Raw genomic sequence first — 57,671 nt, forward strand, 5'->3', positions numbered from 1 at the left:
AACTAGCTATTTAAAACATTGTTTGGATTCGACGTGATCCATTTGTTCAGTTTTCAAAGAACTTGTCGTCACGTTTTGTCGTGACAAGTTGTTATGTTACCAGCTTCTTCGAAGCTTGTCAACCGTTTGTTTCACATTCTTTTTTAATGTCCTGTGTTTCTTTCAGTTGATGGCATGTCTCAGAAGCGACAAGAAATAATATACCATGGCCGTCTACAAATTACAACATGTATTTTTTAACATTTTTCTGCAGCATTCGAGTAATGAAGGAACAGCATATAATTGACTCACGAGAACCCCTAACATTCTTTGAAACAACATGGCTGCAAATAGAGTATCTGCAATCCTCTTCTTCTATATATCAGTACTACTACGCAGCTGCCGCCAGCATCCCCCGCACTGCATCGCTGCTACCAATACTATGTCACCTCTTAACACTGATTAAAAAGAGACTGGTTATTAGAGACGAAAATGTATTAAGGTACAACAGAAGAGCCAATCCCCTCAAAAGGAATTGGCTCTTCTGCTCCATACATACGGTATTGTTTATCCTTCGCCTAGCAAACGAAGCAGCTCCGCTTCATCGTCAATGACGGTAATGCCAAGGTCACGCGCTTTCGTCAGCTTACTGCCGGCGCTTTCCCCGGCAATGACAAAGTCGGTTTTTTTCGATACGCTTCCCGACACCTTCGCGCCGCAAGCCTCCAGCTTCTTTGCCGCCTCATCACGGGACAAAGTTGGCAGAGTGCCAGTAAGCACAACTGTCTTACCGGTGAAAATACTATCCACACGAACCGCTGGTGCTTGCTCCGCTTCTGCTTTAACACCGAGCGCCCGCATCCGCGAAATGCTTCCGGCCATAATAGGATCGGCAAAGAAGTTAACGATACTATCCGCTACAATGCCGCCGATATCGGGCAGGCCGACAAGCTCCTCAGCCGAAGCCGACATAATAGCATCCAGGCTGCCATAATGGTCGGCCAGCATTTTGGTCGTTGCTTTGCCTGTATTCGGAATGCCTAGCGCGAATAAAAATGCGGCAAGATCACGATCTTTGGATTTTTCGATCGCTTCGAGCAGCTTATTCGCCTTCTTCTCGCCGAAACGGTCCAGCTTAATCAAATCATCATATGTCAGCGCGTAAAGGTCGGCAGGATCGCGTACGTCAGTGTCCGCATAGAGCTGTTCCGCCGTCATAATGCTGAACGCCTCGATATCCATCGCATCCCGCGAAGCGAAATGCGTGATACGCCCAATCATCTGCGGGCGGCAGCCAAGCTTATTGTTGCAGAACAAATGGGCGCCCCGCTGCTCCAGAACAGTTCCGCATGCCGGGCATTGCTCCGGAAAAATAATCTCTTGGCCCGGCTCGTCATCCGCCTTGCCCAAAATTTCCGGGATAACATCATTCGAGCGGCGGATCGCAACAAGCGTGCCCAGAGCATGCTTCAAGTTTTTTCGCTCAATATCTCCGATATTGTTGAGCGTACAGTTTTGAACCGTCACGCCTGCCAGCTCTACAGCTTCAACCCGTGCGACAGGCGTGATTTTACCCGTACGGCCCACTTCCCATGAAACGGACTCTAGAACCGTCGTCGTCTCTTCCGCTTCAAATTTGAAGGCAACTGCCCAGCGCGGGAATTTATCGGTATAGCCGAGAGCTTCCCGGGTACGCATATCTGTAAGCTTAACGACAGCACCGTCGATAAGATAATCCAGATCCAGACGGCGCTCCGCAATTTGTGCAAGCTCCAGCTGCACCTCTTCAATCGTATCGAAGTATGCCGTATACGGATTTACTTTAAACAAGTTGTCGCGCAAAAACTGCTGCATTTCCTGATGATCTGCAAACGATATGCCCTCCGCATAGCCTACATTATAGAAGTAAGCGCTAAGCTTCCGCTCTGCCGTCACCTTAGGATTCAAGTTCCTAAGCGCTCCTGCCGCAGCGTTCCGTGCATTTTTGAGCGGATCCGCGGCTGTCTCATTGTAGCGGCTAAGAACGGATAAGTTCATAATGCCTTCGCCCTGAACTTCAATCACACCGCCCGTATATGGAATATGCAGCGGAACTGAGCGGATTGTGCGTACCTGAGCGAGAATCCCTTCGCCAACCGTACCGTTCCCGCGGGTTGAAGCCTGAACAAGCGCACCGTTCTCATAGGTTAGGTTAAGCGTGAGACCATCGAACTTCAGTTCAATGGCATAGCTCGGCGCAGGCAGCGGCTCTTCTTCCGGATGCTTGGCGTTGTAATCGGCAATTCCTTTCAGCACACGCTGATTCCATGCGAGCAGGTCCTCTGCATCCTGCGCCTTATCGAGACTCCACAGCCGCGCGCGGTGTCGGTGCTGCTCAAACCCTTTGAGCAGCTCGCCGCCAACACGAAGCGTCGGCGACTCCGGCAGCACCGTTCCGCTCTCCGTCTCCAGCCGAACAAGCTCGTCATACAGCTTGTCATAATCGACGTCGCTGATCGACGGCTGATCAAGCGTATAGTATTGATAGTTATGCGCGGCAATCTCCGCAGCAAGCTGCCTCATTCGGGCAAGCTGCGTATCCGTAGCAAGCGGAACCGTTCCTTCTACATGAGCATCCACCGATAGCTCCCATCCCTTCGCCAAGTCCATTAATTGTTAAACTTTCGTAATAGGCGCAAAGCTTGCGAGCAGCCGCTTGACGCCAACCGGAGCTGGGAAAGCAATTTGCAGCTCCATATCATTGCCTGTACCTTTAACTGAGACAATCGTGCCTTCGCCCCATTTGCCATGGGCGACCTTATCGCCAGCCGCGAATGATTTCGCGCCCCCTGCATCAGCGCCTGCACTTCCGCCTGAGGTTGCCGCTTTAGCCGCTGCATCAAGCGGAGAGCTAATACGCACACCTGCTCCGCTGCCTGATACCCCAAGCGAACGTCCTCCCGCGCCTGGCGAACCAAATGCAGGCTGCCGCCCAGCCGCTGAAGATCCGCTTCCGCTGCCAAAGCTGCTCCGACTTGAGCCAGAACCGAAACCGCCGCCGCCAAAACTGCCAGAACGGCCAATCGTACCGGCAGGCGATACGCCGGTCTTCACATGATCCGGCAGCTCCTGCAAAAATCTCGAAGGCAAATTCTGATTCGTCCGTCCAAACAACGTCCGCATTCTAGCGCAGGTCAAGTAAAGCTGCTTCTCTGCCCTCGTAATCCCAACGTAAGCAAGACGCCGTTCTTCCTCCAGCTCTTCATTATCATTCAATGCACGGCTATGAGGGAAGACGCTCTCCTCCATACCTATGATAAAGACAACCGGAAATTCCAAACCTTTGGCACTATGCATCGTCATCAGAACAACAGAATCCTTCGCTTGCGCTTTTCCTTCCTCGTCGGCTTTGTCCATTGAATCAATATCTGCGATCAACGCAAGATCCGTTAGAAAAGCTACGAGCGTCTTATCATCGTTCCGCTTCTCGAAATCCAGTGTTACCGACAGAAACTCGTCAATGTTCTCCAGTCTGGCAGTCGACTCCAGCGTCTTCTCCCGCTGCAGCTCGATTCGGTACTGCGACATTTCCAATATTTTCTCCGTCAGCTCGGTAACCGACAAATAGTCGACCATCTGCGTAAGATTATCAATCATATCGCGGAACTCCATAAGGAGTGCTTGCGTCCTTGCATTAATGTCCAGTCCTTGCAGATTGCCAAGAACGCCAAACATCGACGTACCGCTTCGAACGGCTTCCTCTGCAATTTTGCCCATTGTCGTATCGCCGATACCCCGCTTCGGAACGTTAATGATACGCAGCAGGCTAATATCATCATCCGGGTTAGAGATCAGACGCAAATAAGCGAGCAGATCCTTAATCTCTTTACGATCGTAGAACTTGATGCCGCCCACGATTTGATACGGGATATCCGACTTGATCAAAATTTCCTCGATTACCCGGGACTGCGCATTTGTGCGATACAAAATCGCATGGTCTTCATACTTCCGGCTGCCATTGTTCACATTCTTACGAATCTCGCCGGTGACGAAATAACCTTCATCATGCTCCGAATCCGCTTGGTAGAGGCTAATCATGTCGCCAGCACCTTGATCCGTCCACAGCTTCTTCTCTTTCCGGCCGGTATTCAACTTAATTACCGCGTTAGCCGCATCCAAAATGTTGGCCGTTGAACGATAGTTTTGCTCCAGCATGATCGTCCGCGCTTCAGGATAATCGCCTTCGAAATTCAAAATATTCGTAATGTCGGCTCCCCGCCAACGATAAATCGATTGGTCACTGTCGCCTACGACGCAAATATTGTGGTGCTTATCGGCCAGCATCCGGCAGAGCATGTACTGCGCCCGGTTGGTATCCTGATACTCGTCGACGTGAATATAACGGAATTTGTTCTGATAAAACTCCAGCACTTCCGGCATTTCCTTAAACAGCTCGATCGTCGTCATGATCAAATCGTCGAAATCGAGCGAGTTGTTTGCTTTCAGCCGTTTTTGGTACATTTTATATACTTTGGACACAATGTCGGTAAAATAATCGCCGGTCTTCTGTTCATACCGTTCAGGTGTCAACAGCTCGTTTTTCGCTCCGCCCATCGCAGCCTGTACCGACTTTGGTTCAAACTTCTTCGTATCAATGTTCAAATCCTTCATACAATTGCGGATAACCGAAAGCTGATCTGCCGAATCCAGGATTGAAAAATTGGATGTAAAGCCGATTCGGCTAATGTCTTTGCGCAAAATACGGACGCACATGGAGTGAAACGTGGACACCCAGATGTCTTGCCCGGATGGACCGACGAGTGTCGCAACGCGTGACTGCATCTCCCGTGCCGCTTTATTGGTAAATGTAATTGCAAGGATGCTCCAAGGAGCGACCCGCTTCTTCTCGATTAAATATGCGATGCGGTGCGTCAGCACACGCGTCTTGCCGCTTCCCGCTCCAGCCATAATCAATAGGGGACCGTCGGTCGCCTGCACGGCATCCCTTTGCGGGGGATTAAGCTTCTGCACCGCCTGCTCGATACTGATCGGATTATACATGAAATAACTCCTTTGTTCGCATTTGTTCGCCTAACTTCCAGTGTAGACAACGCCCTGCAAAGTGTCAATTTGAAAGCTGTAAAAAATAATGGGAACGATGGATGGAGGGAATAGAGACCATTCCTATTGTCTCCAGCTCAAGGGCAAAAAAGAAAGCTATTCCATCGACGGTCGGCCCGTCTCTCAGAATAGCTTTTTCCCGTCTGCCGCTGCTGTACAAAATACTATGCCCGGCTATGAACAGCCACTACGGTAGACAATGCCGACGCCAAGTTCTCATAAACGACATTACCCACGACTACTGTATGTGCAAATTCTGCCGCTTGCCGGGCCTTGTCGGCATTGTCAATACCGCCCCCGTAAAAAACGCGAGCACCGCCTTGCGCAGTCTCCCGGACTGTGCGGAGCAGCGACATATCACCGAATGTGCCGCTGTATTCGATATAGACGACCGGCAGCCGCATCAGCCTGTCGGCCATCATTACATGAGCAGCTACTTCATCCTCGTCCAGCCCTGTGCGAGCTCCGGTAATGCGAGCTGCTGCCGCATCTTCGTTCAGAATAATATAGCCTTGGGCCGCGGTCTCCTCCCAGGGAACAAAAGAACCGTATTCTTGCAGCCCTTTCGTCTGAGCGCCATTGATCCACTCCGCCCGGTCCGTATTCAGTACAATCGGTACAAAATAACCGTCGAAGCCGGGCACCGCGCCGTCCATCGTCGATACTTCAAGCGCACAGTCGACTTCAAACCGGCGAATACGCGCCATCAGATCAACCGTATTCTCAAACGTTACGCCGGTAGAGCCGCCTACAATAATAGCATCCGTGCCTGACATACAGACGGCTTCCAGCGCCTCATCGGATATATCTTTCTCGGGATCAAGCTTGAACACATGCCGCCAGCTCCCGTACCATGCTTCCGTTCCGTTCATTGCCGCTTACCTCGCTTATCCCGTCATTACTTCTATGCTATGACAGGCTTGTGCCGGCTGTCAAACGATTACGGCTGGGCAAGTCTTTTATCCAGTATTTCCTCCGCGCTCCTAATCTTGTCCTGATCATAGCGGCTAGGCTTGGCAATCCGCTTCAAGTAAGTTAGACCTTTGGCGACATCTCCGTTATCTTCCATCGTTACACCATTCATAGCCATGGACGCAAGCGCACGCAGCGCGTAATCTGAGTCTTTTTCTGCCTCATAAGAACGAATCGCGCTCTCATAATCCCCTTTCATAACGAAGCGGTCCCCTGCCAGTATCCCTCTCGAATCCAAGCTGAAGAAAGGCTGAATGCCGTCTAGAAGCGTATTATATCCGCTTGAGCTGCTGAGCAGCTTTCCACCCGCATCGTATGCCTGCACCGACCATATAAAGTCTCCGCCGGGATAAACCGCGCCTAATATGCCGCTATTGCCAATAGCTGTTTTCTGGTCCTTTCCCCCTCCGGATTTGCCGTACCCGTGCGGCTGCTGCCGAAGAGCTTCTACCGAGTAGACAGCATTTGTCTCTTTCCATCGGCCATCTAAAGTCGTACCTGTGGAGCCGATTATTTTCCCCTTCTCATCCCGCATGAAGTCTGTAATCGACAGCTCGTAATAGCTCGCTCCCGGATATGCCTCCCAAGTAAAGTCCAGCCGGTCGCCCTTAATTACTTCTTTATTAGTAGGAGAAACAACTTGTACCTGCGGAGCGAAGGTAAGATCATAGACTTCAGTTGCCCCTTCCTTCAACGAGACATAACGTATTTGTGGATCGCCCAAATAACTGCCGTTCACCTGCTCAGGCGTAACGCCTACGCCTACCTCATAATCCCCCTGAATTCCACTCGTGTCGTAAAAGCGGTACCCCCCCTCGTTGTCCGTTAATGCGATCGGATAATAACCGAAAGGAGGCGAATGCCATCCGTTATTGTCTTTCGGATGCAGAACGACGTAGACATCTTTGGCCGGCTTGTCTCCAACTGTCACTTTACCCGTCAGCAAAGGCTGTCGGACAGGATCGGCATGCCGGCTTGCCAGAACCTTGAGAAAATCATCCGTTTCTTTGGCAAGATGTTGAAAAGTCTCCCTGCCGTTCATTTCTTTGAGTTCTCTGAACATGCCCTCCGCTTTGTCCCATTCCATGTTCCACATATATATTTTCGCCAATGAGGATTTTATCCGGTAAATATAAGGCGATGCTCCATAATCACGATTGAGTCTCTCCAGCTGCCGGGTTGCATAGGCCATTTGATCAGCAGTCGAATTGCTCCTTCCCCCAGAATAGCTGCTGCCCCCGGGATAAATAAAAATCCGATAATCACCTTGCTGAATATCGAATGCATCGCCCGCTGAAAAATAGAGTGCCATCTCCGCCCGCGAATCGTTGGGGAACAGCTTCAGCAGCGCATCGTATTTCTTGTTGTCGTACAGAATCGACGGCAGCGACCAATAGCCTATAATGCCACCCGCAATGAGTAATACCGTCAGCCCAAGCAACGTCTTCACCTTCACTTTAATCATCCGAGTCACTCCACCCTTCCAGCAGCTCGGATTCCAAATAAAGGCCGCCTCCCATGGCAATAAGCGAATCTTGTTTCGTTTCCTGCTGCGCGAGTATAGATGGTTCTCCCTCGACCTGGTCCAAGTGCAGCCAGACGGCTATGGGAATGGCTGCTATCAACAATAATGCCGCAGCGGCAGCTGACCACGGAATACGCAGCTCAATCTCCCACCAAGGCATATGCTTTGCATGTTTCAGTACCCTCTCCATCTGTGCCTCGCTGAGCCGAACATCATCCATCTCGTCATTCAGCGCTTTACGAATTTGATTGTCCTTCAAATAACGCCTCATCCCGCCATCCCCCTTCCACCAAGCTAGTCTTTAGCAGCTTACGGCCGCGCTGAAGCTTGCTCTTTATCGTCCCTTCCGGTTCATCAAGCGTTTCGGCGATATCTGCTATCGCCATATCCTGATAATAGTGCAGTACGATAACTTCCCTATACCGTAAAGGCAGCGCCATTATTATACTTTGTATAGTGGCCGACACCGCCCAGCCTTCCGAGCCTGGGCCAATCGCGGCACCTGCTTCTTCCTCCAGCCGTTCCCGGAACAACAAACGTTTCCAAGAGGCACGCCTCATTCGTTCCCGGCAGCGATTGACCGTCATCGCGATCAGCCAGGCCCGAAGGCTTCGATCAGCCTTCAATTGATTTATTTTCCGGTAAACGTCTATAAAGACGTCCTGACTTACATCCTCCGCTAGATGACGATCTCTCAGCAGCAGCACAGCGGTTCGAAGCACCTCATTGCCATACCTCTCCATCAGTTGACGCAGCGCGGATTCGTCTCCGCTTCTCAACCGGTCGATCATCTCTTGCTCCGCGCCCATCCCCTCACCTCTCTATAACCTATGGATGCGTTGACCTCCTAATAAGGTTGCATTTTCCAGAAAATAAAAAAGAACCGAAACCGCCAATCGGCGTTTCCGGCTCTGCTGTTGCTATTATTATTTAACCAACTGCCCGCGTGTAACGCCAAGCTGATTGGTCGCCTTCAATGTTTTCCATACTTTCGTTCCGGTAATCCGGCCGTCAAGCGCATCGCGGTAAAGTGCAAGTACCTCGCGGACTTTATCCGGTGTCTCCTCCAGAAACTCGACGCGATAGGAAGGTACGCCAAGCTCCATGAAGTTACGGATATATTCCGCGCCTGATTGTTCAATCGCATTATAGACCGTATTGCGGCAGCCTTCGTCAACCCGTACCGGGTGAGACATGCCGATCCGGTCCTGCAGCGATGCCCGGTGATCCTCGCACGGACGTCCGCAGTTCGTGAAGTCGGTGCCCTCGCTCATGAACGTACAGTAAACGCAATGCTCCGTATGGAACATCGGCATATGCTGCTGAATAACGATCTCCAGCGAGGATGTATCCGAATGCGTCAGCATATCGACCATTTGCTGAATATTCAAGTCGTAAGACGGTGTAATCATATCGAGGCCCGCTTCTTTAAACAGGCGAACCGCCATATGATTGGCTACGTTGAGCGAGAAATCGCCAATCAGCCGCGGAAACGGCTTATCAGGATTTTCAGCCCGCGCGCGCAGATAATAGTATAAAGCACCTGTGTTACGCACGAGCACTGCATCCGGCTGAAGCTTCAAGATGTTGGCGTGATAGCCATTCTCCCCAGGCATATGAATACGCGGCGTAGCCAGCGCGATCGGTTTGCCGGCTTTTCTTGCCGCCTCAATTGCTGCAGGGAATTGCTTGATGAATTCGAAATCAGCATAGATCATCTCGACGTCAGTCTGTAGTGCTGCCTCTACTTGCTCCAAGTTGCGGCATAAAGCTGTCAATACGGGTGCAGTAACCGTTTTGTTCGCTGGTCCTTCGTCAGTGGCCGGGGCATCGTCGAGCGGATCAATCATCGTCTTCACGTAGATCGGCGGCTTTGGACGCTCGCCTGTCAATTGCTCTACCGCTTCGCGGCGCATCCGGTTCAATTCACGCACCGGTACGATCAGATCACCTTCCAGCGCAATTTCAAGCTGATCCAATTGATATAGCGTTCCGCCTAAACGGCCTAGCTGATCCTCCAGTAATGCTGCATCCATCGGACGCTTGTTCGCTTGCTCCAACAACAGCTCGGAAGCAATTTCAACTGTGTTACCCTTCTGCACGTCGGTCCACCAAGTACGAAGCGGCTGGCCCAGTACGCCTTCTACTTTTACATGAAGCGGGAATACGCGATAAGGCTTCTCCGTCTCATAGCTTGCACGCAGACGTTTATCAAGCGCAGGGTCATTCGTCTTCCATACACGATCGCCGACATGAACCTTCCGCAGATCGACGTCATTACGGCCAGGAACCAATTCCAGCAATGTTCCTTCCTGCGCTTCGCCTTCGATCTTCACGCCTTGGCGGCGCAAATCGTATACGCGCCCGCCTTCTTCCTTCTTCGTCGGATCGCCGGCATCGAATACGATACCATCGCCGCGCTTCAACGGTGCGTCCAGACGAACCGTCACCGCGTCGCGAAGAATACGTTCAACACGGCCAATGTAGACGCCGCGGCTTTTCGGGAACGTGCCTTCCACGAGCATTTTATTGTTGGTGCCGTCCAGGAAGCCATGCGTAAAGCCGCGGGAGAAGCTTTGCTGCAGCTCGCGTACTTCTTCTTTCGAAGGAGCAGTACGGTCGCCATCGAAGTAACGGTCGATCGCCTTGCGGTATTTGCTAACCACGTTCGCAACGTACTCCGGACTTTTGAGCCGGCCTTCGATTTTGAACGAAACGACTCCCGCTTCAATGAGTTCCGGCACAAGATCAATCGCTGCCAGATCCTTCGGCGACAGCAGATACGCCACATCGCCCATTGGCTTATGCTCGCCGTCCACCATCAGATCGTATGGCAAGCGGCAGGCTTGCGCACATTCGCCGCGGTTGGCCGAACGTCCGCCCCACATTTCTGACGTGAGACATTGACCCGAATAGGATACGCATAACGCGCCGTGAACAAAGACTTCCATCGGCAATTTCGCCTGCTCGCCGATTTTCTTAATTTGCTTCAGGTTATTCTCACGGCCCAGCACAACCCGCTCCAGTCCGAAAGGCTTCGTAAATTCGACCGCCTCCGGCGAAGTTATTGTCATCTGGGTAGAGCCATGAATCGGGAAATCTGGCGACAGCTCACGAATAAGCTTCACCAAGCCCAAATCCTGTACGATTACCGCGTCAACACCTGCATTAATGCACATTTCGATCAACAGCTTGGCATCCCGCAGCTCATCCTCAAAGACGAGAATGTTGAACGTCAGAAAACCCTGTACCCCATAGCTATGAAGAAACGCCATAATTTCCGGCAGCTCCTCGCTGCGGAAATTGTTGGCCCGAGCGCGCGCATTGAACTTCTCCACACCAAAAAAAACTGCATCCGCTCCGTTGGCAACAGCGGCGCGCATACAATCCCAGTCGCCAGCAGGAGCCAGCAGCTCGATATCTCCTCGTTGTATATTCATATTCATTCGAATTTCATTCCTCCAATAGTAAAACTACTATTGCTAGTGTAACAAACCGCCGCCGCATATGCCACCACCCAATACTGGCAGAGCCTGAATACTCGGCAGAAAAAAGCCGGCTCCATCAAGGAACCGGCTGGGAAAGACTTCAAAATGTGCTATGAAAATTTGATAGACTGAATGACAGCATCCAAACGGCCAAGCGCCGTTGTTGTCGCATTCGCATCTGTAATGGAATATACGAGCAGCAGCACGTTGCCGTTATGCTCGACGAAATACACGTAGTCGGTGGACGGAACATTGCTGTTGTCTAAGTATTTAAAAACTATTTTTTCTGCCGATTTGCCACCAATAGTCGTTGAGGAAGAACTGGTAATCGTATTCCGCTTGTCTCCTCTGATATCCTTGATGATACTGCTCGATACATTAAGCACAGTGTCATCTTCATAGATATAACCTCCAAAGCTGCCGAATCTATCGTAGTAGAGAAACTCGTCAGATTCAAAATCGGTTGCGCTACCGTTCCAAAACGCTGGAAGCTCAATGGAATATTTATACGTATTGCTTTTTTTCGTTAGCTTCTTCGTACGAATAGCTGTATCATTCTCATCTTCAATCAGGCCAAACTCTCTTTCTACGAATGCTGTATCCAATTCAACGCTAGCCATCGTCTTCTGGAACAACGCCTCGCCTTCCGAGCCCAGCTTCACATCATAATTGAAATCTAGCGCATAGCGGTAGTTGCCTACAATAAGGAACACTTCATTTGACCGGTGCCACGTCTTCTGATCGTAAGTAAACTCATTAGACAGAACAAGCGCCTTTCCATTTTTAAGCGTTATTTCCGAAACCTTCTCATTGCGCAAATAGCTTGGCAGAAAATCCTCTTTTAGAATAGCCTGTCTGCGCTGCAGCCATTTTTCCGCCGTATCCCCTTCAGTGAGAGATGTGATCTCTAATTGGAACAAGCTATCCTTACTGAAGAAGAAAGGATTCGTAGAATCTGTGTCGCGATACCAGCCCGACGGCAGCTTCACTTTCAAGCCGTAATCTTTATCATGGAACTCAATAAGGCCATTTACAACTTTCGTAATATCCTTCAATTGCTTGTCGGACTTGTCAAAGCTAGGCTTAAAACTGTTCAGTAGCGTTTGATACGAATCCAGCACTGCACGTTCCTTGCCTGCAGTACCGACAATGACCAGGTACAAATCTTCACCCTTCAGAATACCCCGGTATTCGAATAGCTGTTCCCGCTCCTTTGTACGCGTCACGATTTTTTCAACGTTGTAGCCCCCGACCGTTAACGTACGTTTATCCAATGTTACTTCGTCGGTATCAAACCATGCTTGTATTTCTTTGCGAACCTCTTCACTTGTCAGCTCTCCGACATTTTTAATCGTAGCCACGACAACATGGCTGCTGCTTTTCGCATCTGCCCAAAAGACGATCGCTCCATCATCACTTTGATTTGCCAGCACCAGACCCGACGGGTAGTTCATCGACCAGCCCAGATAGCTGTCGCCAACTTTCGTCTTGCCATAGTCGGTGTCGATGCTGTTTCCTCCGCCTGTGCTATTCGCGCGATTACCCTTAATAACGATTTCCTTCGTTGCGGTATCTTTGCCAATCGTCGCGCCAAACGCTTCTACAATTACACGTACCGGCACCATCGTCGTATTTTTAACGATGACGGGTGCAACCGTTACCGTCTTGGAGACGTTGTTTACTTTCACGGTTTTACTGCCGATCGTCACAACGACCTTCTTGTCGTTATAGGTCAGTGTAATAATCTTGTTGTCCTGCAATTGCAAAGAGGCGCCAAATGCTTTCGTAATGACGCTGAGCGGAACCATGGTCGTTCCGTTCGCTTCGTAAGGGGCTTGTACTTTCAGGCTTTCACCGTTGATGTTAACAGCAGCGCTCCCGATTTTAAATCGAACCTCCACCGCCGCTGATTCATTTGCTGCAAATACGGCTCCAGGCAGCAGGCCGGCTACAACTAGAACAGCCAGCAGCATAAGGAAAGAACGTTTCATTTTAACCGCCATATCGTTTTCAATTCTCCTCTTCTATTTCATATTCATAATGCTATTTCGCATCCGAAGCGGCTAGCGTAATCTGACGCGTAACAAGATCGCCGTCGATCATCAGCATGATGCTCACCTGCTGCCCCGGCAAATAGGACTTCAGCAGCTCATTTAGCTCCACGATCGATGAAATTTGCTTGCCAGCTACGGAGTAAAGCACATCCCCAGTCTGAATACCGAGTTTACGTGCCGATTCGGATTTTACCGAAGTAACGGTGAGCGGCTCCGAGGTTGGCAGGCCTACAATCGCCTCCCAGCTTTCCTCCAGCTCGAATCCAAGCGACGCCCGCTTTACATAACCGTACTTGAAAAAGTGATCGGTGACGTATTTTACCGTATCGGCCGGCACGGAGAAGCCGAGGCTGTCAACGCCTTCGTCTACGAACTTCAGCGTATTGATGCCGATAATCTCGCCCTTCATATTAACGAGCGGTCCTCCGCTGTTGCCCGGATTAATAGCCGCATCCGTCTGCAGCAGCCGGTAAGCCGAGGAGATGGAACGGTTCATGCCGCTGAGAACACCCGTTGTCGCTGAATTTCTTAGCGTGAACGATACCGGTGTACCGATTGCAATAACGCTCTCACCCACCCGCAGCTTTAATGGCAGAGGAGCGAATTTGGCGACCGGCAGCTTCGTTGCATTGATTTTCACCAGCGCCAGATCGCTGGTTTCATCGATATTCGACCGTTTCCCGCTATATTTCTTGCCGTCAGCGGTTACGACCGTAATGGTCTTCAAATCCTTCACGACATGGGCATTCGTCAAAATCCAGCCATCGGCTTTCAGTATGACGCCCGTGCCGTGCTGCAAAGCGTACCGCTTGTCCCCTCCGCCGTCATAGTTGCCAATAATGGCGACTACCGATGGAGATGCCTTCTCGATAACGGATGGAATATCCGCCGGCGTATAAGCATACGTTTTGGTTGAATCATTGTAGCTCCCGGCTCCGCCAAGCTGGCTAGTCAATGATGATGCTTTGATGTAAACTTCACCGTTAACTTTTGTAGCGCTTAGCTGAAAAGCCCCTCCTGAGCTGGCCGATCCCGCCGCAAATGCTGTTCCTGCCAACAACAGTGCTCCAGCCGTACCTAAGACAACCGCACGAAGCATATTTCTTCGCACTCTCTCACTCTCCCAATTGCAAAATTCATAGATTCCAAAATATAACAACTAATAATATATAGTAGCACGCGCATCCATATATTACAATCTGGAATTGAAAGTTTTGCTCCCTCTTCACTCGCTTTCTCCGATTTGTTTACTTCTTATGCGATATTGGCTTTTCTGCTTAAAAATTAGGTGTATCGGTTAGCAGGATGCTATACTGATAGTGGCTAATATATTAACTGACCCACTATATTGAGGAGGTTCGAATAAAGATGAAATTGGGAGTATTCGCAGTATTGTTTGCTCAAAAGCCTTTCGAGGAGGCGCTCGACTATATCGCGGCCAAAGGACTGGAAGCCGTTGAACTTGGAACAGGCGGTTACCCAGGCAACGCACACTGTGATCCGGACGTTTTGCTCGCGGATGCAGGAAAGTTGAAAGCGTTTAAACAAGCAGTAGATTCACGCGGTCTCATTATCAGCGCACTCAGCTGCCACGCGAACCCTTTGCACCCGCAAAAAGCGCTGGCTTCTGCAGATGACGCAGTCATCCGCAAAACAATCGAGCTTGCCAATCGTCTTGAAGTACCGGTTGTCAACACGTTCTCCGGTTGTCCTGGCGACCATGAGGATGCTAAATATCCCAACTGGCCGGTAGCGCCATGGCCTAATGATTACCAAGAAATTCTCACTTGGCAATGGGAACAAAAAGTTATTCCATATTGGTCTGAAATCGGCGGCATCGCTGAAGGCAGCGGCGTGAAGATCGGCCTTGAGCTGCACGGCGGCTTCTCAGTCCACAGCCCGGGCACACTGCTCCGCCTTCGCGAAGCAGCAGGCAAAGCAATCGGCGCGAACCTTGACCCTAGCCACATGTGGTGGCAAGGTATTGATCCGGTACAAGCGGTTCAAATTCTTGGCCGTGAAGGTGCGATCCATCACTTCCACGCGAAGGATACGACAATCGACCCGATCAACGTCAACCGTCACGGCGTAACGGACATGCAGTCTTACGCGCTTATGCTTGACCGCGCTTGGCAGTTCCGTACTGTCGGCTTCGGCCATGACCTCAAGACTTGGGCAGACATCATCAGTGCGCTCCGTCTTGTGGGCTACGACTATGTTGTCAGCATCGAGCATGAAGACGGCCTGATGTCGGTAGACGAAGGCTTCTCGAAAGCCGTTGCAAACCTGCAGCAAGTATTGATCAAAGAGCCGCTGGGTGAAATGTGGTGGGTATAAGCTAGACGAAAAGCCCGGAAAGCGATGCAATATCGCTTTCCGGGCTTTTTTTGCACATCTATTCGAATAGGGAATTAGCTTAGCGAACGACTTCTTCACCGTTCAGGATGAGACGGTAACTGATATCCGCCTTTAACGATTCGGATACGGCGCAATATTTCTCCTTGCCCATCTCGATCGCTTTCCAAATCCGGTAATCCGGCAAATCGCCGTTTACTTTAAATACAAGCTCGATATGAGTAAAGCTCTTCGGCATTTCTTCCTTGCGCGTGCCGTTAGCTTCGATCTCGATGGACTGAATCGATCCAAGGAACGCGTCCAGAATCATCGTGACATCGATCCCGATACAACCTGCCAAGCCAGCAAGCAGCAGCTCCATCGGCGTAGCGCCCTTGCCGTCTCCGCCATAGGCTGCCGTAGCATCCATCCCTACCGGATAACCGGAAGGCCCCGTCGATTCAAAGGCTCGTTTGCCATGCCATATAGTCGTTACATTCATCTGTATCCCGCTTTCTCTCGTGAGGTTAGTGTTGTACAGCGATTGTACAATCTGTATTAATGCTGATTAATTTTATTGAGAAAACGCTGTGCCCGCTCTGTCTTCGGCTGACGGAAAAAGGATTCGGGCTCGCCCTCTTCCACAATAACGCCCTCGTCCATGAACAAAACGCGGTTCGCGACGTTGCGGGCGAAGCTCATCTCATGGGTGACGACCAGCATCGTCATTCCTTCATCTCTGGCGAGCATCCGCATCACATCCAGCACCTCGCCTACCAGCTCAGGATCAAGCGCAGAGGTCGGCTCATCAAACAGCAGAATGTCCGGCTCCATCGCCAGCGCTCTGGCGATAGCAACACGCTGCTGCTGGCCGCCGGACAGCTTGGACGGGTAAGCATCCCGCTTGTCCGCCAGTCCGACGCGCTCCAGCATTTTCATGCCGAGCTGCTCAGCTTGCGTGCGCGGCATTTTTTTGACGATAAGCAAGGATTCGATAACGTTGCCTAACGCCGTTTTATGCGGATAAAGGTTAAATTGCTGGAACACCATGCCCGTCTGCTTACGGATTTGAAGCAGATTGGTCTTGAAGGCACGATTCTTCATGCCGGCTTCCAGCCTTACGCCGTTTATTTCAACAGCACCCTTAGTCAATGTCTCCAAGCCATTCAGGCAGCGAAGCAGCGTACTTTTGCCGGAACCGCTTGGCCCTAGCAATACGACAATTTCACCCTGACGGACTTCGAGATCAATGCTTTTGAGAACCTCATTGTCATGATAAGCCTTTGACAGCTTTTTCGTTTGGATCATCGTCATCGTTTGTTGTCACCTCAGTATGCTTTGGACAGACGTTTTTCCACAGCCTCAAGAATAGCCGAGAACACCGTACTCATAATCCAGTACATGATCGCAATGCCGATGTAAAAAGGCATGTTGACATAGTATCTGGCAATGAGAAGCTGAGCGGAACGAAGGAGCTCCGGAACGGCTATAAAAGAAACTAGCGACGTCTCCTTCAGCATGCCGATAAACGTATTGCCCATCGGCGGTATCGCAACGCGGGCCGCTTGCGGAAGCACAATTCTGTACATGGCCTGCCATGATGTCATTCCCGTAGCAAGCGCTGCTTCGGTTTGCCCTTTTGGAATCGAGAGAATCGCACCGCGTATCGCTTCCGACAAATAAGCTCCAATGTTGATGCTTAGGGCAATACAAGCCGCCGTTAGCGGGCCTAACGTAATACCATAATCGACGAGTCCGTAATAGACGATCACGATCTGCACAAGCGCTGGCGTGCCGCGAATGACAGAGACGTATACACGCGCCGCCCAGCGCACAGGACGATTGCCCTTCAACCGGGCCAAGGCTACCGTAACCCCGATAAAAAGACCGAAGAACATCGATATGACGGCGATATACAGCGTATAGTAGGCCCCTTTGAACAATAACTCCCAATTCTCAAAGACAAGCTCCATAACAGGCCGAATCCCTTCTCGCTTAACGCTTAAGCTCTATTATTGCGCGGCTGGCTTTTCGCCGAACCATTTTTCAAAAATCGTATCGTAGGTGCCGTCAGCCTTCAGATCCTTCAACGCTTTGTCCAGCGCATCGCGGAATTCCGGGTTGTCTTTGCGTACTGCAATACCGGCGCTGTCCGCTTTGATCGCTTCGCCTACCGCTTTAATTTTAAAGCCGTTTTTATCAACGATCGGTTTCAGGGCATGAATATTGTTGATCGTTGCGTCGATCCGACCAGCATTCAAATCTTGAAGCGAAGTAATGACATCATCATACGTTTTAATCGTGAACTTGCCGACTTGCGGGATCGCAACGTCACGCAGGTAAGTCTCATCATTGGTGCCAAGACCAACGCCGATGTTTTTACCTTTAAAATCTTCCAGCTTCGTAATCGTCGTGTTTTTCTCCGGCACAATAATTTTCACTTCGTTCGTAATGTATGGCTCGGTAAAGTCGATTACCTTCTTGCGTTCATCTGTGATCGTGACTTGGCTGATGATCGCATCAAACTTCTTCGCTTGCAGACTGCTGATCAGTCCGGAGAAATCTTGAGCCGTAAATTCCACTTTTACACCAAGACGTTTTGCTACTTCTTTCGCAATATCTGCATCGAAGCCGTCAATCTCATTCTTTTCATTCGTGAAGTTGTAAGGCGCGTAAGTGCCCATCAGACCAACCTTGAGTACACCCGACTCCTTCACTTGATCCAGCAAATTTGAAGTCCCTGCGGAAGGTGTAGGGCTATTGGAGCCTTTATTCGTATTGTTCGCACCGCATGCACCAAGAACCAGTGCCAATACCAGAATCGCCGCTGCGATTGGAAAAAATCGTTTTTTGTTAGATGTCATGTTGTCTCTCTCCTTATAATTGTCTCTCTAATAATGTGTCCGTGTTTCGTTGCATCTATTTTCTTAAATGCCCAGCAATCCGAAAAATTCAAATCGCGCTGTTTCGGCCGCTAATTTTTCCAGCGGATAATCGGCAAGCGGATTGTTGTCCGTTCCTTGCCTTTGGAACAGCCATCTAGCGATGATACCTTCAATCAAGCTCATAAGCAAAGCTGCTCTCAGCCTGGCATCGATCGTCTCCGGCAGCATGCCAAGTTCAATGGCCCGCTCGATATTGCGGAGAAATGCCTGCTCCATCGCTGCGCTGGTATCAGCAATTTCTTGGCGCACCGTTTCGCTGAATGCCGTCCCGTCAAGCAGCATGCCCATCAAATAACGATTGCTCTGCGCAAACCGGAATAACTCGGCAAGCAACGCCTCTGATGCGAGCACCATATCCTGCACGGTACCTGTACCTTTGCGGTAGCCTTGGCCAATGACTTCAAGCAATTGCTCGCGCCCTTGCTGGACAATCTCGATAGCTATCGCTTCCTTGCTGCTGAAGTACCAGTAGAAGGTTCCTTGCGCAACGCCAAGATCGGCGACGATATCGGATATTTTAGTGGAATGGTAGCCGCTCGTTGCAAAACGCACTAAAGCAGCGTCCATCATTTGCTTCTTTCGTTCCGCACTTTGGTTTTTGGGTGGAATACGATCGCCTCCCTTATTCTAAGAAAACTGATTGACTCGTCAGTCAGTTTTAATTAAATCCTATCGGATAACTACCACATTGTCAAGCCGGTTACTAGGAATTAAACCGGAAATGAAAAAAAGCGACCCCGGCGTTAACCCTGACGCCGGGGTCGCTTGCTTGTTATGAGTATCGGCTTATGAACGATTGCCGCGTACTGATTTTCTTCTGAAGAACAGAATGGCTCCTAATGCGATAAGCGCAATACCGAATAATTGCAGGCCCAAGTAGCTGGACTCGCCTGTTTTCGGAAGCTGATTCACATCTGGCGATCCGTTCAGCCCGCCAAGCGGATTAAGAACATCGATTTCGATCCAGATCTCTTCTTCGTTGCCATCTTCATCTGTAACAATAATCGAGAATCTATCTTTTCCTACATAGCCTTTGTCTGGGGTGTACACCCACTTACCATCCAGACCAATCGTTACTTTGCCATGCTCAGGCGGAATGCCTTGTGTAGGAATGCTGCCGTCTGGAATCTCGATTTCACCCTCAATCGGCGTATCCTTCGGTGTTGTTTCTCTCTCTACCGGAGGCGTAGTCGAAGGTCCATTGCTTGGCTTCGGTGTTGCACTTGGCTGCGTGCCCGGCGTAGCGCTTGGTGCTGTACTTGGTGTCACGCTTGGCGTAGTGCTTGGACCCGGTGTTGCGCTTGGCGTTGGACTTGGATCTACGCTAGGCGATGGACTAGGCGAAGCACTTGGACTTGGGCTTGGACTCGGGCTTGGATTAGGCGGGAGAATAATTCTGCTGTTCGTAACCGTAATTCCTGCTGACGCATGTGAATTAATGGTCACTGTCTTGTTGTTCTCCGCTTCGATAATCCGATAGCCAGCCGGCGCTGCAACTTCTTTCAGCGTGTACGTTCCATAGAGCAGACCCGAGAAGGTTGCTTTACCGGAGGCGTCGGTTGTCTGCTGCCCAACCTTCACATTCGAGCTGTTATACAATTCGAACACAGCGCCTTCCAGTTTCTTAGTGGAATCATTAACATCCACTTTCGTAATTTCCAAGCTGCCTTTTGGCTTCGTATTCGTAATCGTGATGTCTTTTGCTGTTGTTGAGTCAATCGTCACCGTGCTTGTTTGCTGGGAAGCAATAATCTCATAGCCCGCTGGTGCCGAGACTTCTTTCAGCGTATAGGTGCCAAACAACAAGCTGCTGAACACCGCTTTACCAGTTGCATCCGTAGTCTGCTGATCAACCTTTACATTCGCGCTGTTGTACAACTCGAATACGGCGCCGGCAAGCTTGACGCTATTATCGTCGACATCGACTTTTGTTACAACGAGACTGCCTCTAGACTTGCTGTTTTTCACCGTTACCGTTTTGGCGGCAAGTGTATTGATCGTAATGCTTTGGTTGTTTTCCGATGCGATGATGTCATAACCGGCTGGCGCTGCCGTTTCTTTCAGCGTATATGTGCCATATACGAGATCCGAGAAGGTTGCTTTGCCGTTTGCATCGGTCGTCTGCTGGTCAACTTTCACGTTCGAGCTGTTGTACAGCTCGAATACGGCACCCGAAAGCTTCGTATTGGTGTTATCACCATCCACTTTCGTCACTTCCAGGCTGCCTTTGGACTTACTATTTGTTATCGTAACGTCTTTAGCAGCTGCTGCAGTAATCGTTACCGTGCTCGTTTGCTGTGAAGCATTAATTTCGTAACCTGCAGGTGCAGAAGTTTCTTTCAACGTGTACGTACCGAATTCCAGACCCGAGAAGGTTGCTTTGCCTGTTCCGTTCGTTGTTTGCTGATCGACTTTCACATTCGAACTGTTGTACAGCTCGAATACAGCACCTTGGAGCTTGACGTTACTGTCGTCAGCATCCACTTTTGTAACGACGAGACTGCCTTTTGATTTACTGTTTTTCACCGTTACGGCTTTGACTGTCAATGCATTGATCGTGATGCTTTTATTGTTCTCCGATGCAATGATGTCATAGCCGGTTGGTGCAGTAACTTCTTTTAACGTATACGTACCGTAAGGAAGGTTAGAGAACACTGCTTTGCCCGATACCGTCGTTTGCGTATCAACAAGAGCATTTGAGCTGTTGTAGAGCTCAAACACAGCGCCGTCGAGCTTCACGTTCGTATTGTCCGTATCGACTTTGGTAACTTCCAGACTGCTTTTCAACTTGGTATTCGTTACAATCAGCTCTTGCTCCGTAGTGGAGTTGATCGTAACAGCTTTACTTACCGTATCGATAGCATAACCGCTTGGCGCACCGGTTTCGTTTAATGTGTATTTGCCATAAAGCAAATTAGTAAACACATATTCTCCTGCTCCGGTCGTTTCACCCGTTACTTTCTGTCCATTGGAGTTTCGGATGAGTTCAAATTTTGCACCATTCAATTTAGTCGCATTGTTCTCGCTATCCACTTTCACGATCTTAAGCGAGCCGCGATACGTATTGCCTGTACCTTCGCCTCCGGATAAGGAGACTGTTACTTCAGAAGGATTGCTGATCGATTTCTCGATACCGCCCGAACCAGTGAACTTGACGTTATTCGTCACTTTTTCCCCGTTAGTGGCATCAATCATCGATTCATACTCCAGCCAGTACGGCTTTGTAATCTGGTGTTTAAAGCTAAGCTCGAAAGTCTCGTCGCTGTTGACGGAGCCATCCGTGATTGGTGTGAAGGTAAGTGTATACCCATGCTGCGGATCATCAGGGTCTGTAATCAAAGCCCCTCTGGTCACATTACCTTGCGCATCGACAACCGTCTGATAGAGCTTGAACGACTCTTTAATCAGCGTCTGTTTTTTGCCAGGCACGTCAATAATTTTGGCATCGTCAACGGTCGATTGACCGCGGTTAATGTCAATTTTCCACTTGATCGTTGCGCCGCTTTGTTGGCCTGACTTCGCAACGTATTCACCAGCTTGCTTGATCGTTACGGTGCTGTCCAGTTCTTTATTCGCATAACCGTCACCCTTCAGAATCGCCTTGTTCGGCACGTTCTGATCAATCAGCACACCGCTCATGCTTGTATCGAACGTAATGTAATAAGGCCGATTAATCGGGTTATTGAATGTAACAGTGAGCTCTTGATTGCCGTTAGCTAGCGTCACCACATTATGCGTGTAGTCTGTAAACTCGGTGCTGCTTTTCGTCACGCCGCCGTTCGCATTAACGGTTAGCTCAAACACTTTTAAAGTATTCAAATCGATCGCTTGCTTATGCTGCAGTTCATCTGCAACGCTGACATTCGACATCGCTTTACTGTTGTAGTTGACACCGATTCCCCAAGTCAGCGTCTTGGAGACTGCGTTATAAGCCCCTTCTTTATAACCGTTCCATTGCGTTTGGTTATTAGGGGTGAAGGTTTCCGTTACAACTTGATTTTGACCATTAGATCCGTCGCTGTTCTCGCTCCAATAGTAAGTTCCTTTGTTGCCAAAGTTGAAATTGGAGTTGGAGAAATAGCTTGTATGGATGAAATCATACTGCGTCGTATACGTAATTGTGTACGTGCTGTTGCCATCTGGAAGCAGGATCTCAAATCCTTTTTCCGTTGCTTCGTTCAAAGCGTCTAGATAATTGAGTGTGTAGACAGAGTTTGTAACCGTAGTTCCGTTCTGCTTCACAGTCAGACTGCCTGGAACAAGCTTCAGTCCTGCAGGAAATTCATCTTTAAATTTAGTATTGTACAGGACGTACTTGTCCTTGTTCAAATGAATGGTCCAATCCACTGTACGAGCTGCATAATTGACATTCCCATGAGTTTTGCTCAAGAAATGCTGTTTAATGTCAACATTGACGCCATTCGACTCTTTGCCAATCGAATAAGCTTTATTAGAGATTGTGTCATTGTTGTAAATGTTGCCTGTTGGTTTCGTCTTATATTCAATAATATAAGCGGAGCTTGACGCAGCATTAATGACAACATTAAATCCGTTTTTATTGGCATTATAATTCGGATGGCTGGATACATTGGTATTCACAGTGTAATCAGCAGGGTTGTTCAGTTCTGTCCCTTTCGTGCCAGCTACAGGGTTTGCCACCGGATAAACATGAATGGAAGTCAAGTCAATCGAATGCTCTTTGTCGAACAAGTCAGTCAGTACTGTATTTGCGGCAAGCGGATCTTCGCCAAAATTGTATTTGACCGTCCAGTTGATCTCTTGTGTACTTTCATTGTAGCTTCCGGACTTATCCAGAAATTTGCCGCGTTGGTTTTGAACAGTAGCTGGAGCTTGGACGTTAAAATTATTGCCGCCAACATTGCCGGTGAACTTGGCTGTGTTCGTAAAGTTGGCTTTGGTGATATCCGTAATGTCCGTCTCAAATACGAGGCGGTAAGGACGGTTAATATCACCCAGCTCCACTTTCAGCTCTGTAGAAGCTCCTGCTGGCTCTGTTACCGCGTTAGGAGTAATCAACATCGGATTCGACAATGTGCCGTTCGTATTGATGTCCATTTGGTACACTTTAATAGAACCAGGAACATAAGTAAGCCCCGCAGGTATGTTATCGGTAACTACCCCGGATTTAATATTTTTCAGGTCTGTATTAACATCTACAGTCCAAGTAATTTTGGTAGCATTAAACGGCTTATCCGCTTGGCCATTCTTATTGATAGGCGTTCCGTTGCTAGGCGCGATCGGAATTGTGATCTCATCGCCAATCGCGAACTTCACTTTTACTTCCGTCTTCTGCTGCACACTTGTGCTTGTAAATTTACTCCAGAAGCTTAATGTACCGTTCGATGGCGTACCTGCATTAATTTCATCGTTGAACGTCATCGTGACGGTTTTCGTATTTTTATCCATCTGGAATGTGCCTACCGATGGATCACCGGCTAGATTAGTTACAGGAATGTCGTTGTACATTTCCATTTCATCCGGCAGCTGGAATACAAAGGTATCGCCGGCTGAGTATGAATGATTTTCTGGAAGCGCCCACTCATAGCTTAATTTGAGCTCTTTTTCAAGCTGTACGCGATATTCAGTGTTTACGTAATCATCACCCTGATAGACGGACGCGATAACCGTCTGCTCCTGGTCTTTCGGGGTAAGCGTCATTTTCGTCAAGATCGTACCGGGAATCGTTCCTGCGGCTTCAACCTTGTTGAAATAACCGTTAAAATTCATGTACTGAAAGATAAGCAGAAAAGCCAGTATCATTGCCACTGATTTTTTTCTCATTGCTTTGAACCTCCAACTTGATGAATGAAATAATGAATAAATGTTACTTCACATTCCCTCCTTTTCCGTTTATGACAATCAGCCTGCATTCAGTTACATTCATGCTATGTAGGTAGGGCGGCTTGTCGTTTTTTAGCAGAAAAATAGATATGCACTGTACATTATGTCTCATAGCACTATACATAATCTGAACAATGTCGAACTACCTAAATGAACGCACAAAAAAAGCCTGCTCCGGGAGCAGACTTTACTTTTGATAAGTATTTGGCTAGCTAGTTTACGCCATCCATACTTTAAAGATCATAATGTAATCTATGTACAGGAAAAGCGCTAACGAGACAGCTGTGAATCCGATTGCAAAAACGTTCTTCTTCGGTTTCGTCATCACCAGTCGTACGAATCCGATCCCAATCAGAATGGTAAATGCAAGCATAAACCAGTCAAAATGGTTGATGTTGCTGGTTGCTTTTGCTGCTTCTTCTGCCAAAAACATCGGGTACCCTCCTTTTATTCACACGTAGCCTATATTAATTCTATGTTATCTTCTGACGCGCTCCGATGCAAGTCCGAACTGAATTTCGTAACAACTTTGTCACCATTTTTTTTCATTTCCTTATTTTTGTCACCTGTTTTCTCATTTCCTTATCTTTGTCACCTGTTTTCTCGTTTCCTTATCTTTGTCACCTGTTTTCGCGTTTCCTTATTAATGGAGCAATTTTTTGCACGAAGTTCTGTAAACTGCCGCAGCGAGCATTCCTCTAACAATAAAATGTCCATCTCTTCCATTGTTTATTACCACCTTTTCCATACCATCAATTCCTGACGCAAAAAAACCGTTCGGATGAGCATACTCATTCGAACGGTCTTCGTTTCCATCTATTATTCAACCGCGCCTGCTGCAACACTTTCCGATTGGCGCAGCTTATTCGCTGTACGTTCACGATCACGCTCGAGAATCGGTTTTAAATATTTGCCGGTATAAGAACCCGACACTTTAATAACCTCTTCAGGCGAGCCCGACGCGACGATCATGCCGCCGCCATTGCCGCCTTCTGGTCCCAAATCGATTAAATAGTCGGCTGTCTTGATTACATCAAGATTATGCTCGATGACAAGTACAGATTCTCCGGAATCAACGAGACGATGGAGAACGTTCAACAGCCGATCGATATCGTCGACATGCAATCCGGTCGTTGGTTCATCAAGAATATACAGCGTTTTTCCCGTGCTCCGGCGATAAAGCTCGGAAGCCAGTTTCACCCGCTGCGCTTCGCCGCCAGACAATGTCGTTGCCGGCTGTCCAAGCTTCATATAACCTAATCCAACGTCAAGCAGCGTTTGCAGCTTCCGATGAATACGCGGGATGTTCTCGAAAAAGCTGCAGCCGTCCTCGATAGTCATCTCCAGTACTTCAGCAATATTTTTGCCTTTGTACTTAACCTCGAGTGTCTCCCGGTTATAACGCTTGCCCTTGCAGATTTCGCAAGGAACATAAATATCCGGCAGGAAATGCATTTCAATCTTAATAATGCCATCGCCGCGACAAGCCTCACAGCGGCCGCCCTTCACATTGAAGCTGAAACGGCCCTTCTTATAACCGCGAACTTTCGCTTCATTTGTCGTTGAATACAGGTCGCGAACATCATCGAATACGCCGGTGTAGGTAGCAGGGTTGGAGCGAGGCGTCCTCCCGATTGGCGATTGGTCAATATCAATGACCTTCTCCAAGTGCTCTAATCCGCGAAGCTCCTTATACTGGCCAGGACGCGTCTTCGCTTTGTTCAAATCGCGAGCTAGCGTTTTGTACAAGATTTCGTTAACGAGCGTGGATTTACCGGAACCGGAAACACCCGTTACCGCTGTAAAAATACCTAGAGGAATTTTCACATTCACGCTCCGCAGGTTATTTTCCTTTGCACCGCGAATTTCAAGCCACTTTTCGCCCGTCGCTCTGCGTTGCAACGGTACTTCGATGAATTTTCTTCCGCTTAAATATTGACCGGTTAACGAATTCTCATCCGCCATCACTTCTTCCGGCGTACCTTCGGCAATGATCTGTCCACCGTGGATACCGGCGCCAGGACCGATATCGATAATGTAATCGGCAGCAAGCATCGTATCCTCATCATGCTCTACGACAATCAGCGTATTGCCGAGATTACGCATATGCTCCAATGTCTCGATCAGCTTATCGTTATCCCGCTGATGCAGTCCGATGCTTGGCTCGTCCAGAATGTACAGGACGCCCATTAGACTGGAGCCAATCTGTGTAGCGAGACGAATGCGCTGTGCTTCACCGCCGGATAACGTACCGGCAGCCCGGCTCATCGACAAGTATTCCAGACCTACATTGACCAAGAAGCCAAGACGGCTGTTGATTTCTTTCAGAATCAAATGGGCAATCTGACGCTCTTTGTCGTTCAGGTTCAGCGTTGTGAAAAACCGCTGCGCTTCGCCAATCGATAACGAAGTCACATAGGAAATACTTTGCGCCCCGATCGTCACCGCCAGACTTTCTTTCTTCAACCGGTGACCTTTGCAGCTGCTGCAAGGCTTCGCGCTCATATAGGCTTCTATATACTCGCGCATCATATCGGATGCGGTATCGCGATAACGACGTTCCAGGTTGTGGACAATCCCTTCAAATGGAACGTATGCTTCTTTGCGATGGCCGAAGTCATTCTCATAGACGAACTTGACTCGTTCGCCTCCTGTACCGTAGAGCAGCTTCTTCATCTGCTCAGCGGACAGCTCTGCAACCGGTACGTCCTTCGGAATATTGTAATGCTCACACACTGCGCTTAAAAATTGCGGATAATAGTTGGACGTGCTGCCCGCCCATGCCTCAAATGCCGCTTCGTTAATCGATTTGCTCATATCAGGCACAAGCAGATCCGGATCGACGATCATCTTCACACCCAAGCCGTCACATTCCGGGCAAGCACCGTACGGGCTGTTGAACGAGAACATCCGCGGCGCAAGCTCTTCAATGCTGAATCCGCATTCCGGACATGCCAGGTTCGAACTGAACAACAGCTCTTCCTGATCGATAATATCGACGAGAGCGCGACCCTCGGATAGCTTCAACGCTGTCTCTAAGGAATCGGCTAATCGGCTGTGGATATCCGATTTTACAACGATCCGGTCAACGACGACCTCAATCGTATGCTTCTTGTTTTTCTCCAGCTCGATTTTCTCGCTCAACTCACGAAGCTCACCGTTAACACGTACACGTACGTAACCCTGCTTCTGAATATCAGCAAGCAGCTTCGTATGTTCGCCCTTACGGCCGGAGATCAGCGGGGCTAGTATTTGCAATTTCGTTCTTTCCGGATACTCCATAATCCGGTCAACCATTTGCTCAACCGTTTGTGAAGTAATCTCAATGCCGTGGTCCGGACAATGCGGCTTGCCTACACGGGCATACAACAGCCGCAAATAGTCATAGATTTCCGTAACGGTTCCTACCGTCGAACGCGGATTACGGCTTGTCGTTTTTTGATCGATCGAGATCGCCGGTGAGAGACCTTCAATGGAATCGACATCCGGCTTCTCCATTTGCCCGAGAAATTGCCGGGCGTAAGCCGACAAAGATTCTACATAACGACGCTGTCCCTCAGCGTAAATTGTATCGAAGGCAAGCGAGGACTTGCCGGAGCCGCTAAGCCCCGTAAGCACAACAAACTTGTCGCGCGGAATCGTGACGTCAATATTTTTCAAATTGTGGGCGCGGGCGCCCTTAATGACGATTTTATCACTAGCCAATCGAAAGCCCTCCTATCCCATTCATCTCTCTATCCCATTTCGGCACGAAGCTCAAGCAATGCGTCGCGAAGCTCTGCAGCTTTTTCGAACTGCAAGTTTTTCGCTGCGTCTTTCATCTCGGCCTCGAGTCTTTGAATCAGCGACTGGCGCTCCTTCTTCGACATATTGCCTTTCCCCACGCCGGTCAAATAATCTGCTTTCTCTTCTGCGACCTTTGTCGCTTCAATAACGTCATACACCTTTTTCTTAATTGTCTGCGGTGTAATGCCATGCTTCTCGTTATGTGCGATCTGGATTCCACGACGGCGTTCCGTCTCCTTAATCGCTTTGTCCATCGAATCGGTAATTTTATCGCCATACATAATGACGCGTCCGTCGCTATTCCGCGCTGCGCGGCCGATCGTCTGAATGAGCGAGCGCTCCGAGCGAAGGAATCCTTCCTTATCAGCGTCAAGAATCGAGACGAGCGACACTTCCGGCAAGTCCAAGCCTTCCCGCAGCAAGTTAATGCCTACGAGAACATGGAACGTACCAAGCCGCAAATCACGCAAGATTGCAATCCTCTCCAGCGTCTTGATGTCGGAATGCAGGTAACGGACTTTAATGCCGATTTCTTTGAAATAATCCGTCAAATCCTCCGCCATCTTCTTCGTCAGCGTCGTGACCAGCACACGCTCATCCTTCGCGATCCGATCGCGGATTTCCACGAGCAAGTCATCGATTTGCCCTTTCGTCGGACGAACTTCAATAATAGGATCCAGCAAGCCGGTTGGCCGGATAATCTGCTCCACCATCGTCGGGCAATATTCCAGCTCATACGGACCAGGCGTCGCCGACACGTAGATAGCCTGCGTGACCTTTCCTTCAAACTCCTCGAACTTCAACGGCCGGTTGTCCATAGCAGACGGAAGGCGGAAGCCGTGGTTGACCAGCATTTCCTTCCTCGCCCGGTCACCGTTGTACATCGCGCGAATTTGCGGCAGGGACACGTGCGACTCGTCGATCACGATCAGCATATCTTCTGGAAAATAGTCCATCAGCGTATAAGGGGTTGCGCCGCGCTCACGGAACGTCAGCGGACCCGAATAATTCTCAATGCCGGAACAGAAGCCCATTTCCGCCATCATCTCAAGGTCATAACGGGTACGCTGCTCCAGCCGCTGCGCTTCAAGCAGCTTGCCTTCTTCCCGCAATACCGCAAGACGCTCCTCCAGTTCGCGTTCGATGTTGACGAGCGCAACCTTCATCGTCTCTTCCTTGGTCACGAAGTGAGAGGCAGGGAAAATCGCGACATGCTCACGTTCCCCGGCAATTTCGCCAGTGAGCACGTCAATTTCCGTAATGCGCTCAATCTCGTCGCCAAACAGCTCGACCCGAATCGCCCGTTCATTGTTCGCTATCGGAAAAATCTCGATAATATCGCCGCGCACGCGGAACGTACCGCGGGTAAAGCTGATATCGTTGCGCGCGTATTGAATATCGACCAGCTTATGCAGTATCGCATCGCGTGATTTCTCCATGCCTACACGGAGCGACAGCACGAGACTGCCGTATTCATTAGGGGAACCGAGACCGTAAATACAGGAAACACTGGCAACGATAATAACGTCGCGACGATCGAACAGAGAACTGGTCGATGCATGCCGCAGCTTATCGATCTCATCATTGATACTGGAATCCTTCTCAATATACGTATCGGTGGAAGGGATGTAGGCTTCCGGTTGATAATAGTCATAGTAACTGACGAAATATTCAACGGCATTGTCGGGGAAAAACTCTTTGAACTCGCTGCAAAGTTGAGCTGCCAATGTTTTGTTATGCGCGATGACGAGTGTTGGACGGTTCAACTGCTCAATTGCATTGGCGATCGTATACGTCTTTCCCGTCCCTGTCGCTCCAAGCAGCGTCTGATGCTTCACGCCTGCGTTAACGCCCGCCACAAGCTCGCGGATTGCCCCAGGCTGATCACCCTGCGGCTTATATTCCGACTTCAACACAAACTTGTCTTTCACTTGCTTCCTCCACCCCGTTCCCGGCTCTTTGAAAACCATATGTTGCATATATGCTTATAACCGCTATAAATATCAGGATAAACACAGGCGGCGCCACCGCTGAGCGGAAGCCCTCCGCGCCTATCTATCATTATAGTCAAATTTTCTCAAAACAAGCAGAAAAGAATCGTCATGCAAGTCCCGATTCTATATCTTAATAATACATATAAGAATGTATGTTCTCCTGTCTATTATAGCTTCATTAAGGGCGTGTTGCAATGGGAAAACAAGAGAAGACTCCTCCTAAACTTTGCAGTTTAGGAAGGAGCCTTCCAGTTATGCCGAGAACGGCCATTTCATGCGTTTAGAGCGATGCTTTTTCGCCGGATGCCTTCTCCTCCGGCACTGAACGGCGATTGGAAGTTCTAGTGCTGCGAAGCAGCTCCAGCAAAGAGCTTGGTCCTGCGGCGGCATAATAATTCGCGTTCTCATCCGGCGCCAGTATGACACCGAGCTGATGATGGTCGCCGGCGTAACGGGCCCGCTGCACGAATTTCACTTCCCCCGCATGATTCAGAACTTCCAGCTTGCTGAGCGCCGAATTACTTTGCAGAGCCGCATGCAAATCTTCTTTATTATAGACGCGAACGCCATTTACCTTAGCGATAATCTCGCCGGGTTGTAGCCCCATCGCCTCCGCCGGTGTTTCCGGCACGATTCCCAAAAATACGCAGACCGCGGCGATCGTTTACGAATAACGGGCTTCTAGCCGCTTCCACCGATCGGCTGCGCCATATAATCACCTCATGCAGAAGCAGAGAGACAAGTGCCGCAAGAGGCAGCAGCACCGGCTGCCACCAAGCCAACAAAGCAGCTGCCATCAAGCCGATGCTGAATAGCGTCAGCCCTTTGGCCGCATGCTTCGCCTTCTCCTTCGGGAGCATAGAACGGGTCAATTCGCTGAAGCCAATGACCATTGGCAGCGCGATGACCGTCCAGCCTTGCGACCAGTCGGCGCCGAGCAGCGGCGCCCAAGGCAGCGCCGTCTGTTCACCTCCTGCTGCCGGAACAAGCAGCAGCAGCGGCACAGGCCAGAAGCCTTGCAGCATATAGCCGCCGACCAGCTTCCCGCGCTTGCCCTCCAGGAACAGCGGCGTTGCAAGCTTGTCCCCTTGCCGGGCTACGAGCAGTGCCTCAGCCAAATGCAGAAGGGCAACGAGCATAAGCAGACCCGGCATGTCGATCTGATCCAGCGATGCCGCCATGCGGGCAATCGTCCCGCCTTGACCGGCCAACGGAATAAATCCGGCAATCCATTGCAGCAAAGCCAGAATCCCCGCTCCATAAGCAAAGCATAAATAACGTATACGAAACAGCATTAGTACTGCTGCTGAGCCCCATAGCCATAACACAGCCTCCTGGGTTATCGCAGCTCCAATAAACGCTCCAATGACTGAGAAGCATAAGCCGGCCAGCAAACCTGCCAGCATAGCCCGGCCGAGCAGCCTTGGCCAATAATGAAGACGTACGGCAAACATTTGCCGCTCCAATCGGATTTGCCTCGTATACTGCAGGGCAATAAATAAAACCGCTATATAATAAAAAGGCTGTGCAAGCAAGTGCACCGCTGCCGATTCCAGTTGCTTTAATAAGGTTAAAGCTGTATCCACCGTTGCGACCGTCTCCTCTCCTGTAAACTATGTAATCTGCAAAACCTGTGCCGCCAAAAATAAAAGGCTGACTCCGACTAACCAGAGCCAACCTATTATTCATTCGACACGGCCCGGTTATTTCCTGCCGGCCGCTTGGATTGCTTCTTTCATTTGGAGATCATGACCTTCGTCCTGCAGCCACTTGATAACAGCCCGCTCCAAAGCTTCAGCTGTTTTCGCGTCCACCTCTCCGGTCGAAGATAGACCGGCGTCGCTTTGGAAGCTTTTCACCGCTTGAACCGTCTCATCGCTAAAGTAACCGTCCTTGCGCGCCGGATCATACCCCAAGCCGCTCAGCATAACCTGTACGCTGCGCACCTGCTCCCCGATCGTATCTTTGCGCAGCGGTTCAGCTAATGACAGTCTAGCTGCACTGTATAATGCCGGAGGCTGTACTTCAATATCCGGCTTGATCCCCTTTTCATGAATCCAGTTGCCGTCCGGCGTCAGCCATTTCGCAATCGTCATCTTCACCAAGCTTCCGTCTCCAAGCGACTTATTGTAGCTCACTTGGACGGTCCCTTTGCCGAACGTCGTCTCTCCAACGAGCACGGCGTTTGCGCGTTCTTTCAACGCGCCAGCCAAAATCTCAGATGCGCTTGCGCTCCCTTTGTTCATCAGGACGACGAGCGGATAGTTTTTCGCTATGCCATCCTTCGATTTGGACGCATCCCGCTTCCCGTCCCGGTCCTCGACCTGTACGATCGTCTCGTCTTTCGGCACAAAGGATTGCGCAATGTCCACAACGACAGGCAAAACGCCGCCCGGGTTGTTGCGCACATCAATAACTAGACCCTTCAGTCCATTACTTTCCTCAAGACGGGCAAGCTCCTCCTTGAAGCGTTCTGCCGTATTCCAAGAGAACTGACGAATCTCTATAATTCCGATTCCGTCGTCGCGCTTCTTGGCATACACCGTCTCGACGTCAATATCGTCGCGAACCAGAATAAGCTCGATCGGCTCGGAAAAGCCGCTTCTCATAATATTCAGCTTCGCTTTCGATCCCTTCGGCCCGCGAATCTTTCCTACGGCCTCATTCAGGCTCAAGCCATCCAGCTTTTCTCCGTTAACTGACACCACAACATCTTTAGCCATCAGACCGGCGCGCTCTGCAGGAGAGCCTTTGATCGGGGATACGATCATAATCCGCCCCTTGTCCATCGTTACTTCCGCACCTATGCCTGTGAACGAGCCTTCAATCGTCTCCGAAAAATGCTGCGCAACATCCTTCTCCATATACACGGAATAAGGATCGTTTAATGCGGTCATCATGCCCCGTACCGCGCCGTCCACCAGTTTATTCCGGTCCGTTTCATGAACATATTTCGTCTCGATCAGATCGAGCACCGTATTCATTTTGGACAACTCTTCTTTGGAGAAGCCCTTTCCTTCGGATGCGGCTGCCGAAACAGCAGGCCGTTTCCCCGCATCCCGCAGCATTTGCTGGTCCGCCCAGGTCAATGTAATCGCCATTGTGGCAATCATCGTCAACAGGACGAATGCGACTACGGTACGTCCTCTAAATTGCACCTCGACACCACCTTTGCCATGATGGCCGCAGTACGCATAATCGCACATACAGGCCATGCGTCAAATTTCGCTAACCACACTAGTATATGACAAGCCGTCCATCTTTATTGATAAAATCAGCTTTTCACTTTTCAACAGCTGAAAAATAAGGCAGCCGTTAGGCTGCCTCATTACTGATCCGATTATTTCAAATATCCGCTCGGATTAACAGGAGTCTGATCCTTGCGCACTTCAAAGTGAAGATGAGGCCCTGTCGAGATGCCGGTATTGCCGCTTTCCGCGATTTTCTGGCCGCGTTTGACCGTATCGCCCTTGCTTACCAGCAAGCCGTTGTTTTTAATATGGCCGTAAAGCGTCCACAGACCGTTGCCATGATCGATAATGATGCAGTTGCCATAGCCGCTCCACACTTGCGAGACGATAACAACGCCGCCCTCAGCCGCGTAGATCGGAGTCCCTTGCGGTACGGCAAAGTCCATTCCGGCATGCAGCTTTTTCTTGCCCGTTACCGGATGAATCCGATAACCGAAGTTGGAGCTTACGCGGTAGTTATCGCGAATCGGCATCGCTAGCTTACCGCCGCTGTATGGGGTTTTAATTTTTTTCTTTTCTTTCTCCAAATCGGAAACCTTCTTCGCCAGTGCAATCAGCAGCGCTTCCTGCTCCTCGCTGATTTCATCCAGTTCCTCGATCTTTTTGTTATAGTTAGCGATCAAAACTTCCTTCTGCTCTTCCTTCTTCTTCAGCTCCGACTTATAAGTCTGAAGCTTGGCGTAGGATACTTTAACTTCATCCAAAGCTTTCGCAACTTTATCTTGCTTTTCAATAACGAGAGCCTTGTCTTTTTTATGCTGCTCCAAAATGTTGCGGTCCTGGCTCAAAATCGATTGCAGCGAATCGAATCGATCGAGAAAATCCATAAAACTGGTAGAGCTCAGCAAAACATCCAGGTACGAGACGAACCCATTCTCATACATCAATCGAAGACGCTGTTGAAGCAGCTGATCGCGGGATTCCACGCGCTGCTCCGCTTCCACCAGATCCTCGCCAGCCTGCTGAAGCTCCTCTTCCTTATCATCCACCTGCGTCTGCACACGAACCAGATTAACCGTCACCGTGTCGAGCTCTTTCATAATCGTCTCGATCGATTTCTGTGCATCGGCTTTCTGTCCGTTAATGTTAGCCTTCTGCTGTTCCGCAGAAGCTGCGTTTTTCTCCGCTTGATCGATCTGTTTTTTCGCGGCAGCGAGATCCTTATTGATTTTATCGATAGAGGAAGCGGCGTAACCGCCTACAGGCTGCAACATAAAAACCGTCAGCATCGTTATGACAATAAGCAGTTTTTTTCCTTTCACCCGAGCGGTCACCTACACTTTCAAATATTTTCGAACCGAAATTGTACTTCCCCAAATGCCGAGCAGCGTACCCAGACCGATTAGCAGCACACTCACCTGCAAACCGCATTCCTCAACCGGCACCAGCTTCAGCAGCATCAGTCCCATATCTACTTTTGTCAATCGTACCAGCTCCGAATAGGAGAACAGTACAGCCGCAGTCGTTATGACCGAAGAGACGACGCCGATAATTGCGCCTTCAATGAAGAACGGCCAGCGAATAAAAGCATTGGTCGCGCCTACCAGCTTCATAATGCCGATTTCCCGCCTGCGGGCGACAATCGTCATTTTGATCATATTGGAGATCAAAAACATCGCCGTGACACCTAGCCCGATTACGATTACGAGACCGATATTACGAACCGCATTCGTTATTTTGAACAGCGTCTCAATGGTGCCTTGTCCATATTTCACTTTGGTAATCGGCTTCATATCATCCGACTTGTTGATTTCATTAATTTGCGCGGCAGCCGCTTCGATCGTTTGCGGATCGAACACTTCTACAGTAAAGGAATCAGGCAGCGGATTACTCTCCTTGTCGTAGCCGTCAAGCAGATCATCGCCGTCCTGGCCCAAGTTTTCACGCAGCAGCTCCAGCCCCTCTTCTTTGGAGACGAAAGTTACCTTGCTGACTTCTGTCATGCGGCCGATCTTATTCTGCAGCTCATTCTTCTTCTCTTGATCGATATCTGTCTGCAAATAAACGCGGATCTGAACCTGGCTCTCGAAGTCCGCCGCCAAGCTGTTGATGTTGAGCGCAACGATGAGAAATACGCCAAGCAGGAACAAGGAGATAAACATGGAGCTCATAGAGGCAAAGGACATCCATCCATTGCGGAGTATGCTTTTTAAGCCTTCGCGAATATGGCGAATCAGGGTGCTAAATCTCATAGCCGTACTCCCCTCTTGCCTCATCACGAGCGATGTTGCCGTCCTCGATAGCGATTACGCGTTTACGCATCGTATTGACGATTTCTTTGTTGTGCGTAGCCATCAGGATCGTCGCACCGCGGAAATTGATCTCTTCCAGCAGGTTCATAATGCCCCAAGATGTCTCGGGGTCGAGGTTGCCAGTAGGCTCATCCGCTACGATAACGGACGGATTGTTCACAATCGCACGAGCGATGGCCACACGCTGCTGCTCGCCGCCGGACAGCTGGGCCGGGAGACTGGCGTGCTTATGCTTCAAGCCGACCAGATCCAGCACCTCCATCGTCCGCTTCTTAATGATGCGGCGCGGCGCTTCGATCACTTCCATCGCGAAGGCGACATTTTCATAAACGCTAAGCTTGGGGAGAAGTCTGAAATCCTGGAAAATGACGCCGATATTGCGGCGGACGTACGGAATTTTACGTGGCTTCAGCTTCCCGATATTAAATCCGTTGACGGAAATTTGCCCTTTGGTTGGCACTTCCTCCCGGTAAATAAGTTTCATAAATGTTGATTTGCCGGCGCCTGACGGTCCGACCAGGTATACGAATTCATTACGATCTATGCGTACGGACACACCTTTGAGAGCATGTGTGCCGTCTTTGTAGGTCTTCCATATGTCTTGCATCTCTATCACAAAAGTCACATCCTGTTTTTTATATAAAGGAACGGTCGATTACGGAGTAAGGGACGAGGTTGTGCGACACAACTCTCAACTTGCCAGCGTTACTAATTCGACAGGGATAGTCTAATTCCTCCACAATGGGGATTTTTCCCTCATATTTTCACAATTCTCATAAAGTAATTTGGGCTTTGAGCAAGGGAAAAAAGAGCTATTTTCGACAAGGTATTTCGCGGATTGTCCGCTTTAAGAATGACAAGAATGGGCCGGCCGCTGCATATATATGAAATATTGTCATTGTGGGACAGGAAGAAGGGTGGGTGGTCAAGGAATGAAGAAAATGCATGTTGGTCTGATTATTATTTTTTCGCTGCTGCTCATCGCCTCGGTTGCTTGGGGAGGAATCTGGTACTATGCTCAGCAGAACACTGTACCGGATGAGGTCACGGCCGGCGGCATCTCCATAGGCGGCATGGGTATTAACGAAGCGCTGGAACTGCTCGATCAATACGAGAACACGCTGGAGCAGCGTACGGTGAAGGTAGAAGCCAACGGAGAGACGGCGGACAGCAAGCAATGGGCAGTGACGCAGATCGGCTACAATGCCGAATGGGTTGGCGTGCGGAATGATTTGGAGCAGCTGCGGCAGGGCAGCGTCTGGGAACGCGCCAAGTACCGCTACCATTTTCCGAAGCAATATGAGCTTGCACAAACCTTTGACCGGGCGGTTTTTGAGGATCTGGTCAACAAGCAGTGGGGCTGGATTGATAAGAGTGAGCCTAAGGATGCTACCCGAACGATTACCAACAAAGATGAGGTCATCTATACGCCGCATGTCGATGCGTTTCGGATTGACGTCGCCGCGTTAGCTGATGAGGTCAGCTCATGGATTATTGTGCCTGTGGAGGAGCTAGGAAAAGCGCCGGATTCTTCGCTTAATGCGAAGCTGCCCGTTGGGGTATTGCATCCAAAAGTGACGTTGGAGCAATTGAAGGATGAAGGTATCGAACGGAAAATTTTCGAGTATACGACCGATTTCCGAACGAGTGCTTCAGGACGCGCCTACAATGTAACGGCTGCGGCTAACGCTTTGAACGACTGGCATCTCGCGCCTGGAGAAATTTTCTCTTACGGCAAAGTCATCAAGCTGGCGGAGGAAAAATACGGATTCAAGGAAGCTCCCGTCATTCAGAACGGCAAGCTGGTTCCCGGTATCGGCGGCGGCATTTGCCAAGTATCCAGCACCTTGTACAATACGATCATTCGTACCGGCATCGAAATTGTAGAGCGCCGCAACCACTCGCTGCCGGTCGCATACTTGCCCAAGGGTCAAGATGCAACGTTCGCGACCGGCGCAATTGATTTCCGATTCAAAAACTCGACAGGCAAGCATCTTATTATCCGCACCAGCGTTGAGGGGCAAAAGCTGACGGTGAAGCTGTTCGGCACGATGCCGGAGGATATCCGTTACGATATCGAATCCATGACCGTGAAGGAGCTGCCTGCTACGGTGCAGCAAGTCACTGACAAATCACTGAAGCCGGGCCAACGTGTCGTCATTCAACAGGGACGCAGCGGTACTGTCGTCGAGACTTACCGCAGCCTCATTCAAGACGGCAAGACGGTATCTCGCGAGCGCATCACCCGCGACACGTACCGCGCTCAGCCGACGATCGTGCACGTCGGTCCAGGCAGCAACGCGCCTTCCGCGACGCCAACGCCGAAGTCATCCGAGCAAATCGTCGAGGACGGGATTTGAGAGGCGGGGACGCTGTAACTTAGGGAATCTTCGCCTAAAGTAGCTGGGGGACCGTTATGTAAGTAACCTTCAACTAGCGTAGCTGAGGGACCGTTACCTAAGTAACCTTCAACTAGCGTAACTGGGCGCTGGCTCCTAAGTAACCCCCTACTAGCGAAGCAGGTTCGCTCTCTAACGAACCTGCTTTCGCTATTCCGCCTCATCCCCGCCTTTGCACGGCCTACAGCGAACTAATTTTCGCTATCCGCGAAGCTAGGTTCACCAACTGCGAAAATCGGTTCGCTGTTCTGGGCCACGACCTCAACTAGCGACTCTCGAGCGAACTTACCTTCGCTAATTTGCGAAGGTGATTCGCTATTGATTTATTTACTCTTGGTTGAGGAAGCAGATTCGCTCTCTAACGCACGTACTTTCGCTATTGCGCCACATTCCAGCCTATTTACGACCTACAACTAACCAACTTTCGTTCTTCTGTCCAGTGCGCCCAACCAGCCTAACCTCGAACGAGCCTACATGCTCTACTTAGAGAAGATGGTTCGTTGTACACCCAGTTACTAATGGTTAACGAAGCAGGTTCGCTCTCTAACGAACCTGCTTTCGCTATTCCGCCTCATCCCCGCCTTTGCACGGCCTACACCGAACGAATTTTCGCTATCCGCGAAGCTAGGTTCACCAACTGCGAAAATCAGTTCGCTATTCTGGGCAGCGGCCCCAACTAGCCAATCTGAAGCGAACTTACCTTCGCTCTTTAGCGAAATCGTTTCGCTGTAGTTCCACTCACTCCCGATTAACGAAGCACCTTCGCTCTCTAACGAACCTGATTTGGCAATTCTCCCTCACCGCCTCCAAAACTCAACACAAACAAAAACAGCCCCTTTCGCAACGGAAAGGGGCTGTTCTATCCTACCATGAAAACCAGCTTAAGCAATGGTGTGGGTCTTCGCCCGCTTGAAAAAGGATAAACACGCAGCGGATGCATGGCGTCTCAAGAGCTTCGTCTGATCGGCCTCGCCTTCGAAAAACTGATCGTCGCGCCAAATCCGGCACAACGCCTCCTTAGCCGCACCATGGGCCAAAATTTCGCTGTCCAGCAATGCATAGCAAAACCTGTAACACATCTCTTCCAGTTCTCTCAGACGCTTGATCCGCTGCGTTTTATCCATTTCCTTCACCCCGCCTCTCTACAAAAGTTTGATTGGATTGTTCTGGTTCCCTTTGTTAGACAAATACTGCATGGAAAAAGTTCATTATTATTTGAAATTAGTTCAAAGAAATGATCGATGTTCGGAATTGATCTTCTTTAAACGTAGAAGTGACCAGCTTCTTGCCCGTTGCATCCCAGTTCAGCGTATCAGCCGCTTGTTCGACAAGCACCGACGTCGTCTCGCCCGTCAACGCATCCGCAACGAAAATCCCGTTGTCTCCGCCATTCTCGGAAGTCAGGCTGTAGGCCAGCTTCGTACCGTCAGGCGACCAGCGTGTTCCGAAAATTTGCGTAGCCTTCGTAATTTTGAGCAGCGTCTTGCCCTTCTGATCCACAACCGATAGCTCACGCATCGTTTCCGACGTCTTTTTCACCATGGCCAGCTGCTTCATATCCGGGGATGGAATGATCCATTCCACGCCATCGGCAATCTTCTCCGGCTTTGCACCTTCCTCCAGGGACTGGAAGTAGAGCTCCATCTGGTCGCCGCCAGCTACATAATAGATACCGCCATTCCCCATCGCTGCTGTGAGAATAAATCCGTTAGCCTGTGCAATCGTCTTGAGGCTGCCATTCGTGTCCGCCAAGAGCATTTTGCCTGACAATGTGGTGAAAAAAACATGGCTGTTGTCGATCCATTGTCCGGAACTGGGATCAATAGGCTCTTTACCGAGCATGACTGACTGCTTCGTCTCCAGGTTCAGAATGCGGCCAAATGCAGTTGCTTCTTCTGTCATTTTGTAGAACAAATATTTGCCGTCCGGCGACACTTCAGAGAATCCTTGATTTTCCGAAGCCGGAGCCAGCGCGTCAGCCGTCTTCGTCTGCAGATCGTATAGGTAAATGTTGTTAGGCTGAACCTTTTCCCCTTCACCCTGAATCGGCTCAACATCCTTATTCGGACGGCTGATGACCAGCTTGCCGTCGCCGATAAAATTCATACCGCGCGCATTATCAATCGTTGCGATTCCGCTAACCGTGAGCTTTGTGTTTTTCTGCACCGGTTCATTAATAACGGTAATGGTCTTATCCGGCTTGTTAACCGTCTCGCGTCCCGAAGGTCCTCCAAGCTCTTTGCCCGTTCCGCTGGAGCAAGCGGAAGCCAGCATGACAAAGCAGCTAAGCACCACCGTTCCCGCTATCCATTTGCTGTTTCTTTTCCTATTTGCTTTCATTATGTTAAGGCCCCTCTCGTCGGTATAGCTGTATCGTACACAACTAATGTTTCGCCGCCGTCTCCAGTTGTTTCCGATATGTTTCAACCGTGTAAAACAATTGCATCCTCACGCCTCATTCCGAAACATTGGAAAGGTGATACGAAACACAGTTCCGCCTCCCGCAGCCGGGAACAGCCCGATTACTCCGCCCTGCGCCTCTGTCAATTGCTTCACCAGCGACAATCCTAACCCCGTCCCTCCTGAACGGCGGGCACGATCCTTGTTGACGGTGAAGAACGGTTCAAATATTTTATCCCGGGCTTCCGCCGGAATGCCGATGCCCGTATCCTCCAACGTAACGATTACCTGGCCATCCTCATCCGCTTCTGTACGAATGACAATTCGTCCGCCCGGCAAATTGTATTTAATAGCGTTGTCCAACAGGTTGATGAAAATATGAATCAGGTTTTCGCGGTCTGCCCATACGACAGAGGGTTTAAGTATCGTTTCGATTGTCAAATCGAACTTCGCGGCCTTGCCGCGCATTCGTCCCGAAAGATCGAGCAGCAGCTCATCTAATGCGACCGGCTCCGCTTGATGTTCAAAATCATATTTTTCCAGCTCCGCCAGATGCAGCACCTTATCCACCATCTCATAAAGCCGCTCCGACTCTTTGTCCATGCTGTCGATCGCTTCCTCCGTCAGCTTTGGATCATCCCGGTACATGCCGAGTAAATCGATATATGCGCGAATGGCGGTCAATGGTGTTTTAAATTCATGGCTGATATTGCCGATGAATTGCTTTTGCTGGCGCTCCAGCTCCTGAAGCTTCCGAATTGCCAGCTCAAGCTTGCGCTGCTCCTCTTGCATACCTGCGATATTAGCTTCAATCGAGCCGCTCATATAGTAAATGTCGTTGCCCAAGTCGCCAAGCTCATCGCGCCGGCGTACCGGTGTACGCTTCAGGTAATGCCCTTCCCTAATTTCTCTCGATGCACGGCGCAGCTTGGAAATAACGGCGGCCAGCCGGTAAAAGTAGCCATACCCGATCAAAAAGCCGGCTGCGAGCACGATTAACCCCGCTGTGCGGAATAAATCACGAATTTCCTTCACGAAATGAAGCTCGCGCCCCGTCGAATAATGCATCCGGAGTACGCCGAGCACGCCGCCGTCATCGCTCCGAATGGGGGCAAAATAGACAACAGAATCACCCGCCGTCTGATAGGCGATGCTCCCTTTCAAGGCATATTCCAGCGTATCACTATAATCGGGCAAGCTCGGTATCGTTAGTGAGCTGCCTGTCTCCTTGCCGCTGGCATCGTAAAGCGCCGTTGGCAAGCCGCTAAGCATCGCAAGGTAAAGCGACAGCCGTTTGCCGTTCTGCGACATAAACGTCGCTGCCGGCAGCCGCTCCTCGCCGGTAATATAATTTTGCCGTACATATTGAGCAGCTACCTGGCTCTGCTTAGCCAATGCCTCTTCCATCCGCTGCTGCTGATTTAGCGTGATGCCCCGCAGCACAAGCTCGCTCAGTACTCCGACGGTCAAAATCAACAGGATGGCCAGCACCAGGCTCATTTTCAGCTTCAGACTAAATCGAAATCTCATGCCCGTTCTCCAGATGCTTTATAGCCGATGCCGTAAACCGTCTGGAGCAGCTGCTGCTGTTGATCGCCAAGCTTTTTACGCAGCCGCTGAATATGAATATCGACGGTCCGCGTTCCTCCTGCATACTCTATTCCCCAGACCAGCTCAAGCAGCTCTTCGCGCGTGTAGACGCGCTCGGGGTGTCCGAGCAGCAGCACGGCCAAATCGAATTCCTTCGGCGTCAGCTCGATGAGTTCACCATGCGCATGCAGCGTCCGCTGCAGAACTCCGATTCTCACCCCGCCCAGCTCAATCAACGCCGCTTTCTCTGGCTCTTCTGCTGCACTCTTCTCTACCCGCCTCGCCAGTGCCTTCACTCTCGCTGTCAGCTCGCGCAGATCAAACGGCTTGGTCATATAATCATCGGCTCCAAGCTCCAGACCAAGCACCTTATCGACGATGTCATTTTTAACCGTTAGCAGAATGATTCCGATGCCTTTACGGTTTTCCAGCCGGCGGCAGACGTCATAGCCATTCATACGGGGCATCATGACGTCCAGTACAATGACATGCGGCCGGAAGGAAGCTGCCTTCGCCAGCGCCTCCTCCCCATCGTATGCCGTCTCCACGATATAACCCTCCCGCCGAAAGGCGTAGGCGATTGCATTCACAATGCTCGCCTCGTCATCCACCACCAGCAGCCGATGCTCCACCCTAGCCACACCACGCTTTCTCTATTCATCCATTAAATAACCATATGGTTCCTATTTTAAACAAAGAATATATGCGAACCATCTCCAACTTGTTTCCAACTTGTAAACAAATCGCCCGTTTCACCACTAGCGTCCAACAACGGACATCCGTTGCGAAAAGCAATGCCATGTGTTTAGAATGCTCTATTTCAGGATAATACCAAATACAAAGCTTAAATTTGGAAAAGGAGGCTCATCCTCATGTCCAATGAGAATAATGATTTCAATTCTACAACCGCAAACCCTGCTCCGGACTGCACTAAAAGGCTTCAAGGCACAACTGCGCTCATTACTGGAGCAGCTTCCGGCATCGGCAGGGCCGCCGCGATTCGTTTTGCTCAGGAAGGAGCTGATCTCGTGCTTCTCGACCTGCACAGCGACACACTTGCTGGTGTAAATTCGCTTACAGAGCATTATGGTGTGCGCTGCCTGCCTATTGAAACCGATATCTCCTGCGAGGAGCAAGTTGCTGCCGCATTTAGACAAGCACAGGAGTCATTCGGACAATTGGACAGTGTCTTCGCCAATGCGGGCATCAATGGCGTCATTACACCTATTGAGCATATGGAGTTGAATGACTGGAGCCGGACGATCGGAACGAATCTGACCGGCACTTTCCTTACCGTGAAGCACGCAATCCCGCTCATGAAAAATAAAGGCGGCAGTATCATCATTACTAGCTCCATCAACGGAAACCGCGTGTTTTCCAATATTGGATTCAGCGCCTACAGCAGCTCCAAAGCGGCGGAGACGGCTTTTGCCCAAATGGCGGCTCTGGAGCTTGCTGACTACCGCATCCGCGTCAACGCGATTTGCCCAGGGGCAATCGATACAAATATCGGCCAAAGCACGGAAAAGACGCCGGAGCTTGAAGAGGTCACGATACCGGTAGAATACCCCGAGGGTAATCACCCGCTTGAAAAAGCGCCAGGCAGTCCAATGCAAGTGGCGAACCTCGCTCTCTTTCTCGCTTCCAGCGAATCCAGCCATATTACAGGGACGACTGTCTATATCGACGGAGCGGAATCTCTATTGCGCGGATAACGTAAAAAGAAGCCTCAGGTGTCTGTCGTAACCGACCCTTGAGGCTTCTATCCATTCTATTTGAATTACTGGCTGCGCTCCGCGTATTCCGTTACCCAAGCCGCAGCTTCGGAGAGGTTTTGCTCCGCGCGCTCAATCGCGCCTTGCACCTGCACCTTCGCTGTACCGCCGTATACGTTGCGGGCATCAACGACTTGCTCCGGCTGGAGCACCGCATAAATGCGGTCATCGAACAACGTCGAGAATTGTTTGAACTCTTCCAGCGTAAGATCGAGCAAATATTTGTTCTGCTCGATGCAGTAAAGCACCGTTTTACCAATAACTTCATGCGCTTGACGGAAAGGAAGCCCTTTGCCAACGAGGAAGTCGGCAATATCCGTTGCATTGGAGAAGTCCTGGTTGACCGCTTGGCGCATCCGGTCCTTGTTGACCTTCATCGTCGCGATCATCGGCGTGAACAACTGCAGTGCACCCTGCATCGTTTTCACCGTATCGAACATGCCTTCTTTATCTTCCTGCATGTCCTTGTTGTAAGCAAGCGGAAGCGACTTCAGCACCGTCAGCAAGCCAACAAGGTTGCCGTAGACACGGCCTGTTTTGCCGCGAACGAGCTCCGGCACGTCCGGATTTTTCTTTTGCGGCATAATGCTGCTGCCTGTGCAAAACGCATCATCCAGCTCCACGAAACGGAATTCCGTGCTCGACCACAGGATAAGCTCCTCGCTGAGACGCGACAGATGCATCATGATGATCGAAGCATGGGACAAGAACTCCAGAATGAAGTCGCGGTCGCTGACAGCGTCCAGGCTGTTCTCGTATACACGGTCGAACTTCAGTTGGCTGGCTACGAAATGACGATCGATCGGGAACGTCGTTCCCGCCAGTGCACCCGCTCCGAGCGGCAGTACATTGATCCGCTTGTAGCTGTCCTGCAGACGCTCCAAGTCACGGCCGAACATCGATACGTAAGCCATCAGATGATGAGCGAACAGAATCGGCTGCGCCCGTTGTAGATGCGTATAACCCGGTACGATCGTATCGATATTCGCTTTCGCCTGCTCGATAAGCGCCGTTTGCAGCTTTTGCAGCAGGTCGACAAATTCTACGACGCGCTTGCGCAAGTACAGGTGCATATCAGTCGCTACCTGATCGTTACGGCTCCGGCCCGTATGCAGCTTGCCGCCCACCGGACCTACATCATCAATCAGCGTTTTCTCAATATTCATATGAATATCTTCATCGGAGATGGAGAATTCCAGATCGCCGCGCTTAATTTTTTGCAGCACACGGTGAAGACCGTCTTTAATCGTCTCTACATCGTCAGCAGGCAGAATGCCTTGCTTGCCCAGCATCGTTACATGAGCCAGACTGCCTTGAATGTCCTCTTCGGCCAATTCTTTGTCAAATGTAATGGATGCCGTATATTCCTCTACTAATTGGTCGGTCTTTTTCGTGAACCGTCCGCCCCATAGTTTACTCACTGGTTCGTACACTCCCTTACGGATGCAAGCGTGCGGATAGGCCGCCGTCTCCGCGCAAAGCGAACATACAGCGACCTATCCCAATTTGATCCGGATTATTATTTATTGTTTTGCTGTACGCCGGAAGAAACTTTCAGACGCAAAGCGTTCAGACGGATAAAGCCGGTTGCATCGCCTTGATCGTAAGCTTGGGAAGGATCAGCTTCCATTGTTGCGATGTCCGGGTTGTACAGGCTCACAGGGCTCTTCACGCCTGCGCCGATAACGTTGCCTTTGTACAGCTTCAAGCGAACGACGCCTGTTACGTTCTTCTGCGACTCCGATACGAGCGCTTGCAGTGCAATACGCTCAGGTGCGAACCAGAAGCCGTTGTATACGAGCTGGCTGTATTTCGCCAGCAGTGAATCGCGGAGATTCATCACTTCACGGTCCATTGTGAGTGATTCCATTTTGCGGTGAGCAGAGAACAGGATCGTACCGCCCGGAGTTTCGTACACGCCGCGGCTCTTCATGCCGACAAAACGGTTCTCAACCATGTCAACACGGCCGATGCCATGCTTGCCGCCCAGCTCGTTCAGCTTATCCATAACGCCAAGCGGGCTAAGCTGCTCGCCGTTAACTGCCGTACAGTTGCCGGCTTCAAACGTAAGCTCTACATATTCCGCTTGGTCAGGAGCGCGCTCAGGCGAAACGCTCAGCACGTACATGCTCTCGTTTTCCTCGGAGCTTGGATCGAACCAAGGATCTTCCAGCATGCCGCTCTCAAAGCTGATGTGCAGCAGGTTGCGGTCTGTGGAATACGGCTTAGCAGCCGATGCCGTTACCGGAATACCATGTTGTTCTGCGTAAGCGATCATTTCTGCACGTCCAGGGAACTGGTCGCGGAACGCTTCTTCACGCCAAGGCGCGATGACTTTAATGTCCGGAGCCAGTGCTGCTGCATTCAGCTCAAAACGGACTTGGTCATTGCCTTTGCCCGTTGCGCCGTGTGCAATTGCTGTAGCGCCTTCAGCGCGAGCAATCTCAACCATACGCTTAGCGATAAGCGGACGAGCGATCGAAGTGCCGAGTAAATATTGTCCTTCATACAATGCGCCCGATTGGAACATCGGATAGATGAAGTCACTTGCGAACTCATCGCGCAGATCATCGATATATACTTTCGAAGCGCCTGTTGCCAGCGCCTTTGCTTCCAGACCGTCCAACTCTTCCTTTTGGCCGATATCAGCCGTGAACGCGATAATTTCTGCGTCATATGTTTCCTTCAACCATTTCAAGATAACGGACGTATCCAGTCCGCCGGAATAGGCCAATACGATTTTTTCTTTTGCCATGTGCTTGGTTGCACCCCTTAATTGTAATGTAAAACGGTATTACATAATTGCTGCCATGATCGCTTTTTGCGCATGCAGACGGTTCTCCGCCTGATCAAATATAATGGAATGCTTGCCATCGATAACGCCCTCGCTCACTTCTTCACCGCGATGCGCCGGGAGGCAGTGCATGAACATATAATCTTTGTTTGCGTATTTCATCAGCTCTTCATTCACTTGGTAGTCTGCAAAAGCAAGCTCGCGCTCTTTTTGCTCCGCTTCCTGCCCCATGCTCGCCCATACATCGGAGTAGATGATGTCAGCATCGGCAACCGCTTCTTTGGGATCGCGGCAAATGTGAATCGTCGCGCCTGTCTCAGCAGCATGCTCCTTCGATTGCTGAATCATGTTCGCATCCGGCTCGTAGCCTTCTGGCGTCGCCACCGAAATGTTAACGCCAAGCTTAGCCGCGCCCATCATCAGCGAATGAACGACGTTGTTGCCGTCACCGACATAAGCAACCTTCAGCCCTTCCAGCTTGCCCTTGTGCTCCAGAATCGTCTGGTAGTCGGCGAGCGCCTGACAAGGGTGGGAAAGGTCGGTCAGACCATTAATAACCGGAACCGTCGCACCGCGGGCAAGCTCCACCACATTACGGTGAGCGAACGTACGGATCATAATGCCGTCCAGATAACGCGACAGCACTTGCGCCGTATCAAGAATCGGCTCGCCGCGTCCGATTTGCAGATCATTGCCGCTCAGGAACAGCCCTTGGCCGCCCAACTGATAGATGCCAACCTCAAACGATACACGCGTACGCGTGGATGATTTTTCAAAAATCATGCCCAGCGTTTTGCCTTTCAGCAAATGATGCGTCTCGCCTGCTTTTTGCTTGCGCTTCAATTCGATCGCCAAATCGATCAGGTAACGAATTTCCTGCGGCGTATAGTCGACCAGCATAAGAAAGTCGCGGCCTTTCAAGCTCAAAGCCAGTTCTTCCTGCACTACATCTTGCATTGAAGTTCCTCCTCGGCGAATGCGGCGGCCCGGCAGCGTCTCATCGCTCTATTCATTCGATGCGATGATGCCCCCGGAGCTGCCCACTCCCTGTATTCTTCTATGTGCCTTATTCTAACGATTGTAACCGGCCAGCAGCTCTGTCAAAGTCGCTACCGCCGAATCGATCTCTTCATTCGTAACCAGCAAGTTCGGCAGCAGACGGATAACATTCGGCCCCGCTGTAATGACGAGCAAGCCCTGTTCCTGTGCCGCTGTAATAATCGAACCCACCGGCTCTGCGCACTCGATGCCAACGATTAGTCCGAGGCCGCGCACTTCCTTCACAAACGAGTTGCCCGCCAATTTGGAGCGCAGCTCGCTGATCAGATACTCGCCTGCTTCTGCTGCACGCTGCGGCAGCTTCTCGCCTACGATCTCTTCGATTGTCGCTTTTACGACGGCCGTCGCAATCGGTGTGCCGCCAAACGTCGAGCCGTGGCTGCCAGACCCAAACGCTTCGCGCAGCTTCTCCTTCGCAACAGCTGCTCCAACCGGGAAGCCGCTGCCAAGACCTTTAGCCAGCGTGAAGATGTCCGGTTCAATGCCGTAATGCTCATAAGCGAACAGCTTGCCGGTACGTCCCATTCCCGTCTGAATTTCGTCGACGATGAGCAGAATGCCGTTTTTCTCACAAAGCTGTGCCAAGTCTTTCACAAATTGTGGATCAGCCATCAGAATGCCGCCTTCAGCCTGAACCATTTCCAGCATGATGGCTGCGGTTTTGTCCGAAATAGCTGCTTCAACTGCGCTGATATCGTTAATCGGTATATACTTGAAGCCTTCCGGAAGCGGGGCAAAGCCTTCCTTCACCTTCTCCTGACCAGTAGCAGTCAGTGTCGCCAGCGTCCGTCCGTGGAAGGACTGCTCGAACGTGATAATCTCGTAACGTCCATTGTTCAGCACCTTCTGGTTGTAACGGCGGGCCAGCTTGAACGCTGCCTCATTCGCTTCCGCGCCAGAGTTGCTGAAGAACACGGCATCGCCACAGCTGTTATCCGTAATCAACTTCGCCGCATCTTCCTGGTTCGGAATGCGGAATAAATTCGATACATGCCACAACTCGTCAAGCTGCTTCACCAAAGCTTCCTTTACTTTACGGGGAGCATGGCCCAGATTCGTCACGGCAATGCCGCTCATGAAATCGAGGTAGCGCTTGCCTTGATCATCCCACAGGTAGCTTCCTTCCCCTTTAACCAGCGCGATCGGAAATCTGCCGTATGTAGGCAGCAACGATTGACCGGCGTCAACCGCCGCCGTTTTCGTATCGCTCATTAATGATACCCGCCCTTCTATCGTTTTCTGACTTGCTCTTCGTCATTTATGTTATCGGATGATTCGCGTGCCTACGCCGCCTTCTCGCACGGCTTGCGTCAATACGCCTGGCTGCTCACCGCTCACGATGACTACTTCTTGCACACGTCCCTGGATACACTGCACAGCAGCTCGTACCTTCGGAATCATGCCGCCGTAGATCTCGCCGCTTTCAATCATCGCCTCGATCTCTTCGACCGTTACCGACGGGAGAACAACCTTTTCGCCATCAACCGTCTTCATAATGCCCGGCACATCCGTCACCACGATCATTTGCTCAACACCCAGATGCGAAGCGACCGCTCCCGCCGCCGTATCCGCATTGATGTTGTAGCGCTGGCCGCTGCCATCAATGCCAATCGGCGCGATAACCGGCATATAGCCCATCGCCATAACGCCTTCGATAACGTTCGCATTTACGTCCGTTACATCACCTACAAAACCGATCTCATCGGCATTTGCCACCGGCTTTGCCTGAATCAGCAAACCGTCGACGCCGGACAAGCCAAGCGCCTGTGCTCCATTGGATTGGATTTTGCGGACAATTTCCTTATTGATCCGGCCGGCAAGCACCATCTCCACGACATCAAGCACCGCTTCATTCGTTTTGCGCAAGCCGTTGACGAAGCCCGTCTCAATGCCAAGCTTGGTCAGCGTCTCCGATATCGCCGGTCCGCCGCCATGTACGATGACGGGATGTACGCCGGACTGCTGCAGCTCCCTAAGCTCACCGAAGAAAGAATCAGGCAGCGCCGCCAGCGTGCTTCCGCCGCATTTCATTACAAATCGTTGTGCCATGTTGAATCGTTCCCCTTTACCCGCATTCCGTTACGTGCGGTAAGCCGCATTAATGCGTACATAGTCATAGGTCAGATCGCAGCCCCATGCCGTCGCGGAGCCGTTCTCCAAGTGCAAATCTACTTTAATTAGAACGGTATCGCCCTTCAAGTATTCAAGCGCTGCGTCTTCATCGAAAGCGACAGGGCGTGACTGCTCCAGTGTCAGTATGCTTCCGAGACTCACGTCTACCGTCTCCGGATTAACAGGCTCGCCTGCACGACCAGCAGCCGCAATGATCCGTCCCCAGTTCGCATCCGCGCCAAATACGGCAGATTTTACGAGCGATGATCCGATGATCGTCTTCGCTATTGCACGTGCCGATTCATCGCTGACTGCGCCGTTCACCTGAACCTCAACCAGCTTCGTTGCGCCTTCGCCATCACGGGCGATCGCTTTCGCGAGTACTTCGCACACATAACGAACTGCCGCCGCGAAATCCGCCCAGCCTTGGTGCTCTGGCGTAAGCTCAGCATTACCTGCAAGGCCGCTCGCCATTGCAACGAGCATATCATTCGTGCTCGTATCGCCATCGACCGTAATCATGTTAAAGGTAAGGTCCGTCACTTCACGCAGCAGCTGGTGCAGCGGCTCGCTGTCAATGGCCGCATCCGTCGTTACGAAGCCAAGCATCGTAGCCATATTCGGATGAATCATACCGGAGCCTTTAGAAGCGCCGGCAACGTGAATGAGCTTGCCGTCGATTTCAACCGATACGCAGACCATTTTCTGAACAAGGTCGGTCGTAAGAATCGCTTGGCAAAAATCGTCCGAGCCCGCACGATCCGACGCCAGCGCCGCAGGCAATGCGTCAATACCGCCGCGTACCTTGTCCATCTTGAGCAGCTCGCCGATAACGCCGGTCGAAGCTACCGCAACCTGATCAGCTTCCACGCCGATCTGCTCAGCAAACCTTGAACGCATCTCGTAGGCGTCTGCTTCCCCTTGTTTGCCAGTTACAGCATTAGCGTTGCCGCTGTTCACCAGTACGGCACGAAGCTTCCCGTCTGAACCGATGCTCTCGCGCGTCACCTTAAGCGGTGCAGCCTGGAACACATTCGTCGTATAGACGCCAGCCGCTGCGGCAGGCACCTCGCAGACAATCGCTCCCAGATCATGCCGGGTTGATTTCTTCAAACCGCAGTGCAGCCCGCCAGCCGTAAAGCCTTTAGGTGTCGTAATCGAGCCCTCCGCCACGACCGTGAACGGCGCGGCTGTCGCATTTGAACCTTGCTCCAGTCCCATGATTGAATCGTTTCTCCTTCATCTATTTCAAGTATGCTGCACGTTGCTAAATCTGTTTATGGATATACCGGCACGAATTGCAAACCGAGCGTCTCGTCCCAGCCCATCATTAAATTCAAGTTTTGAATCGCTTGGCCAGCCGCCCCTTTGACAAGGTTGTCGATGACCGAAATGACCGTTACCCGTCCTGTGCGCTCATCCACCGCAAAGCCGATATCACAATAGTTGGAGCCCCATACTTCCTTCGTTGTCGGCCAATTGCCTTCGCCGCGTACGCGCACGAATGGACGGCCCGCATAGTAACTGCGATATAGGTCGATAAAATCAGCCGCTTTACGGCCGCCTTGCACCGTCGCATACATCGTAGACATAATGCCCCGCGTCATCGGCACTAGATGTGTCGTGAATGTCGTCACTACCTCGCGTCCAGCCGCGTCGGAGAGCACCATTTCGATTTCAGGAATGTGCTGATGCTTATTCAGCTTGTAAGCTTTGAAGTTTTCGTTGAGCTCGGAGTAATGCGTGCCAAGGCTGGCACCGCGTCCCGCTCCCGAAACGCCCGATTTGGCGTCGATAATAATGGTCGACGGATCGATCCAGCCCGCCTGCAAAGCCGGCACAAGACCCAATACCGTCGCTGTCACATAGCAGCCCGGATTGGAAATCAACGATGCGCCGCGCACCTTGTCGCCATATACTTCGGACATGCCGTAAACGGCCTGCTCCAAATACGCTTTGTCAGCCGGTTCTTTCTTATACCATTGCTCGTATAAAGCTGTATCCTGCAGACGGAAATCGCCCGACAGGTCGATAACCTTGAGGCCTGCCTCCAGATATTGCGGAGCCAGCTTCGATGCGATTCCCGCAGGTGTTGCTGTAAATACAACATCGGCCTTTTCGCGAATGGCTGCCGGATCTACATCGTCTAGCAGCTCCGTCCGGATGTTCGTCAAATGAGGATAACCTTCCGTAATCGGCGTGCCCGCACTAGAGGAGGAAATCACCGATGTGACTTCAACCAAGGGGTGGGATGCCAGTAGACGGATCAATTCAACGCCGCCGTAACCCGTAGAGCCAACGATGGCTGCTCTTAATTTATTAGTCATGATTCTTCTCTCCCTATGAGATCTATCATTATATTTTACATGATTCAATAGCCCATGGAAATAACGTCTTGTTTCGTATTATTATACAGTCGTATTCATAATAATACAACGCAAAAATAACCCGATGGCAGACGTTTCCTTACTCTAATTTAAACCCTTGTCCAACGACTTCCGCCGTGTCGCTAATAATAACGAAAGCATCCGGATCGATGGCCTTAACCAGCTGTTTCAGCTTCGCAACCTCGGTTTGTCCAACGACGACCATCAACACCGTCCGGCCTTCTCCCGTATACCCTCCACGGGCATCCAGCTTGGTCAGTCCACGGTCCAAATCATGCAAGACCGCTTCCGCCAGCTCCTCTGTATGCTCGCTAATAATAAAGGCTACTTTCGAGACCGATAAACCGCTCTGTACGATATCGATTGTCTTGCTGGTCACGAACAGACCAATAAGCGCATAAAGCGCAACCTCCGGCGAAATGATGATGCCAGCAGCTACAATGACGCAGCCGTCAAAGCAGGCGACTGCGAGACCCAGCGGCAAGCCCGTAAACCGATGAAGAATTTGCGCCGCAAGAGCCAGTCCACCAGTTGAGCCGCGTCCGCGGAATACGAGACCAAGACCAAGGCCTACGCCGATACCTCCGTAGATTGCCGCCAGCAGCGCATTGTGGGTAGGCGGCTGCCAGTGGGAGCTCATGAGGACGAACAAGGGCAGCAATGCGGAGCCAATTAGCGTATTGAGCGCGAATTTGCGTCCAATCAGCCACCAGCCTGCGAAAAACAAGGGAATGTTGAGCGCCCATTGTGAAATGGCCGGTGTAATGCCAGTCAACCGCTGCACCAGAATCGAAACGCCGGAGACACCGCCAGATGCAATTCCGTTAGGCAGCAGGAACAGGTTAAAGCTAATCGCAACAATCAGCGAGCCCAATATGACTTGAATGACGCCCCAAGCTGCCTGCTGTTTTTTGCTCATCGGCTTCTTGTGCCGTTTCCGCTGCTTTTGCCTGACGGCACTTTCGGTTGCAATAGCCACGAAGTTCATATCCCCTTTCCAGTTCTGGTGTGTCTGTTTTGCCTATGTATGACGCAAAAAAAGAAGAGCTCCTCCAATCAGTATCGGAACTCTTCTTATAGCCTATGCGCATTCGTGCATATTAGCGGCTATTCCTTGCGAATTTGATGGCGCAAATAACCGTCGATAAAGGCGCTAATGTCGCCGTCCATTACGGCGCCCACATTGCCGGTCTCCACATCCGTGCGATGATCTTTCACCATGCTGTACGGATGGAAAACGTAAGAACGGATTTGACTGCCCCAGGCGATGTCAGATTGCTCGCCGCGAATTTCAGCCAAATGCTGCCGTTGCTCCTCGATTTTACGCTCATAAAGCTTTGACCGGAGCATGTTCATCGCACGCTCGCGGTTCTGAATCTGCGAGCGCTCCTGCTGACAGGCAACGACGATGCCGGAAGGAATATGCGTAATCCGGATGGCCGACTCCGTCTTATTGACGTGCTGTCCGCCGGCGCCGCTGGCGCGATACGTATCGACCTTTAAATCCTCACTGCGGATTTCGATTTCAATATCATCCGTAATCTCCGGTACGACATCACAAGAAACGAAAGACGTATGGCGACGGCCCGACGAGTCAAATGGTGAAATCCGCACTAATCGGTGCACGCCCTTCTCCGCCTTCAAATACCCGTAGGCGTTGTAGCCTTTTACAGCTATCGTTACACTCTTGATTCCCGCTTCATCGCCGTCCTGATAATCCAGAACTTCGACCTTAAAGCCGCGTTTCTCCGCCCAGCGCGTATACATGCGGTAGAGCATTTGGCCCCAGTCCTGAGACTCTGTACCGCCAGCGCCCGGATGCAGCTCCAAAATAGCGTTCAGCTTGTCATACGGCTGATTAAGCAGCAATTGCAGCTGGAAATCGTTAACCTTCGCTACTAATGCGGCGGTGCCTTCAACAATATCGGCTTCGATCGAATCATCGTCTTCGCCTTCCGCCAGCTCCAGCATCGTCTCCAAATCCTCTTGATCGCTATTCAAACGCTCATATTGCTCAACGACCGATTTGACAGCGTTCAGCTCAGCGATCAAGCTTTGAGCTTTTTCATTATCGTCCCAGAAGTCGGGAACGGTCATTTTCTCTTCATAGTTGGCAATCATCTCTTGCTTAAGGTCTAAGTCAAAGAGACCCCCTAAGTTCTTGGAGACGCTTCGCTGTTTCACGCAAATCCTGTTTTACCGTTATATCGATCATAGCGTTTGCTTCACCTCAATTTAAGTTTGAACCGCATAAACGCGCCGTCCCTTGCGCGAGGGCGGAAGAACCACGCCTCGCGCGACAGTGACTGACGCGTCTGTTTCTTTTTTACCGTATGCGCCTGAACAGTATTCCGTTCTTTAACGGCTTCTTATTTCTCAACGCCGTGGCATTGCTTATATTTCTTGCCGCTGCCGCAAGGACAAGGATCGTTCCGGCCTACACGGTCATTGCGTTTCACTGGACGCTTCTCCTGGCTTTCGCCCGGGCTGTTCGTCGTCGTCTGGCCCTGCGCCACCTCTTGGCGTTCCAGGTTGCTCTCAACGCGTGCCTTCATAATATATTTCGCGACTTCTTCCTGAATATGCTCAATCATTTCCTTGAACATCTCGAAGCCTTCGAATTGATACTCGCGAAGCGGATCCGTACCGCCATAAGCACGAAGGTGGATGCCCTGACGCAATTGGTCCATCGCGTCGATGTGATCCATCCACTTGCTGTCTACAGCGCGAAGCACGACAACCTTCTCGAACTCACGCATGGTCTCTTCACCAAGTTCTTCTTCACGCTGGTCATAGTAAGCAATGACCTTGTTGTAGATAAGCTCGTTGATTTCTTCTTTCTCTTTGCCCCACAGGTTGTCTTTCGTAAACGTATCCTCTGGCAAGAGCGTTGCGTGGACATAGTCCACAATCGCCTGCAGATCCCACTCTTCCGGAATATCCTCCGATGTATGCGCATCGACGATCCGGTCGATAACAGGCGTGATCATATCCAGGACAGCTTGACGGATATTTTCGGAGCTCATCACGTCTCGGCGCTGTTTGTAGATGACTTCACGCTGCTGGTTCATCACATCGTCATATTGCAAGACGACTTTACGGGTATCAAAGTTGTTGCCCTCTACCCGTTTTTGCGCGGATTCCACTGCACGGGAGATCATGCGGCTTTCGATAGGCTGATCGTCTTCAAGACCTAGACGCTCCATCATGCCCATAATGTTCTCGGAGCCGAAACGACGCATCAGTTCGTCCTCAAGCGACAGATAGAACTGCGAGGAGCCTGGGTCACCTTGACGTCCTGCACGGCCACGAAGCTGGTTGTCGATCCGGCGGCTCTCATGCCGTTCCGTACCGATAATATGAAGTCCGCCCAAATCGGCTACGCCATCACCCAGCAAAATGTCGGTACCACGGCCCGCCATGTTCGTCGCGATGGTCACCGATCCAGCTTGTCCTGCACGGGAGATGATTTCTGCTTCCTCGGCATGGAATTTCGCATTCAATACTTTATGTCCAACACCGCGGCGCTTGAGCATTTCTGCCAACTTCTCGGAGTTTTCGATGGAGATTGTACCCACGAGAACCGGCTGGTTCTTGCTGTGACGTTCCACGATTTCTTCGACAACAGCTTTGAACTTGCCAAGCTCGTTTTTATAGACGACATCGGCCAAGTCGCTCCGGATCATCGAACGGTTCGTAGGCACTTGAATAACGTCTAGGCCATAAATCCGCTTGAACTCCTCTTCCTCCGTCTTCGCCGTACCGGTCATACCAGCCAGCTTGCGGTACATCCGGAAGTAGTTCTGGAACGTAATCGTCGCCAGCGTCATGCTCTCGTTCTGAACCTTCAGCTGTTCCTTCGCTTCTATCGCTTGATGCAGACCGTCGCTATAGCGGCGGCCCGACATGAGACGGCCGGTGAATTCGTCGACGATAACGACTTCTTCTTCCTGCACGACATAATCGACGTCGCGTTTCATAATGACATGCGCCTTCAGCGCCTGCTGAATATGGTGGTTGAGCAGGACATTGGCATGATCAAATAAGTTCTCGATATGGAACGCTTTCTCTGCCTTTTCCACGCCCGCTTCCGTCAGCATAACGGTACGAAGCTTCACATCAATTGTGAAATCCTCTTCCGCTTTCAGACGGGTAATGAAACGATCCGCTGCAAAATACATCTCTGTCGACTTAGCGGCTTGTCCCGAAATAATAAGCGGAGTCCGAGCCTCGTCGACAAGGATGGAATCCACTTCATCTATAATCGCAAAATAGAGCGGACGTTGAACCATTTGCTCTTTGTACAACACCATGTTGTCACGCAAATAGTCAAAGCCAAACTCATTGTTCGTTCCGTACGTAATATCGCAAGCATAAGCTTCCTGCTTCTCTTCATGCGACAAGCCATGCATGTTGCAGCCGACCGTCAAGCCAAGGAAATTGTACAACTGGCCCATAATCTGGCTATCCCGCGATGCCAAGTAATCATTGACCGTAATGACATGAACGCCTTTGCCAAGCAATGCGTTCAAATAGACAGGAAGGGTAGCTACGAGCGTTTTACCTTCACCGGTTCTCATCTCGGCGATCTTGCCCTCATGCAGCACCATGCCGCCCATCAATTGCACATCGAAGTGGCGCATGCCAAGCGTACGCTTGGACGCTTCGCGCACGACAGCGAATGCCTCGGGCATAATTTGCTCCAGCGTATCGCCTTTTTCAAGACGTGCCTTAAACTCTTCGGTTTTATTGCGGAGCGCCTCATCCGACAAGCCGGAAATCCGGGACTCCAAACCGTTAACTTCTTCTACGGTCCGCGTGAGACGCTTGACCTCGCGCTCGTTTGCGTCACCAAATATTTTTTTCACTAGTCCGAGCATGGTCTTCCCCTTTCGTATTACGCCTGTTTGCCTTAAATTGTAACAGTTTGTAGAGACCGCCGCAATGAGTCGCTATCATTTCCAGCAATAGGCATGCTATCGATAATGAAAAGAGCCTTCTCCGGTGAAGGAAAAAGGCTCTGTTGATTGTATGAGTCATTAAGTATTCCTTGTTAATCCTGTATATTCGCTTGGCGGTCAGCCTTGCTCAATTAAGCCGTATTTGCCGTCGCTTCGCTTGTAAACGACATTCACTTCCTTATTGTCCACGTTGGAAAATACGAAAAAGTTATGGCCGACCATGTTCATCTGGAGAATCGCTTCCTCCACATCCATCGGCTTCAACGTAAAGCGCTTCGTTCTTACAAGCTCTAATTCGTCCTCTTCATCTAATACGCGGACAGCCGAGCCATTCGCCTCTTCCTTGAAGATTGTTCTTACACCGTTGCTGTTGCGGAATTTGCGGTTCAGCTTCGTCTTATGCTTACGGATCTGACGCTCCAGTTTGTCCACTACGACGTCAATGGAAGCGTACATATCCTGGCTCTTATCCTCAGCTCTGAGAAGGACTCCTACGAGCGGAATTGTCACCTCTACGGCATGCTGACCTTTCGTTACGGACAATGTTACGGTTGTTTCGGAGGCAGGTGCTTCAAAATACTTTTCCAAGCGGCTTAGCTTCTTCTCGGCATAATCTCTTAGTGCGTCTGTCACTTGAAAGCGTTGACCTCGA

The 57,671-nt window shown here is 50.6% G+C and carries 42 protein-coding genes (1 of these 42 running past the window's edge); 3 read left to right on the forward strand and 39 right to left on the reverse strand.

What is annotated here, in order from left to right; translation table 11 throughout:
* Nucleotides 1-546: 546 nt before the first annotated feature.
* From ligA to TY10_RS25115, 9 genes are all read right to left on the reverse strand, one after another.
* On the reverse strand, nt 547-2,541 hold the full coding sequence (gene ligA / locus TY10_RS25075) for an NAD-dependent DNA ligase LigA (protein ID WP_042170010.1): 1,995 nt from the start codon (nt 2,539-2,541) through the stop codon (nt 547-549).
* A gap of 93 nt (nt 2,542-2,634) precedes the next feature.
* Entirely contained in the window at nt 2,635-5,019 is a 2,385-nt protein-coding gene (pcrA, locus tag TY10_RS25080) for a DNA helicase PcrA (RefSeq protein ID WP_042169924.1), read from the reverse strand.
* Between the two features lie 224 nt (nt 5,020-5,243).
* Nucleotides 5,244-5,951: a heptaprenylglyceryl phosphate synthase gene (gene pcrB / locus TY10_RS25085; protein WP_042169927.1), complete on the reverse strand. Its 708-nt coding sequence runs from the start codon at nt 5,949-5,951 to the stop codon at nt 5,244-5,246.
* 68 nt (nt 5,952-6,019) lie between these two features.
* On the reverse strand, nt 6,020-7,516 hold the full coding sequence (locus TY10_RS25090) for a hypothetical protein (RefSeq protein WP_042169930.1): 1,497 nt from the start codon (nt 7,514-7,516) through the stop codon (nt 6,020-6,022).
* Nucleotides 7,509-7,847, reverse strand: coding sequence for a hypothetical protein (locus tag TY10_RS25095; protein ID WP_042169933.1), 339 nt, complete (start codon nt 7,845-7,847; stop codon nt 7,509-7,511). The genes TY10_RS25090 and TY10_RS25095 overlap by 8 nt, the downstream gene beginning before the upstream one ends.
* On the reverse strand, nt 7,813-8,385 hold the full coding sequence (locus TY10_RS25100; RefSeq protein WP_042169937.1) for an RNA polymerase sigma factor: 573 nt from the start codon (nt 8,383-8,385) through the stop codon (nt 7,813-7,815). Before TY10_RS25100 ends, TY10_RS25095 begins: the two co-directional genes overlap by 35 nt.
* Before the next feature lie 117 nt (nt 8,386-8,502).
* Nucleotides 8,503-11,022 carry a U32 family peptidase gene (locus TY10_RS25105; RefSeq protein ID WP_042169940.1) on the reverse strand — a complete coding sequence of 840 codons (2,520 nt, stop codon included), beginning with the start codon at nt 11,020-11,022 and terminating at the stop codon, nt 8,503-8,505.
* A gap of 152 nt (nt 11,023-11,174) precedes the next feature.
* Nucleotides 11,175-13,067, reverse strand: a complete 1,893-nt coding sequence (locus TY10_RS25110) for a copper amine oxidase N-terminal domain-containing protein (protein WP_042169942.1) — start codon at nt 13,065-13,067, stop codon at nt 11,175-11,177.
* Nucleotides 13,068-13,107: 40 nt separating this feature from the next.
* Nucleotides 13,108-14,229 carry a S1C family serine protease gene (locus TY10_RS25115; protein WP_042169947.1) on the reverse strand — a complete coding sequence of 374 codons (1,122 nt, stop codon included), beginning with the start codon at nt 14,227-14,229 and terminating at the stop codon, nt 13,108-13,110.
* Between the two features lie 257 nt (nt 14,230-14,486).
* On the opposite strand from TY10_RS25115, the gene TY10_RS25120 reads away from it, so the two are divergent.
* Nucleotides 14,487-15,455 carry a sugar phosphate isomerase/epimerase family protein gene (locus tag TY10_RS25120; RefSeq protein WP_042169948.1) on the forward strand — a complete coding sequence of 323 codons (969 nt, stop codon included), beginning with the start codon at nt 14,487-14,489 and terminating at the stop codon, nt 15,453-15,455.
* A 79-nt stretch (nt 15,456-15,534) separates the two neighbouring features.
* On the opposite strand, the gene TY10_RS25125 is transcribed toward TY10_RS25120, so the two are convergent.
* The 15 genes from TY10_RS25125 to ftsE all read right to left on the reverse strand — a co-directional run bounded on the left by TY10_RS25125 (nt 15,535) and on the right by ftsE (nt 36,158).
* Entirely contained in the window at nt 15,535-15,954 is a 420-nt protein-coding gene (locus TY10_RS25125) for an OsmC family protein (protein WP_042169950.1), read from the reverse strand.
* Nucleotides 15,955-16,010: 56 nt separating this feature from the next.
* The gene (locus TY10_RS25130) at nt 16,011-16,760 is read right to left on the reverse strand and encodes an amino acid ABC transporter ATP-binding protein (RefSeq protein ID WP_042170012.1); all 750 of its coding nucleotides are present in this window, start codon (nt 16,758-16,760) and stop codon (nt 16,011-16,013) included.
* Between the two features lie 20 nt (nt 16,761-16,780).
* Nucleotides 16,781-17,425 (reverse strand): amino acid ABC transporter permease, encoded by a 645-nt coding sequence (locus TY10_RS25135; protein WP_042169952.1) that lies wholly within the window; start codon nt 17,423-17,425, stop codon nt 16,781-16,783.
* A gap of 39 nt (nt 17,426-17,464) precedes the next feature.
* A complete protein-coding gene (locus TY10_RS25140) occupies nt 17,465-18,316 on the reverse strand; it encodes a substrate-binding periplasmic protein (RefSeq protein WP_042169954.1) in 852 nt (283 codons plus the stop codon).
* Between the two features lie 63 nt (nt 18,317-18,379).
* Nucleotides 18,380-18,967 carry a TetR/AcrR family transcriptional regulator gene (locus TY10_RS25145; RefSeq protein WP_238328009.1) on the reverse strand — a complete coding sequence of 196 codons (588 nt, stop codon included), beginning with the start codon at nt 18,965-18,967 and terminating at the stop codon, nt 18,380-18,382.
* Between the two features lie 216 nt (nt 18,968-19,183).
* Complete coding sequence (locus TY10_RS25150; RefSeq protein ID WP_042169960.1) at nt 19,184-24,199, reverse strand: SpaA isopeptide-forming pilin-related protein; 5,016 nt, start codon at nt 24,197-24,199, stop codon at nt 19,184-19,186.
* Nucleotides 24,200-24,476: 277 nt separating this feature from the next.
* Nucleotides 24,477-24,692, reverse strand: coding sequence for a hypothetical protein (locus TY10_RS25155; protein ID WP_042169962.1), 216 nt, complete (start codon nt 24,690-24,692; stop codon nt 24,477-24,479).
* Between the two features lie 386 nt (nt 24,693-25,078).
* Nucleotides 25,079-27,964 (reverse strand): excinuclease ABC subunit UvrA, encoded by a 2,886-nt coding sequence (gene uvrA / locus TY10_RS25160; protein WP_042169964.1) that lies wholly within the window; start codon nt 27,962-27,964, stop codon nt 25,079-25,081.
* Between the two features lie 29 nt (nt 27,965-27,993).
* Nucleotides 27,994-30,015: an excinuclease ABC subunit UvrB gene (gene uvrB / locus TY10_RS25165; protein WP_042170015.1), complete on the reverse strand. Its 2,022-nt coding sequence runs from the start codon at nt 30,013-30,015 to the stop codon at nt 27,994-27,996.
* Nucleotides 30,016-30,319: 304 nt separating this feature from the next.
* The gene (locus TY10_RS31890) at nt 30,320-30,646 is read right to left on the reverse strand and encodes a PDZ domain-containing protein (protein WP_238328010.1); all 327 of its coding nucleotides are present in this window, start codon (nt 30,644-30,646) and stop codon (nt 30,320-30,322) included.
* Nucleotides 30,615-31,625 carry a serine protease gene (locus tag TY10_RS25170; protein WP_238328012.1) on the reverse strand — a complete coding sequence of 337 codons (1,011 nt, stop codon included), beginning with the start codon at nt 31,623-31,625 and terminating at the stop codon, nt 30,615-30,617. The genes TY10_RS31890 and TY10_RS25170 overlap by 32 nt, the downstream gene beginning before the upstream one ends.
* A gap of 117 nt (nt 31,626-31,742) precedes the next feature.
* Nucleotides 31,743-33,197, reverse strand: a complete 1,455-nt coding sequence (locus tag TY10_RS25175; RefSeq protein ID WP_042169966.1) for a S41 family peptidase — start codon at nt 33,195-33,197, stop codon at nt 31,743-31,745.
* A 182-nt stretch (nt 33,198-33,379) separates the two neighbouring features.
* On the reverse strand, nt 33,380-34,552 hold the full coding sequence (locus TY10_RS25180) for a murein hydrolase activator EnvC family protein (RefSeq protein WP_238328013.1): 1,173 nt from the start codon (nt 34,550-34,552) through the stop codon (nt 33,380-33,382).
* Nucleotides 34,553-34,564: 12 nt separating this feature from the next.
* Nucleotides 34,565-35,482 (reverse strand): permease-like cell division protein FtsX, encoded by a 918-nt coding sequence (gene ftsX / locus TY10_RS25185; RefSeq protein ID WP_042169970.1) that lies wholly within the window; start codon nt 35,480-35,482, stop codon nt 34,565-34,567.
* Nucleotides 35,472-36,158, reverse strand: a complete 687-nt coding sequence (gene ftsE / locus TY10_RS25190; RefSeq protein ID WP_042169972.1) for a cell division ATP-binding protein FtsE — start codon at nt 36,156-36,158, stop codon at nt 35,472-35,474. Before ftsE ends, ftsX begins: the two co-directional genes overlap by 11 nt.
* A gap of 316 nt (nt 36,159-36,474) precedes the next feature.
* Here ftsE and TY10_RS25195 point away from each other — a divergent pair, with 316 nt between their 5' ends.
* Nucleotides 36,475-37,902: a VanW family protein gene (locus TY10_RS25195; RefSeq protein WP_042169974.1), complete on the forward strand. Its 1,428-nt coding sequence runs from the start codon at nt 36,475-36,477 to the stop codon at nt 37,900-37,902.
* Between the two features lie 920 nt (nt 37,903-38,822).
* Here the strand turns inward: TY10_RS25195 and TY10_RS25200 are convergent.
* The 4 genes from TY10_RS25200 to TY10_RS25215 form a co-directional block, all read right to left on the reverse strand.
* Nucleotides 38,823-39,065 carry a hypothetical protein gene (locus TY10_RS25200; protein ID WP_042169977.1) on the reverse strand — a complete coding sequence of 81 codons (243 nt, stop codon included), beginning with the start codon at nt 39,063-39,065 and terminating at the stop codon, nt 38,823-38,825.
* Nucleotides 39,066-39,162: 97 nt separating this feature from the next.
* Nucleotides 39,163-40,281 carry a PD40 domain-containing protein gene (locus TY10_RS25205; protein WP_042169979.1) on the reverse strand — a complete coding sequence of 373 codons (1,119 nt, stop codon included), beginning with the start codon at nt 40,279-40,281 and terminating at the stop codon, nt 39,163-39,165.
* Between the two features lie 108 nt (nt 40,282-40,389).
* Entirely contained in the window at nt 40,390-41,871 is a 1,482-nt protein-coding gene (locus tag TY10_RS25210; RefSeq protein ID WP_042169983.1) for a sensor histidine kinase, read from the reverse strand.
* Nucleotides 41,868-42,563 (reverse strand): response regulator transcription factor, encoded by a 696-nt coding sequence (locus tag TY10_RS25215; protein WP_042170022.1) that lies wholly within the window; start codon nt 42,561-42,563, stop codon nt 41,868-41,870. Before TY10_RS25215 ends, TY10_RS25210 begins: the two co-directional genes overlap by 4 nt.
* A 240-nt stretch (nt 42,564-42,803) precedes the next feature.
* Between TY10_RS25215 and TY10_RS25220 the strand changes: the two genes are divergently transcribed.
* Entirely contained in the window at nt 42,804-43,646 is an 843-nt protein-coding gene (locus TY10_RS25220; RefSeq protein ID WP_042169986.1) for an SDR family oxidoreductase, read from the forward strand.
* 65 nt (nt 43,647-43,711) lie between these two features.
* Here TY10_RS25220 and argH read toward each other — a convergent pair whose 3' ends face one another.
* The 11 genes from argH to hpf form a co-directional block, all read right to left on the reverse strand.
* Nucleotides 43,712-45,127 (reverse strand): argininosuccinate lyase, encoded by a 1,416-nt coding sequence (gene argH / locus TY10_RS25225; protein ID WP_042169988.1) that lies wholly within the window; start codon nt 45,125-45,127, stop codon nt 43,712-43,714.
* 98 nt (nt 45,128-45,225) lie between these two features.
* A complete protein-coding gene (locus TY10_RS25230) occupies nt 45,226-46,461 on the reverse strand; it encodes an argininosuccinate synthase (RefSeq protein WP_042169991.1) in 1,236 nt (411 codons plus the stop codon).
* Between the two features lie 39 nt (nt 46,462-46,500).
* Entirely contained in the window at nt 46,501-47,457 is a 957-nt protein-coding gene (gene argF, locus TY10_RS25235) for an ornithine carbamoyltransferase (RefSeq protein WP_042169994.1), read from the reverse strand.
* 114 nt (nt 47,458-47,571) lie between these two features.
* Nucleotides 47,572-48,771 (reverse strand): acetylornithine transaminase, encoded by a 1,200-nt coding sequence (locus TY10_RS25240; RefSeq protein WP_042169996.1) that lies wholly within the window; start codon nt 48,769-48,771, stop codon nt 47,572-47,574.
* 51 nt (nt 48,772-48,822) lie between these two features.
* Nucleotides 48,823-49,608: an acetylglutamate kinase gene (argB, locus tag TY10_RS25245; protein WP_042169998.1), complete on the reverse strand. Its 786-nt coding sequence runs from the start codon at nt 49,606-49,608 to the stop codon at nt 48,823-48,825.
* 30 nt (nt 49,609-49,638) lie between these two features.
* On the reverse strand, nt 49,639-50,892 hold the full coding sequence (argJ, locus tag TY10_RS25250; protein WP_042170000.1) for a bifunctional ornithine acetyltransferase/N-acetylglutamate synthase: 1,254 nt from the start codon (nt 50,890-50,892) through the stop codon (nt 49,639-49,641).
* A gap of 56 nt (nt 50,893-50,948) precedes the next feature.
* On the reverse strand, nt 50,949-51,998 hold the full coding sequence (argC, locus tag TY10_RS25255) for an N-acetyl-gamma-glutamyl-phosphate reductase (RefSeq protein ID WP_042170001.1): 1,050 nt from the start codon (nt 51,996-51,998) through the stop codon (nt 50,949-50,951).
* Between the two features lie 139 nt (nt 51,999-52,137).
* Nucleotides 52,138-52,977: a YitT family protein gene (locus TY10_RS25260; protein ID WP_238328014.1), complete on the reverse strand. Its 840-nt coding sequence runs from the start codon at nt 52,975-52,977 to the stop codon at nt 52,138-52,140.
* Nucleotides 52,978-53,165: 188 nt separating this feature from the next.
* A protein-coding gene (gene prfB, locus TY10_RS25265) for a peptide chain release factor 2 (RefSeq protein ID WP_155986048.1) occupies nt 53,166-54,273 on the reverse strand; the annotation gives its coding sequence in 2 pieces (ribosomal slippage) (nt 53,166-54,200 and nt 54,202-54,273; 1,107 coding nt in all).
* Between the two features lie 154 nt (nt 54,274-54,427).
* Nucleotides 54,428-56,938: a preprotein translocase subunit SecA gene (secA, locus tag TY10_RS25270; RefSeq protein WP_042170003.1), complete on the reverse strand. Its 2,511-nt coding sequence runs from the start codon at nt 56,936-56,938 to the stop codon at nt 54,428-54,430.
* A 198-nt stretch (nt 56,939-57,136) separates the two neighbouring features.
* Nucleotides 57,137-57,671: the 3' portion of a ribosome hibernation-promoting factor, HPF/YfiA family gene (gene hpf, locus TY10_RS25275; protein ID WP_042170005.1), read on the reverse strand. Its footprint extends 14 nt past the window's final position; 535 of the gene's 549 nt are visible here — the last part of the coding sequence; the start codon falls outside the window, past its right edge; it ends in the stop codon at nt 57,137-57,139.

This window comes from Paenibacillus gorillae (assembly GCF_000513275.1).
In the GTDB taxonomy this organism is placed as follows: domain Bacteria; phylum Bacillota; class Bacilli; order Paenibacillales; family Paenibacillaceae; genus Pristimantibacillus; species Pristimantibacillus gorillae.

Bases quoted from the DNA above. Each gene is read 5' to 3' on its own strand.
- ftsX (WP_042169970.1), bottom strand. From the start codon at position 35,482: ATGAGATTTAGCACCCTGATTCGCCATATTCGCGAAGGCTTAAAAAGC.
- argJ (WP_042170000.1), bottom strand. From the start codon at position 50,892: ATGGGACTGGAGCAAGGTTCAAATGCGACAGCCGCGCCGTTCACGGTC.
- TY10_RS25220 (WP_042169986.1), top strand. From the start codon at position 42,804: ATGTCCAATGAGAATAATGATTTCAATTCTACAACCGCAAACCCTGCT.
- uvrB (WP_042170015.1), bottom strand. From the start codon at position 30,015: ATGGTTTTCAAAGAGCCGGGAACGGGGTGGAGGAAGCAAGTGAAAGAC.
- pcrB (WP_042169927.1), bottom strand. From the start codon at position 5,951: ATGAACGGAACGGAAGCATGGTACGGGAGCTGGCGGCATGTGTTCAAG.
- TY10_RS25135 (WP_042169952.1), bottom strand. From the start codon at position 17,425: ATGGAGCTTGTCTTTGAGAATTGGGAGTTATTGTTCAAAGGGGCCTAC.
- TY10_RS25095 (WP_042169933.1), bottom strand. From the start codon at position 7,847: ATGAGGCGTTATTTGAAGGACAATCAAATTCGTAAAGCGCTGAATGAC.
- TY10_RS25195 (WP_042169974.1), top strand. From the start codon at position 36,475: ATGAAGAAAATGCATGTTGGTCTGATTATTATTTTTTCGCTGCTGCTC.
- TY10_RS25110 (WP_042169942.1), bottom strand. From the start codon at position 13,067: ATGGCGGTTAAAATGAAACGTTCTTTCCTTATGCTGCTGGCTGTTCTA.
- TY10_RS31890 (WP_238328010.1), bottom strand. From the start codon at position 30,646: ATGGGGCTACAACCCGGCGAGATTATCGCTAAGGTAAATGGCGTTCGC.
- secA (WP_042170003.1), bottom strand. From the start codon at position 56,938: ATGCTCGGACTAGTGAAAAAAATATTTGGTGACGCAAACGAGCGCGAG.
- ligA (WP_042170010.1), bottom strand. From the start codon at position 2,541: ATGAGGCAGCTTGCTGCGGAGATTGCCGCGCATAACTATCAATACTAT.
- TY10_RS25205 (WP_042169979.1), bottom strand. From the start codon at position 40,281: ATGAAAGCAAATAGGAAAAGAAACAGCAAATGGATAGCGGGAACGGTG.
- pcrA (WP_042169924.1), bottom strand. From the start codon at position 5,019: ATGTATAATCCGATCAGTATCGAGCAGGCGGTGCAGAAGCTTAATCCC.
- argB (WP_042169998.1), bottom strand. From the start codon at position 49,608: ATGGCACAACGATTTGTAATGAAATGCGGCGGAAGCACGCTGGCGGCG.
- TY10_RS25090 (WP_042169930.1), bottom strand. From the start codon at position 7,516: ATGATTAAAGTGAAGGTGAAGACGTTGCTTGGGCTGACGGTATTACTC.
- TY10_RS25140 (WP_042169954.1), bottom strand. From the start codon at position 18,316: ATGACATCTAACAAAAAACGATTTTTTCCAATCGCAGCGGCGATTCTG.
- TY10_RS25230 (WP_042169991.1), bottom strand. From the start codon at position 46,461: ATGGCAAAAGAAAAAATCGTATTGGCCTATTCCGGCGGACTGGATACG.
- argF (WP_042169994.1), bottom strand. From the start codon at position 47,457: ATGCAAGATGTAGTGCAGGAAGAACTGGCTTTGAGCTTGAAAGGCCGC.
- TY10_RS25105 (WP_042169940.1), bottom strand. From the start codon at position 11,022: ATGAATATGAATATACAACGAGGAGATATCGAGCTGCTGGCTCCTGCT.
- TY10_RS25130 (WP_042170012.1), bottom strand. From the start codon at position 16,760: ATGATCCAAACGAAAAAGCTGTCAAAGGCTTATCATGACAATGAGGTT.
- TY10_RS25150 (WP_042169960.1), bottom strand. From the start codon at position 24,199: ATGAGAAAAAAATCAGTGGCAATGATACTGGCTTTTCTGCTTATCTTT.
- TY10_RS25260 (WP_238328014.1), bottom strand. From the start codon at position 52,977: ATGAGCAAAAAACAGCAGGCAGCTTGGGGCGTCATTCAAGTCATATTG.
- TY10_RS25145 (WP_238328009.1), bottom strand. From the start codon at position 18,967: ATGATGGACGCTGCTTTAGTGCGTTTTGCAACGAGCGGCTACCATTCC.
- TY10_RS25120 (WP_042169948.1), top strand. From the start codon at position 14,487: ATGAAATTGGGAGTATTCGCAGTATTGTTTGCTCAAAAGCCTTTCGAG.
- TY10_RS25125 (WP_042169950.1), bottom strand. From the start codon at position 15,954: ATGAATGTAACGACTATATGGCATGGCAAACGAGCCTTTGAATCGACG.
- TY10_RS25200 (WP_042169977.1), bottom strand. From the start codon at position 39,065: ATGGATAAAACGCAGCGGATCAAGCGTCTGAGAGAACTGGAAGAGATG.
- TY10_RS25155 (WP_042169962.1), bottom strand. From the start codon at position 24,692: ATGTTTTTGGCAGAAGAAGCAGCAAAAGCAACCAGCAACATCAACCAT.
- TY10_RS25100 (WP_042169937.1), bottom strand. From the start codon at position 8,385: ATGGGCGCGGAGCAAGAGATGATCGACCGGTTGAGAAGCGGAGACGAA.
- argC (WP_042170001.1), bottom strand. From the start codon at position 51,998: ATGACTAATAAATTAAGAGCAGCCATCGTTGGCTCTACGGGTTACGGC.
- TY10_RS25210 (WP_042169983.1), bottom strand. From the start codon at position 41,871: ATGAGATTTCGATTTAGTCTGAAGCTGAAAATGAGCCTGGTGCTGGCC.
- TY10_RS25240 (WP_042169996.1), bottom strand. From the start codon at position 48,771: ATGAGCGATACGAAAACGGCGGCGGTTGACGCCGGTCAATCGTTGCTG.